This is a genomic window from Candidatus Polarisedimenticolia bacterium (assembly GCA_036001465.1).
In the GTDB taxonomy this organism is placed as follows: domain Bacteria; phylum Acidobacteriota; class Polarisedimenticolia; order Gp22-AA2; family Gp22-AA2; genus Gp22-AA3.
Genome location: DASYUH010000041.1, coordinates 57,672 through 111,023, shown reverse-complemented (window position 1 = coordinate 111,023; position 53,352 = coordinate 57,672). Strand labels below are relative to the sequence as shown.

Genomic DNA, 53,352 nt, shown 5'->3' with positions numbered 1-53,352 from the left:
CGACGGCGGAGTTCAGCCGGGCGCAGGGGGGCTTCGCCAACATCACCACCAAGTCGGGCGGCAACGAGTTCAAGGGGACGTTCAAGTTCTTCTGGCGCGGGAATGCCCTGGACGGCGACGGGGCGGGGATCGACGACCCGCTGCTGCACGGCAGCGTGGGGGAGAAGGGGCTCAGGGACCTGCGCTTCAACGATTTCACGCCGTTTCTGTCCCTGGAGGGGCCGATCGTGAAGGACCGGGCGTGGTTCTTCATGGCGCACGAGTACATCCAGAAGGAGGACCCGGTCAACGCGGTGAACAGCGCCTTCGTGGCCGGCGTCCGGGAGTTCCGGGAGTTCGCCAAGCTGACCTGGCAGGTGACCCCGAACAACCGCCTGTCCCTGTCGCTGAACTACGACCCCCAGAAGTACCTGAACCAGGGGCTGAACAGCTTCACGCGCCAGGAATCCGGATACACCGATCGCATGGGGGGCACGATCCTGACGCTCAAGTCCACGGCGGTCTTGAGTCCCTACGTGGCGCTCGAGACGACCGCCTCCGCCTTCGACGGGAGGCCGTCGCAGGATCTCAACCTCGATCCCGACGGCAACGGCAACGGGATCCTCTTTTATGACGACAACGACAACGGGTTCGCCGAGCTGACAGAGCACGACTACGGTGAGGATTACGACGAGGATGGGGCCTTCGACGTCTTCGAGCCACTCCTGATCATCGGCGGGCGCTGGATCCACGTGGATCGCGACGGAGACGGCGAGCGCACCCTCGGCAACGAATGCGAGGGCCGCTACCGCGAGGACCTCGACTGCGACGGCACGATCGACCCGGGCGAGGACCGCAACCAGAACCGCATTCTGGACGACACACCCAGGCCGACCGGGCTCTACCCGTACGGGCGCCTGGTCCCGGATACCCGGGACGACGAGTACGTCCTCGACCGCACCACGGGGCAGATCAGCGGCCCCTATTACCAGGATTTCTCGGACGAAAGGCGCCGATTCACGCTGCGGCAGGATCTGAGCGTCTTCGTGCCGGACTTCAAGGGCAGCCACGACCTGAGGGCCGGCTGGTCCGCGGAGCGCGAGACGTTCGACCGGGAGGTCGCCGAGCGCAGCGTCGTGGCGCAGTACGTCACGCCCTACCCGTACGCCAAGGAGCACTACGACCCGACCAGCACGCGTTACGGCTCATGCTACATCTGCCCCGGCCCGATCATCGTGAGCGCGCTTCTCCCCATCGAGGGGGAATCCCGCAACGGCGCGACCGGGTTCACGGCCGGGGCATACGTCCAGGACAATTACAAGCCGCTCCCCAACCTGAGCTTCGGCGTGGGGCTGCGCTTCGACCAGGAGGTCGCCAATACCTCCGGGTACACCTACTTCGAGCCTGCACCGGCGCGCGCGATGTTCGACCGGCTGGGCGCATTGATCGGCAACGAAAAGAATTTGCCCGACCTGGCGATCGGAGACGGCAATGGAATTCAAAGCCACGGGGTTCTTGGCGATCCACTGTTTCAGCCGACCATTCAGACGGACCCCACACATGAGTTGCCGAACCTCGCCGACATCATCGACCCGATTCGCCGCGCGATGCCGAACCTGTTCATCCGAAACCACGACGCCGTGGACTTCGGAACGAACGCGCTCGCCTCCCTGATCCCCGACGTGATCCGAAACGGCAAGGTCGACTCCGAGCTTTTGACCGAGCATGGCGTCATTGCCCAGGAGCCGGAGCGCTTCACGCTCAGCAACAGCAACCTGGCGCCGCGGCTCGCCCTGTCGTGGGATCCCGGCGCCGCCGGCAAGTCGAAGGTGTTCGCGACCTGGGGACGTTTCTTCGACAAGCTCTTCCTGAGCACCGTGGACGGCGAGGAAGGCCCCGACCACGTGATCCGCTACTACGAGTTCGACAATCGAGCCTTGCGCAACCGGATCGAGCCCAACAGGATGATCGGCACTCCGATCTCGACCTCTCCTCCGTCGATCTATCAGATCGATCGCGGGTTGCAGACGCCGTTCAGCGACGAGATGACCCTCGGCTTCGAGCGTGAAATAGCCCCCGAAGTGGCGCTGTCGGTCACGTTCATCGACCGCCGCTACCGCGAGCAGCTCCAGGACCTCGACGTCAACCATTACCTGAGGCCCGATCCGGTGACCGGCCAGCCCCTCGACCTCATCGGCAGAATTGAGAGGGTCGTCCTTCCGGGGCAAGGAGGCCCCTCGTACTTCCGCCTTCCCGACGGCAGGCCGGATCTGTACCTCAACAACTTCTACTTCAACCAGATCCTGCGGGTGGGAAACTACAACGAGGCGCGCTACCGCGCCATCGAAGTCGAGCTGCGCCGACGCCTGGCGCGTCGCTGGGAGCTGCAGGCGTCCTACGCGTACTCGCGTGCCGTCGGGGCCGCCGAGGACTTCCAGTCGCGCCTCGGGAACGATCCCTCCACCACCGAATTCGAATACGGGTACCTCGACTACGACCAGAGGCACGTCGTGAAGCTCAATGGCGCCGCCTTCCTGCCGGGGGACTGGCAGGTGGGAGCTTCCGCGACCTGGAGCTCCGGGTTGCCCTACTCCGTGATCTCCCGCTTCTTCGGCTCGGACAACGCCGACTACCAGCAGTACCGGACCCGCTTCGGCTACACGCTGCTCGCGAGCGGGCAGGAACCCCGGTTCATCCCCGTGCGCCGTAACAGCGGGCGCAACGACTCGATCCTCGATCTGAACCTCCGTGTCCGCAAGGCGGTGGTCATCGGCCGGACCGCGGCGGCCCTCGTCTTCGAGGTGTTCAACGTGCTGAACAGCGACGATCTGCGCATTCTGACCTACGAGCCCACGCCCGACATCTTCCAGGTGACGCTCGACACACGTACCCCGCAGGGGCCGCTGCAGATCGACGCCATCCGCCGCTTCGGGCGCCGGTTCCAGGTCGGCATGCAGATCGAGTTCTAGAGCGGAGCGTGTCCGGTCTTTCGGGCGGCGCGATACACCGGGCCTCGGACGACCGCGGGCAGGAATTTCGTCGTGGCGGGCATGGGGCTGTGATGGTATATAAGCAAGCACTGCGCCGCCTGGGGGACACGACGCCCACATGCCTAAATCGTTGATCCGCCTGGGAGGGATGCTCGCCCTCTGTTTCCTCCTCTGGCCGGGGGCCGTCCGCGCCCAGGCGACCGGCCTGATTCGCGGCGTCGTCATGGACGAGACCGGCACTCCCCTTCCCGGCGTCACGCTCACCGTGTCCAGTCCCAGCCTGGGCGGCCCGGCCCGGGGCGCCGTCAGCGACGGCGCGGGCGGATTCCAGGTCGCCTCGCTCCCCGCGGGCCCGGACTACCGCGTGCGGGCCACCTTCCCCGGTTTTGCGACGGTCGAATTCGCCGACCTCGAGGTGGCCGCCGGGCGAGTCACACCGATCCGGATCGTGCTGCAGCCCCAGTCGAATCTGAGCGAGCGCGTCGAGGTGCGGGCCAGGCCGCAGGTCGTCGACCTCGACGAGACCACGACGCAGACGCGGTTCACCTCGGAGTTCATCGACGCCTTGCCGATCCTGGGGCGCAACTACCAGGACATCCTGTCCCTGGCGCCGGGGGTCACCGACATCGACGGCGACGGCAACCCCAACATCCACGGCGCCCGCGACACCGACGTCGTCACCCTGGTGGACGGCGTCAGCACCACCGACCCCCTCACCGGCAAGATCGGCGCGCAGCTCAACATCGACTCGATCCAGGAGATCGAGATCAAGACCTCCGGGGCGACGGCGGAGTTCAGCCGGGCACAGGGAGGGTTCGCCAACATCATCACCAAATCAGGCGGCAACGAGTTCAAGGGGACGTTCAAGTTCTTCTGGCGCGGGAATGCCCTGGACGGCGACGGGGCCGGGATCGACGACGCGCGATTGCACGGCGGCCTGGGGGAGATGGGACTCAGGGATCTGAGGTTCAACGATTTCACGCCGTTCCTGTCCCTGGAGGGGCCGATCGTGAAGGACCGGGCGTGGTTCTTCATGGCGCACGAGTACATCCAGAAGGAGGACCCGGTCAACGCGGTGAACAGCGCCTTCGTGGCCGGCACCCGGGAGTTCCGGGAGTTCGCCAAACTGACCTGGCAGGCCACTCCGAACAACCGCCTGTCCCTGTCGCTCAACTACGACCCCCAGAAATACCTGAACCTGGGGCTGAACAGCTTCACGCGCCAGGAATCCGGATACACCGAACGCATGGGGGGGACGATCCTGACGCTCAAGTCCACGGCGGTCTTGAGTCCGTACGTGGCGCTCGAGACGACCGCCTCCGCCTTCGACGAGAGGCCGTCGCAGGATCTCAACCTCGATCCCGACGGCAACCGCAACGGGATCCTCTATTACGACGAGAACGGCAACGGCTTTTCCGAATTGAACGAGCGTGATTACGGTGAGGATTACGACGAAGATGGAGCCTTCGACGTCTTCGAGCCGTTCTGGCTCGAGAATGGCTCCTGGTACCACACCGACCTCGACGGGGATGGCGAGCGCACGCTCGGCGGTGAATGCGAGGGGCACTACCGCGAGGACATCGACTGCGACGGCAAGCTCGACCCGGGCGAGGACCGCAATCAGGACGGCAAGCTGAACGACCGGCCCCGGCCGGGTGATCTCTATCCCTACGGCCACCTGACACCGGAGGGTCGGGACCAGGACTATCTGCTCGATCGCGCGTCGGGCCTGATCAACGGCCCCTACTACCAGAATTTCACGGACAGCAGGCGCCGATTCACGCTGCGGCAGGATCTGAGCATCTTCGTGCCGGATTTCAAGGGGAGCCACGATCTGAAAACCGGCTGGTCCGCGGAGCGCGAGGTGTTCGACCGGGACATCACGACGCGCAACTACGTCGCGCAGTATGTCCCCCCCTACCTCTACCCCAAAGCGAACTACGATCCGGCCAGCCCCCGATACGGCACCTGCTACCCCTGCCCCGATCCGATCATCGTGAGCGCGCTGTTGCCCGTCCAGGGGGAAACCCGGAAGGGGGCGACCGGATCGACTGCGGGGTTCTACGCGCAGGACAGTTACAGGCCGCGGCCCAACCTGAGCCTCGGCGTGGGCCTGCGCTTCGACCAGGAGATCGCCAACGCCTCCGGATACACCTATTTCGATCCGGCCCCGGCGCGCGCGGCCTTCGACCGGCTGGGCGCCCTCATCGGCAACGAAAAGAACTTGCCCGACCTGTCGATCGGAGACGGAAATGGAATACAAAGCCTCGGAGTTCTTGGCGATCCACTCTTTCAGCCGACCATTCAGACGGATCCCGATCATGAGTTGCCGGACCTCGCCGACATCACCGACCCGATTCGCCGCGCGATGCCGGCCCTGTTCATCCGCAATCATGCCGACGTGGATTTCGGGACGAATGCGATCGCCTTCCTGATCCCCGACGTGATGCGCGACGGCAAGGTGGACTCCGACCTCCTGACGGAGAAGGGGGTCATCGCCCAGGAACCGGAGCGCTTCACGCTGACCAACAGCAATCTGGCGCCGCGGCTCTCGCTGTCGTGGGACCCCGGCGCCAGCGGCAAGTCCAAGCTGTTCGCAACCTGGGGACGCTATTTCGACAAGCTCTTCCTGAGCACGGTGAGCGCTGAGGAAGGGCCGGATCAGGTGATCCGCTACTACAAATTCGACAATAATCGCCTGCGCAACCGAATCGAGCCCAACAAGCAGATCGGCGGACCGATCTCGACCACTCCCCCATCGGTCAATCAGATCGATCGAGGACTGCAGACGCCGTTCAGCGACGAGCTGACGCTCGGGTTCGAGCGCGAGATCGCCCCCGAGGTGGCGCTGTCCGTCACCTTCATCGACCGGCGCTACCGCCAGCAGCTGCAGGACGTCGACGTCAATCACTACCTGAGGATCAATCCCGTGACCGGCCAGCCTCTCGATGTCATCGGCCGGATCAACAGGCTCGCTCGTCCGTCGAGCTTTCAGTGGTCGTTCTCGCGCTCCAAGGACGGGAGGCCGGACCTTTACAACTACAACCTTTACTTCAACCAGATCCTGCGGGTGGGAAACTTCAACGAGGCGCGCTACCGCGCCATCGAGGTCGAGCTGCGCCGGCGCCTGGCGCGTCGCTGGGAGCTGCAGGCGTCCTATGCCTACTCGCGTGCCGTCGGGGCCGCCGAGGACTTTCAGTCGCGCCTCGGGAACGATCCCTCCACCACCGAATTCGAATTCGGGTACCTGGACTACGATCAGAGGCACGTCGTGAAGCTCAATGGCGCCGCCTTCCTGCCGGGGGACTGGCAGGTGGGGGCCTCCGCGACCTGGAGCTCCGGTCTGCCGTACTCCGTGATCTCCCGCTTCTTCGCCTCGGACAACGCCGACTATCAGCAGTTCCGGACCCGTTTCGGCTACACGCTGATCAAGAGCGGAGAGGAACCCCGGTTCATCCCCGCGCGCCGGAACAGCGGGCGCAACGACGCGAGCCTGGATATCAACCTCCGCGCCCGCAAGGCCGTGGTCATCGGGCGGACCGCGGCGGCCCTGTTCTTCGAGGTCTTCAACGTCCTGAACAGCGACGACCTGCGCGTCCTGACCTACGAGCCCACGCCGGACATCTACCAGGCCACGCTCGACACGCGCACCCCGCAGGGCCCCCTGCAGATCGACGCGATCCGCCGCTTCGGGCGCCGGTTCCAGGTCGGCGTGCAGATCGAGTTCTAGGAAGAGAGCCGCAACTACAGAATGACGCGCTCGGCCCAGAGCACGCCGTCGATGCGGGCGATCTGGCCGAGGAGATCGTCGGGGACCGGGGAGTCGAGGTTGAAGATGGCGATGGCGCGGCCGCCGGAACGGTCGCGCCCCAGGGATAGGTAGGCGATATTGACGGCGGCGACTCCCAGCGCCGTGCCGATCCGGCCGACCATGCCCGGCCGATCGTCGTTGCTGACGATCAGCATCGAGCCTTCCGGGTTCGCGTCGAGGTGGAACTCGTCGAGGCGGACCAGGCGGGGCTCGCGCTTGCCGAACAGCGCGCCGGCGGCGGAGCGCGTCCCGTCCCGCCCGCGCAGGGTGGCGGAGATCAGAGCGGTGAAGTCCTGCGGCTCGGCGGCCCGGGTCTCCAGGACGCGAATGCCGGCGTCCTTGGCCAGGAAGTGCGCGTTGACCACGTTCACGGGGTCGGACAGCTTCGGCTGCAGGAACCCCTTCAGGAAGGAGGCCGTCAGGGGTCGCATGGGATACTCCTGCACCGCCCCGGAGTACTCCAGGACCACCTCCGAGACCGGGCCGTGCGCCAGGGACGACAGGAGCCGCCCGAGGCGGGCGCACAGGTCGCGATAGGGCTCGAGCGCCGGCAGGAGCTTCGGATCGACCCCCTCCACGTTGACGGCGTTGGAGACCAGGCCGTCCTTCAGGTAGGCCGCGATCTGCTCGGCAATCCGCACCGCCACTTTTTCCTGCGCCTCCTGGGTCGAGGCCCCGAGGTGCGGCGTCAAGATCACCGAGTCGAGGGAGAGGAGCGGGCTTTGCGCCGGCGGCTCGGTCTCGAAGACGTCGAGCGCGGCCCCCGCGACCTGCCCCGACTGGAGGCCTTCCACCAGGGCCGCCTCGTCGACGATGCCGCCGCGCGCCACGTTCAGGATGCGCACACCGCGCCGGCAGCGCGCGATCTCGGGGCGACCGATCAGGTGGCGCGTGCCGGCGCTGAGCGGCAGGTGGAGGGTGATGAAGTCGGAGCGCTCGTAGATCGTCTCGAGAGGCACCAGGCCGACGCCGAGGCGCTCGGCCACCTCCTCGGAGAGGACCGGGTCGTAGCCGATCACCTGCATGCCGAAGGCGCGGGCGCGAGAGGCCACCTCCCGTCCCACCTTCCCGAGTCCCAGGATGCCGAGGACCTTGCCGAACAGCTCCACACCCAGGAAGCGGCCGCGGTCCCAGCGGCCGGCCTTCATGGACCGATCGGCCTGCGGGATCTGCCGCGCCAGGGCCAGGAGCAGCGACAGCGTGTGCTCGGCGGCCGAGATGGTGTTCTCGCCCGGAGCGTTCATCACCACGATGCCGCGCCGCGTGGCGGCCGGCACGTCGATGTTGTCCACCCCCGCCCCGGCTCGTCCCACGACGCGAAGCACCGGGGCCGCGCGCAGGATGTCTTCGTCGATGCGCGTGTCCGAGCGGACCACGATCCCCTCGACGTCGGCCACGGCCCGCAGGAGATCGTCCCGCGAGATGCCCGGCCGGTGGTCCGCCTCGATGCCGGCCTGCCTCAGGACCTCCGCGCACACGGGCAGGATCTTGTCGGCGATGAGCACCTTCATGCCCCGTCCTCCCCCAGCACCTCGTCCATCGTCCGCAGCAGGTCGTCGAGGCCGGCCACGGTGTGATCCCCCATGTGACCGATGCGGAAGGTCTGCTCCTTCAGCCGCCCGTATCCGTTGCTGACGCCGAAGCCGCGGGAGGCCAGTTCCGACACGAAACGCGCGACGTCGATCCGGCGCGTGTTGGTCACGCAGCTCACGGTGTTCGAGCGCGCCGCCTCCTCGGCGAACAGGCCGAAGCGCGCGCCGGCCCAGGCGCGCGCCCGATCCGCCATGGCTCTGTGCCGGGCGTAGCGCCCCTCCAGTCCCTCCGCCTCGATCCGCTTCAGCTGCGCCTGCAGCGCGAAGATGTGGCCGACGGACGGAGTCGCCATCGGCAGTCCGCGGTCGAAGAACTCCTTCAGCCGGATGAAATCGAGGTAATACCCTTTCCCCGTCCGCCGCGCCGAGCGCTCGAGGGCCCGGGGCGACACGGCGCACACCGAGAAGCCGGGCGGCAGCGCCAGGCACTTCTGCACCGAGGCCAGGCAGACGTCGATGCCGTTCCGGTCCGCCTCGACCGGGATCCCCCCCAGGGAGGAGACGGCGTCCACCAGGAGCGCCACGTCGCCACGGAGGCGCACCGCCTCGGCGATCTCGGCAAGCGGGTTGGTCACGCCGGTGGACGTCTCGTTGTGCACCAGGGCGACCGCGTCGTAGCGTCCGGTGGCAAGCGCCTCCGCCACCGCCCCGGCCGGCACCGCCCCGCCCCACTCCACGCGCAACGGGTCGGCCTCGATGCCGGAGGCCACCGCCACCTCCAGAAAGCGCTCGGAGAACGCCCCGCACACCGGGACCAGGGCGCGCCGGACCACGCAGTTGCGGAGGGCCGCCTCCCACAGCGCCGTGGCGGAGCACGCGGTCAGGAAGATGTCCGAGGCGCGCGTCCCGAACAGGGGCCGGAGGCGCGGCACCACGTCGCGGATGACCGCCTGCATCTCGGCCCCGCGGTGGCCGATCACCGGGCGCGCCATCTCCCGCAGGATCTCCGGAGCCACCTCGGTGGGGCCCGGGGTGAACAGGATCTTGTGGTCTCGGTGGGCGGCGGGCATGCGCGTCGGTTCGGCTCCCGGCAGCGGCTCAGAACAGCTTGGCGATGTCGAGGTAGATGACGGTGGCCATGAACAGAAGGAGGAGGACCAGCCCCGCCTGCATGACGCGCTCCTTGAGCTGAATCGACAGGTCGCGCCGGATCGTCCCCTCGATCAGGAGGGTGAACACGTGCCCGCCGTCGAGGGGCGGGATCGGCAACAGGTTGATGATCCCGAGCTGCAGGCTCACGTACGCGATGAACCTCAGGAAATAGACCAGCCCCTCCTGGGCCATCGCCCCCGAGGCGAGGTAGAGACCGATCGGCCCGGAAAAGGTCCGCAGCGACAGCTCGCGCAGCACCAGTTTCTTGAGCGTCAGGAAGGTCACGCCGATGTCCTCGACGTTCTTCGTGAAGGACCCCGTCAGGGCCTGCAGCAGGCTGTACGAACGGGTGACCATCGGGGGCGTCGGCACGAAGCCGATGACTCCCTTGTCGCCGTCCCGGACCGGAGTGATCACCTTCTCGAACGACCGCCCGTCGCGCTCGATGACGAACCGGAGCGGCTTTCCGGCCGACCCCTGGATCGCCTTGAATACCCGGGACAGGGTGGTCATCTCGACCCCTTCGATGGACACGATGCGATCGCCGCGCTTGAGCCCGGCCTCGGAAGCCGGACGTGCGGGCTGCACGTCCCCCACCATCACGCCCGTCATCGGGAACAGCGACTGGATGCCGATGCTGTTCTTGGCGTCAGCCTTGACCTCGAGAGGCACCGTGAGGCGCTCCCCGTTGCGCTCCAGGACGACGTCCCGGGTCTGGCCGGGGCTCAGCAGGATCGCCAGGTCGAGGTCCCTCCAGGTCGCGACCGGCCGGCCACCGAAGCTGAGGATCCGGTCCCCGGGCTGGATCCCGGCTGCGACCGCCGGAGATTCGGGGTCGATCTCGCCGACCACGGGTGGTTGCGACGGATAGACCGGCTCCTGCACTCCCATCATCAGGATGACGACGGTCAGGACGTAGGCGGTCACCAGGTTGAACACCGCCCCCATGACGAAGACCAGGAAGCGCTGGAAGCGCGAGCGCGACATGAGGTCGCCCGGATCGTGGGCGTTCCCCTCTTCGGGGGTCTCCCCCTTCAGTTTCACGTAGCCGCCAAGCGGCACCCACGAGACGCGGTAATCGGTCCCGCCGCGATGGAAGCCGCCGATCCGCGGACCGAAACCGACCGAGAAGATCTCCACCGTTACGCCCAGCCACTTGGCCACCAGGTAGTGTCCGAACTCATGGAACAGGACCACCACCCCCAGGACGATTCCGAAGGGCAGGGCGAACTCCCAGATCCAGCTCACGTGCGACAGAAGCCAGCTCAACACTCACCTCCCCGGGACACCATCTCCTCCGCCACGCCCCGTGCCCAGGCGTCCGCCTCCTGGACGCCGGCGAGAGTGATCGCGGGAACGGGGCGGTGCCGTTCCAGGACCTCCTCGACCACGCGCGGGATGCCTGGAAAATCGAGGCGCCCCGCGAGAAACGCCAGCACGGCGACCTCGTTGGCGGCGTTCAGGGCCGCCGGCGTGGTTCCGCCCGTCCTCAGGGCGGAGTACGCCAGATCGAGACAGGGATAGCGCCTGCGATCGACCTGGAAGAACTCCAACACGCCCACGGCCGGGAAATCGGGGGCCCGCACCGGCCCCGCGAACCGATCGGGATAGCCGAGAGCGTACTGGATCGGCCCGCGCATGTCCGGGACGCCCATCTGGCACAGCACGGATCCGTCGACCATCTCCACCATGGAGTGCACGATGCTCTGCGGATGCAGGACGACCTCCAGGCGGTCGGGCTCCAGGTCGAACAGCCAGCGCGCCTCGATCACCTCCAGCCCCTTGTTCATCAGGGTGGCGCTGTCGATGCTGATCTTCTTCCCCATGTCCCACACGGGATGGCGGAGCGCCTTCTCCGGGGTCACGGTCTTCAGCTCCTCGAGGGGCGTCGTGCGGAACGGCCCCCCCGAGGCGGTCAGGATGATTCGCGCCACGCCATCCGTCGACCCGCCGCGCAGGCACTGATGCACCGCCGAGTGCTCGCTGTCGACCGGCAGGAGGCTCCCCCCCGACTCGCGGAGGACCTCCCGCAGGAGCGGTCCGGCCATCACCAGGCTCTCCTTGTTGGCGAGGGCGACGCATTTGCCGGCCTTCAGGGCGTGATACGTGGACGGCAAACCGGCGGACCCCACGACGGCCGCGACGACGACCTCCGCCGCCGGGAACGACGCCGCCGCCAGCAGCCCGTCCGACCCCGTCACGACCTCGCACCGCGCGCGGCGCGCCGCGTCCTTGAGCGCGCCCGCTCCCTCCCGGTCGTCGATAGCGGCTAGGCGGGGGCGGTGCGTTTCGATCTGCTGCGCCAGGAGCGCCGCGTTCCGGCCCGCCGCCAGCGCCACGACCTCGAAGCGGTCCGGGAACCGCCCGATCAGATCGAGCGCCTGCACTCCGACCGACCCGGTCGATCCGAGAATCGATATCGCGCGTCGCGTGACCTGGGCCATCAATGCGCCTTCATGGCGAAGAGATAATAGTAGTAGAGGACCGGGCCGGCGTACAGGAGAGAATCCACCCGGTCGAGGATCCCCCCGTGGCCCGGAACGATGGACGCGCTGTCCTTCAGTCCGGCCCCGCGCTTGAGCATCGATTCCACCAGGTCGCCCAGGATGCCGATCGTCCCGAGCGCCAGCCCGAGGACGAGGCAGTCGCCGGCCGTCAGGCGGTTCATGAACCAGCCGCGCGCCACGAACGCGGCGACGAGCGCGCCGAGCACCCCGCCGATCGCCCCCTCCACCGTCTTCTTCGGGCTGACGCTCGGCGCCAGCGGCCGGCGCCCGAGCGCGCTGCCGACGTAATAGGCGGAGGTATCGCTGCCCCACACCACGAAGAACAGGAGGAAGACCAGGTCCGAGCCGGTCTCCTGCCCCTTCGGCAGGTCGCTCATGGTACGCAGGTCGATGAGGTAGCCGAACAGGACCCCGACGAAGGTCGCGACGAAGAACGAGGTGCTGGTGTCCGGCAGGGCCTGGCTCCACTCGCCGCCGCGCCAGAGGGACGCGAGCGGCAGGGCGATGAGGCCGAACGCCAGGGCGTAGCGGATGTCGACCACGCGGAACGTGAAGGAGGCCATGATCAGGAGCGCCATGGCCGCTCCGAGCAGGCGGTGACAGCGCCGGCCGCGCGCCGCGGCGAGCACGTGGAGCTCCCGGAGCGCGAGGAGCGCCCCCACGACGACCAGCCCCTCGTACACCGCGGGATCGAGCTTCTTGACGATCACCCAGAAGACCGGGAGGAAGACGACTGCCGACAGGATGCGCTTCATGCCGGACCCGGGGACGCTTTCACGCCGCGCGTCAGGCCGTGACCTTGTCGGGCGACAGGCTGACGGGCTCCGGCTCGGCGCCGACCCGGCCGTAGCGCCGCTCCCGCTTCTGATAGTCGATGATCGCCTGCAGGAGCTCGCGCCTCCGGAAATCGGGCCACAGGGTCTCCGTCACCCAGATTTCCGCGTAGGCGATCTGCCACAGGAGGAAATTGCTGATGCGCAGCTCCCCGGACGTGCGGATCAGCAGATCGGGATCGGGCTGGCCGGCGGTGTAGAGGAAGGACGCGAACGCCGCCTCGTCGATCGGCTTCGGCAGGGGGCCGGCCCGGCTGCGATCGGCCAGGATCCGGTTCACCGCGTCGACGATCTCCGCCCGGCCGCCATAGGACAGCGCGATGTTGAACAGGAGACCGCTGTTGCCGCGTGTCGCCTCCATGCCGTCCTGCAGCTCGCGCCGGATCCCCGGTCCCAGCTCATCCGCCCGGCCGATGACATTGAAGGCGATATTGTTCTCCTGCAGCGTGTTCAGCTCCTTTCGAAGATACTCGCGCAGGAGATCCATCAGCATGTCCACCTCACGCCGCGGCCGCTTCCAGTTCTCCAGCGAAAACGCGTACAGCGTCAGCACCTGGCAGCCCAGCCGGGCGGAGGTCTCGACGACGTCCCTGACGGCAGCGATTCCGGCCCGGTGGCCGGCGACCCGCGGCAGGCTGCGAGTCCGGGCCCAGCGGCCGTTGCCGTCCATGATGATGGCGATGTGCCGGGGCAGGCGGGCGAAGTCGATCTGCGCCAGCAGCCGCTCCTCGGGCGATCCCTTGGTGAAGAATCCCTCTAAGTCTCGTGCCGGACGGGACATGGCGGGGGTCGTCGCTCCCACGCGGAATGAGGTCGAATCGTAACACACGCCCCTCGCGCGGAGCAACAACGCACCGGAGAGAGTTTTCTCCAGTCACGGGTGGCGGGACGCGAAGCGGGGCGGCTCATCGCTCGCACGCGAGGGACACGGGGAGCCTCGCTCAGACGCATGGCGCGGCTCGAAATCGCCGCCCCGCTTCGCGTCCCGCCACCTGCGCCCGGGGATGGCTCACTCCACAGCGCCGTTGCTCCGCCCGGTGTCGTTTCCCCTGTGAGAAACGCGGGAGCCGCGCGACCGGACGGGACCGGCCGGCACCGGTGCGCGGAGCTCGCACCGGGTGCGTCGCGCCACGGGCGTCACGGGCCGTACCCTCGCGGATGGTCCCGCGCGAACCTCCAGGCCGTCTCCAGGATCGACTCGAGATCGGGGAATTGCGGTTTCCATCCCAGATCCTGGCGAGCCCGCGATGAGGAGGCGACCAGGGTCTCCGGGTCTCCCGGACGGCGCGGGGCCTTCCGGACGGGGATCGACCGGCCGGTCACGCGGCGCGCCGCCTCGACCACCTGCAGGACGGAGAACCCTGACCCGTTCCCCAGGTTGAACACCGAGCCACCGCCGTCCCGTTCGAGGAGTTCCAGCGCCCGGATGTGCGCGTCCGCCAGATCCAGAATGTGAATGTAGTCGCGCACGGCGGTCCCGTCGGGCGTCTGGTAGTTCGTCCCGAACACCGGCACCGGCTCGGAGGCGAGCGCGGCACGGAGCACGTTGGGGACCAGGTGCGTCTCCGGGTCGTGCGCTTCGCCGAGCGTCCCGTCCGGCGTCGCGCCGGCGGCATTGAAGTAGCGCAGCGACACGAAGGTCAGTCCGTGCGCGGCGTGGTACCACCGGAGCGCGGTCTCCACCGCCAGCTTGGTCTCGCCGTACGGGCTGGTCGGGCGGGTCGGGTGACCCTCGTCCATCGGGATGGCAATCGGCTCCCCGTAGACCGCGGCCGTCGACGAGAACACCACGCGTCGGACGTCCCGCTCCAGCATGACATCGAGGAGCGTCAGGGATCGCACCAGGTTGTTACGGTAGTAGCGTGACGGATTCTCGATCGACTCGCCGACCAGCGAGGAGGCGGCCAGGTGGACGACCGCCTCGATCTTCTTCGCGACGAGGAGGTCCGCCACGAGCCTCGCGTCCCCGAAATCGCCGACGATCAACTCGCACGCCCCGGCCGCCTCCCGGTGCCCCGTGCTCAGGTCGTCGATCAGGGTTACCGCGTGCCCGCCCTCGAGGAGCCGCCTCGCAACGACCGAGCCGATGTACCCGGCGCCGCCCGTGACCAGAAGTCTCACGTTCCCTCCCCGTAGAAGACCTGCTCGAGGACGAGCCCCGACGCCGGGGCCACCGGACCGGCGAGCCTGCGATCGCGGCCACCGATGATATCTGGAATCGCCGCCGTGTCCAGGCGCCCGCTCCCGGCCCAGATCAGCGTCCCCGCCAGGGTGCGCACCATGTGCCTCAGGAAGCCGTCTCCCACCACGCGGAACGTCACGCGCCCGCCTTCCTCCGTCACTTCCGAGACCCGCAGCGTCCGGACCTTGTTCTCGATGGGGGACGCCACGGGGCAGAAGGACGTGAAATCGTGGGTCCCGAGGAAGTGCCGGGCGGCCGCGCGCATCGACCCCGCATCGAGCCACCCTCGCACCGTCGCGACGAACGGCGCCTCGAACGGCGACACCACCTCGGCGCTCACGATGCGGTAGCGGTACTCCTTGCCGCGGGCGTCGGCGCGGGCGTGGAACGTCTCGGGCACCTCCTCGGCGCGCATCACCGCGATGTCCTCCGGGAGCAGGGCGTTCAGGCCCCGCACGAGCCCTGCCGCCGGGATGCGGGACGCGGTCAGGAAGTTCGCCACCTGTCCGTGGGCGTGCACCCCGGCGTCGGTGCGCCCGGCCCCGGCCAGCCGCACCGGTCCGCCCAGCATGCGGGAGATGCGATCCTCGAGCACGCCCTGGACCGTCGGGCGCCCCGGCTGCACCTGCCAGCCGGCGTAGCGCGTGCCGACGTAGGCGACGATCATCTTGAGGTTACGCATCAGGTTTGACCCGCTCCCGAACCGCCGCTATAATCCCACGCCCTTCATGACGCTGAGCTATGGTATCTGAGGTGACTATGAAGAGCCGCCGCTCGACGATGCCATTCCTCCTTCTGGCCGCCGTCCTGACCCTGGCCGCCGCGCCGCCCGACTACAAGGTCCCGAGCAAGGACTGGGGGAAGGGCCCGGTCAAGTGGATCATGACCTCGGACGAGGAGAAGGAGTGGAAAAAACTGAAAACCGATGAGGAGCGCGCGCCGTTCGTCAAGGCCTTCTGGGAGAAGCGCGATCCGACGCCCGGCACGCCCGAGAACGAGTTCGCGCTCATCTTCTGGAAGAAGGTCGAGGAGGCCGACAAGCGGTTCACGACGCAGACGGACGCGGGCTTCCTCACGGACATGGGGCGGGTGTTCCTGCTTCTCGGCCCGCCTGCCAAGGCCGACAAGGATGCCCGCGGCCGGAACATCTGGAGCTACGAGCCGAACGAGGTCACCGGCATCAAGGCCAAGTTCGATCTGATGTTCGCGCAGGGCATGCTCGCGCCCCTCCTGCTCGATCGCAAGAAGCTCGAGGAGTACGTCAAGGCCCACCCGGAGACTCTCGGGATCGGCTGGAAGCTCCCGGCGCCGTCCGCGATCGCGCAGGGTGACGCCGAGGCCCCCGCGGCGCCGGCCCGCAACCCGGAGGAGGATCAGTCACCCGAGAGCAAGCGGCAGATCCCGATCCTCCAGGGCCTCCTCGCCGCCGGTTCCGGAAAGGCCGACGTGCCGTTCCAGGTGGCGCAGGACTCCTACGCCGCCGTGGACGGGACCACGCTCACCGCCATCACCGTCGAGGCGCCGCGGGAGGCGGCGCACGGCAGCGGGGACGTGGCCTTGCACGCCTTCGCGCGGCTCGAGCCGGCGGGGGACGGCAAGCCGGTCAACCTCACCGGCGATCTGCCGTTCCTCCCCGCCCCGCCTGCGGAAGCCCCTCCCGGCAGCTTCGTCTATCAGGCCCGCCACAACCTGCAGCCCGGCACGTACAAGCTCGCGGTCGCCGTCGAGGACAAGGTGGTCCCGGGTCAGATGGGAACGCTCGTGAAGACCATCGAGGTGCCGGATTTCCGCAACAAGGGGGAGCTCAACATCAGCAGCATCGCCATTCTGGCGGGATTCTCCCAGCTGCAGCCGGGGCCCGACGACAAGGAGCGCGGGGCCGGGCCCTTCGTGCTCGGCTCGTTCCGGCTCGTGCCGCGGGCCCAGCCTATCTTGACGAAGGACGAGGATCTCAACTTCTACTATCAGGTATACAACCCGGCCCTGGATCCCGCAACCAACCGGCCGAATCTCGAGTCCACCACCACGTTCTATCTGAGCGACGCGGGAACATGGAAGCGTTATCGTCCGCCCCTCACCCGCCCTCTCCGTGCCCAGGTCGATCTCTACTCCCTGGCCCTCAAGGACCTCCTGGTCCCCGGCCAGAAACTGCCGGCCGATTTCAAGATGGAAGTGAAGATCGTCGACAAGGGCAGCGGCAAGGAGCTGAAGCGGGAAGTGCCGTTCAGCGTGCGCTGATCGTCAGGCTGAGATCGTTCGTGTCCAGCCGGACCGCGCGCCCGATCGGCAGGGTCTTCTTCCCCGCGCAGTGACCGGCCGGAAAGTCCACGACCACCGGAAATTCCGTCCCGGCCAGGTGCATCGCCAGGATCTCGGCAAGCGGCAGGCTGGCCGCGGGATCCTCCGCGTCGCAGCCTACGAGTCGGCCGACGATCATGCCGCGCAGGCGCGCGAGCCTGCCGGAGAGACGAAGGTGGCCGAGCATCCGGTCGATGCGGTACGGCTCTTCGTTGACCTCCTCCCAGAACAGGATGGCCCCTTCGAGCGGCGGCTCGTAGGGCGTGCCGATCAGGCTCACGAGAAGCGACAGGCAGCCGCCGAGGAGGGGTCCATCTCCCGCCCCGGAGCGCACGACGGAGGCGGCCGGGATGGCATGCGACTGGCCGCCCGGGGTCGCGGACAGGGCGTGCCAGAGCGACGCCTCGTCGAACCGCGCGGGATCGCCGATTTCTGACACGAGGGGGCCGTGGAAGGACTGGAGCCGCGCCTCCGTCCAGGCGGCCGATTGCAGGACCGTGATGTCGCTGTACCCGATCAGGGCCTTGGGATACCGGCGCAGCGCGGCGAAATCCACCCCCTGGACGATGCGCGCGCTGCCGTAGCCTCCGCGGGCGAACCAGATGGCGCGCAGGTCCGGATCGGCAATCAACCCGTTCAGATCGTCGAGCCGCTCGTGATCGTCGCCCGCCAGATAGGCATGCCGAAGCCCCAGGTTGCGGCCCTCGACGGGACGGAAGCCGCGCGCCTGAAGGTACGCCATGCCGCGATCGACCATCTCACGCCGGATCGGCCCGCCGGGGGCGGCGACGCCGATGCGGTCGCCGGGGACCAGAGGGGGAGGGACGATCGGGCTCACCGTTTCCCCCTCGCCCCGTTGCGGCGGCAGGCCAGGAACTCCCGCTTCGCGCTCGCGAGGGTGTCGCGGTCGCACAGGGCCTGAAGGCCGACCATGGACAGCCCGCGGGTCGCGGCGCTCAGGCCGGCCCTGCCGCGCGGCCCGCCTGCCAGACGCGCGAACCCTCGCGAGTGCAGCGGCACGCTCGGAGGCGCGATGGCGATATACGGGTGAATCGACGGGACGACCTGGCTGACATTCCCCATGTCGAGCGATCCCATTTTCTTGCGGGGAGAGTCCACGGTCGTGCGACCCATGCGGCGCAGCTCGTGCTTGAACCGGTCGGCCAGCACCCGGTTGGTCAGCATCTCGGCGTACGGGTGATCGAGCGCGAGAATCGACAGGCGGGCGCCGACCGACCGCGCCGCCTCCCGCGCCGTGCGCCGGAAGAGCGATTCGACCCGTGCCAGGGTCGGCAGGTCCCGGGCGCGCAGGGTGAACCGGCCGACCGCACGATCGGGCACCACGTTGGCCCGCTTGCCGCCATCGACGATCACACCCGGCATGCGGACCTCGCGCGGCAGGCGATGCCGCAGCCGGTGGAGGTCGATGAACAGGCGGATGAGCGCCTCCAGGGCGTTGATACCCTTCTCGGGGGAAGCGACGGCATGGGCCGCCCTGCCGTGGAACGTGACCTGGAGCGAGTGGCAGGCGAGGGAGGTCGTGTAGACGCGGTTCTCGGTCGACGGGTGGAACATCAGGGCGCAGTCGACCCCCTTGAAGACTCCGCGCTCGGTCATCAGCACCTTCCCCCCGATGGTCTCCTCCGCGGGAGTGCCCACGACCAGGATCTCGCCGCGGGAGCCCTGGAGCGCCCGGCCCAGGGCGGCTCCGGCGCCGGCGCTTGCGGCGCCGATGAGATTGTGGCCGCAGGCATGGCCGATCCCGGGCAGGGCGTCGTACTCGGCGAGGAAGGCGACGCGCGGCCCGCCGCGTCCCATGGTCTTCCGCGCCACGAACGCGGTCGGCAGGCCCGCCACGCCGCGCCGAATCCGGAACCCTTCCTTCTTGAGAAATCCGGTGAGCAGACGCACCGAGTCCGACTCCTCGAGGCTGAGCTCGGCACGCCGGTGCAGGATGCGGCTCAGGCGCTCGACCGCAGGTCGAAGGCGCATGATCTCGCGCTCCAGGCGCGCTCTCAGTCCCGGGGCGACGGACATCAGCGATCGAGGAAGGATGGGCCGGAGTGACTCGTAAGCCGAATCCTGTTGCCGCCGTCGCCGGCGGCCGATGGTCATTCCTCTAACCGCGCGGTTACCCGCGCGGCCGGCGGCCCGGACCCAGGGGGCCCGGACCGCCAAGCGACCTACCCGGGAGCCATCGGGCGGGCCACCCGCACTCGCTCCCCTATTTGGCCTTGCTCCTTGCGGGGTTTACCAAGCTGCCCCGGTCACCCGGGGCACTGGTGGGCTCTTACCCCACCGTTTCACCCTTACCGGAACCGGAAACGGAGCCTCCGGTCCAGGCGGTTTGTTTTCTGTGGCACTTTCCTTCCCGTCACCGGGACTGGGTGTTACCCAGCGCAATGCCCTGTGGAGTTCGGACTTTCCTCTCCCCGGATGGAATCCGGGCAGCGACCATCCGCTTCACTCCGGCCCGGTGTCATCTTAGCAAAGGCGCGGATCGGGGCGCAACAACGCGTGCTACGATGACCTCCCGCGTCCAGGAGCCCGTTCGAGCATTCGGACCGGCACCCAGGAGAGGCACCGCATGTCAGCAGACATCACGCTCGACAGGGACGTCCCGAACAGTCTCGAGGCCGAACGCTCCGTGCTCGGCGCCATTCTCATCGAGAACACCGCGCTCAACCGCGCCCAGGAAATCCTGAAGGAAGCGGACTTCTACCGCGATCCGCACCGGAAGATCTTCAAGGTCATGAACGATCTGTCGGAGCGCACGACGGCCATCGACACGGTGACCATCAAGGAGGAGCTGTCGCGCGCCGGGGAGCTGGACGCGGTCGGAGGCCCGGCCTACATCGCCTCGCTGATCGACGGGGTCCCGAGATCCGCCAACGTCGAGTACTACGCACGCATCGTCAAGGAGAAGGCGGTGCTCCGGAGCCTCATCGAGGCCGGCGGCCGGATCGTGGCGTCGGCTTACGAGGCCAGCCACGAAGCGGACGTCATCCTGGACGATTCGGAGCGCCTGATTTTCCAGATCGCGCAGGACCGCCTGCGGGCCGGCTTCATCGCCATGAAGGCGATCGCCGACCAGAGCCTCAAGACCATCGAGCAGCTGGCCGAAAGGCGCGAGCTGGTGACCGGGTTGCCGACCGGGTACAAGCTGCTGAACGAGTACACCTCCGGCCTGCAGCCGGCCGACCTGATCATCCTGGCGGCGCGGCCGGGGATGGGCAAGACGTCCCTCGCGCTGAATATCGCGCAGAACGTCGCGATGCAGGCGGGGCGCAAGGTCGGGATCTTCTCACTGGAGATGACGCGCGAGCAGCTGTTCCTGAGGATGCTCACGGGGCTCGCCCGCATCGACAGCCATATGCTGCGCACCGGACGCCTGACGAAGGACCAGTGGAAGGAGCTGATCCAGGCCTTCGGCCAGCTCGCCACCGCGCCCGTCTGGATCGACGATTCGGCGGGGCTCACGGTCCTCGAGATGCGCGCCAAATGCCGGCGGCTGAAGCTGGAGCAGGGACTCGACATGGTCGTCATCGATTACATGCAGCTGATCCGGAGCCGCAGCCGATTCGAGAACCGCAACCAGGAAATGTCCGAGATCTCCCGCTCCCTGAAAGAGCTCGCGAAGGAGCTCAACGTGCCGGTGGTCGCCCTGTCGCAGCTGTCGCGCGCCCCCGAGCAGCGCGGCGAGCGCGGCCGGCCCCAGCTGTCGGATCTGCGCGAATCGGGCGCCATCGAGCAGGATGCCGACGTGGTCCTCCTGCTCTACCGCGAAGAGCTCTACAAGCCGACCGAGGAGAACCGGGGCATCGCGACCCTCATCATGGCCAAGCAGCGCAACGGACCGACGGGCGAGTTCAACATGGCCTTCCTCCGCCAGTACACGCGCTTCGAGGAGCTGGAGCAGCAGGGCGGGTGATGCCTCTCCTCGACCCGTACCGTCCCACCTGGGCCGAGATCGATCTCCAGGCCCTGTCCGCAAACCTCCGCGCCATCAGGGCCCGCGTCGGGACCCGTCCGATCCTGGCGGTCGTCAAGGCGAACGCTTACGGCCACGGCGCCGCCGGCGTGGCGCGGGCCCTCGAGAAGGACGGGGTCGAGAGCCTGGGGGTGGCGCTTCCCGAGGAAGGGATCGAGCTGCGGCGGGCGGGCGTCACCAGGCCGATCCTGGTCCTGGGGGGCTTCACCCCGGAGCAGGCGGACGCGATCCTGCAGCACGATCTGGTGCCGGCGATCTTCCGCCCCGATCAGGTGGGGGCCCTGTCCCGCGCCGCCTCCGCGCGCGGTGTCGAGGCAGCCGTGCACCTCAAGGTGGACACCGGGATGGGCCGCCTCGGCGTTCCGCCGGGGGACGTGCCGGAGTTCGCCTCCGTCCTGTCGGGGGCCCGCTCGATCCGGGTCACCGGCGCCTTCTCGCACCTCGCCGTGGCGGACGATCCGACCGACGCCTTCACCCGCCGTCAGATCGAGCTGTTCCGGGAATGCGTCGAGGCGGCGCGCGAGCGCGGATTGCGGCCGGGCGAGATCCACCTGGCGAACAGCGCGGCGATCCTGGACCACCCCCCGGCCTGGCTGAGCCTGGTGCGCCCGGGCCTCGTTCTCTACGGGTACCCCCCATCGACGAACGTGACGCCGCTCGAGGTGAGTCCGGTCCTGTCGCTGAAGACCCGTATCATCTATCTTAAAGAGGTTGCGCCGGGCACCAGCCTGGGGTACGGCCGCACCTTCGTCGCGGCCCGCCCTACCCGGGTGGCTTCGCTGGCGCTGGGCTACGATGACGGCCTGCCCCGCCTGGCGTCGAACCGGGGGCACGTCCTCCTGCGCGGGCGGCCGGCGCCCATCGTGGGCCGGATCAGCATGGACCTGACGACCGTGGACGTGACCGAAATTCCGGGAGCGACCCTCGGCGACGAGGTCACGGTCATCGGCACGTCCGGAGGGGAGAGACTCGGGGCCGATCGGATCGCCGCCTGGGCCGACACCATCCCCTGGGAGGTCCTGTGCGGCATCGGTTCCCGCGTACCCCGCCTGTTCGTCCGCGGCACGGAGCGGGACGTCGCCTCGCGCTTCGCCCTTCCGTAGCGTCCCTTCCGGATCCATGAACCGGCCCGGAGCCGGTCCGGGCAGTCGGCCGGTTCCCGGGAGCTTCTCCTAGTTTCCGTCGCGGCAAAACGCTATCATGTGCCAGTGCGCGTCCTCATGCCGTAACCCGATTCGTTGTGCGGCCCGTCCATGGGCTGTGTCGAGGTGAATGCGGTGGGCACATTCGTACTCAGGATCATCCTGGTCATCCTTTCCGTCCTGTTCGGCAGTCAGGTCCGGCCCATCACCCTGTCCCCTCTCGATCTGACCGGCCTGGTCATCGGGGCCGGCGTGGCCGGCCTGATCCTGGCGCTCGAGTATTTCCTGCGTGGACTGGAGATGAACTCCCTGCTGGGCGGGCTTGCCGGCCTGCTCATCGGCGGTGCGGCGGCGGGGGTCGTGGTCGCGCTTCTGCCTCTCGACCTCTTCGCCCCGGCGCCGCCGCTGGCGATCAAGGGGTTCGTGTTCCTGGTGTTCGGATACACCGGCATGGCGATCGGGGCGGCGCGCGGCGAGAGCTTCACCCTGTCCAGCCTGCGCGCGGCCTGGGCCGAGGGGGGCCAGAAGCAGAACTACAAGATTCTCGACACCAGCGTCATCATCGACGGCCGGATCGCCGACGTCTGCGAAACCGGGTTCCTGGACGGGACCCTGGTCGCGCCGCAGTTCGTCCTCAGGGAGCTGCAGTACATCGCCGACTCCCAGGACTCGCTCAAGCGCAACCGCGGGCGGAAGGGGCTCGACATCCTGCAACGCATCAAGAAGGGCCCGGACGTGAAGGTCGTCATCTCCGAAGCCGATTTCCCCGACATCAAGGATGTCGACATGAAGCTGATCGAGCTGGCCAAGCAGCTCGGTGGCAAGATCATCACCAATGACTTCAACCTCAACAAGGTCGCCGAATTGCGCGGCGTCCAGGTGCTGAACATCAATTCGCTCGCCAACTCCCTGAAGCCGGTCGTCCTTCCCGGAGAGGCGATGAAGGTGTTCATCCTGAAGGAGGGGAAGGAGCCGAACCAGGGCGTGGGCTACCTGGACGACGGCACCATGGTGGTGGTGGACAACGCCAAGCGTCACATCGGCAGGAACATCGAAATCACGGTGACCTCGGTCCTGCAGACGACCGCCGGGAAGATGTTCTTCGGCAAGTCGGAGGCCGGCGACGAGGCGACCCCCATCGAGCACCGCCCGCGGAGGACCGGCGCTTGATGCGGGCGGCCTCCCTCCCGCTGCTCCTCGTGCTGACGGCGGGGCCGGCGCCGCTCGCCGGCGAGCCTGCCGCCACGACGCCGCACGGATACATCATCATGCCGTTCGAGAACTCGTCGGAGGATCGCTCGCTGGAATGGCTGTCCTCGGGGCTGGCGCACACCCTGGGAGAGTATCTGCTCGGGTTCGGCCAGAGGGTCATGGACGACGAGGATCGGTCGGTCCTCCTGGAGGGAAGCGGCATCCCCGAGGGGGCCCCCCTGGCCCTCGCGAGCGCCCTCGAGCTGGGACGCAAGACCGTGGCGCGACCGGCGGGGGTGAGAATCGACCGGCTCGTCCTGGGCCGTTTCAACGTCGACAACGGCGACATCACCCTGGCCGCGCGCTCGATCGATATCCGGAAGGAAAAGGCGCGCCCCTGGCTGTCGCGCACGGGCCGCCTCAAGGACCTGCTCGCCGTGCATCGCAACCTGGCCCTGGCGCTGGCGAAGGACGAGAACCTGGAGGTCTCCGAGGGCCGTGCCGAGCTTCTGCGCAAGCAGTCGGAGGACGCTCCCCTGCTCGCGTTCGACACCTACAGCCGGGCCATGGCCGAGAGCGACTCGAAGAAACGCCTGCAGCTCCTGCGCAGGGCCCTGCAGCAGTTCCCTGGCTATCCGAAGGCGGCCTATCAGGCCGGGTCCCTCCTCGCCCGCGAAGAGCGCTGGGAGGAGGCGGCCTCGGTCCTGGCACAGGCCTCCTCGGACCCTTTCCCGTACGAGTCCGACTTCCACCTGCTTGCGGCCCTGGTAGCCTTGAAGCGCAAGGACCCCCAAGGGGCGGTGGCGGAGGCGAAGCGCGCCCTCGCGATGGGTGACACGGCGCGCGGGCACCTGCTGCTCGGCAGGGCCCTGCAGGCGACCGGCGACGCCGCGGGAGCGCAGGCCGAGATGGGCAAGGCGCAGTCGTCCGATCCGACCGGCGCCGACCTCGACGACCTGCGCCGGGTGCTCGACGAAGGGAAGAACCCCCGGAGGAGTCCTTGAGCCCGCCGTCCGACCTCGAGATCGCCCGCCAGGCCAAGCTGCAGCGAATCGAGAGCATCGCGGAATCGCTCGGCATCCTGCCCGACGAGCTGGAGCCGTACGGCCGCTACAAGGCCAAGATTTCGCTGTCGGCCCTCGAGCGCCTGAAGTCCCGGCCCACCGGGCGCTACATCTGCGTCACCGGGATCAATCCGACGCCCCTCGGCGAGGGCAAGACGGTGGTCACCATCGGCCTCGCCCAGGCGCTCCGGCGTCTCGGGCGTCGCGCCCTCAGCACCCTGCGGCAGCCGTCGATGGGCCCGGTCTTCGGGATCAAGGGGGGTGCGACCGGTGGCGGTTATTCGCAGGTCGTGCCGATGGAGGAGATCAACCTGCACTTCACGGGCGATTTCCACGCCGTGGCCGCAGCCCACAATCTCCTGGCCGCCCTGATCGACAATCATCTGCACCACGGCAACCGGCTCGGCCTCGCTCCGGAGGCGATTCTCTGGCGCCGCAGCCTCGATCTCAACGATCGGGCCCTGCGCCGCATCCGCGTCGGGCTGGGCGGCGGCGCCAACGGCGTGGAGCGCGAGAGTGGCTACGACATCACCGCCGCGTCCGAGGTCATGGCGATCCTGTCCCTCTCCAAGGATCCGCGCGACCTGAAGGAGCGCCTGGCGCGGATCCTGATCGGGGTGGACAGCGAGGGAAACGGTGTGAGCGCGGGGGCGCTCGGGGCGCAGGGTTCGATGGCGGCCATTCTCAAGGACGCGATCAAGCCCAATCTGGTTCAGAACCTCGAGGGCGGGGGGACCCTGATCCACTGCGGACCCTTCGCCAACGTGGCCCACGGCAATAACTCCGTCCTGGCCGACCTGATGGCCCTGAAGCTCGCCGACTTCGTCGTCACGGAGAGCGGCTTCGGCTCCGAGATGGGGGCCGAGAAGCTGTTCGACATCAAGTGTCCGGCGGCCGGTCTCGTCCCCTCGGCCGCGGTCATCGTCTGCTCGGTGCGCGCCCTCAAGCTGCACGGCGGCGTGACGATCAGCGGCAGGAACACCTCGTCCCTGAGCCGGCCGGACCCGGCCGCGGTGGGCCGCGGCTGCGAGAACCTGCGCAAGCACATCGAGAACGTGCGCACCTTCGGGCTGCCCGCCGTCGTCGCCGTGAACCGGTTCGACAGCGACACCCAGGCCGAGATCGACGAAGTGCTGGGGCGGGCGCGTGCCTCGGGCGCCTTCGCAGCCGTGCCCGCGACCGTCTGGGCACACGGCGGCGAGGGGGGCCTCGAGCTGGCGCAGGCGGTGATCAAGGCCGCCGAATCGGGCGGTCGATTCCGTCGCCTCTACACGCCCGAGATGTCGATCGAGGAGAAGATCGAGACGATTGCACGGACGATCTACGGCGCCTCCGGAGTCACGTACACCGACAAGGCGAAGGACCGGATCGAGTTCTGCCGGCGACAGGGGCTGGGCCACGTCCCGATCTGCATGGCCAAGACCCCCCTGTCCCTCTCGCACGATCCGACGCTCAAGGGGAGGCCCGAGGGCTTCGTGCTGCCGGTCACCGATGTCCGCGCCTCGGCCGGCGCGGGATACGTCTACCCTCTCATCGGCAGCATCATGACCATGCCGGGGCTGCCGACAGTGCCGGCCGCCATGCAGATCGATCTGGACGATCAGGGACAGGTGACGGGGCTCTCCTGAGGCCCCTGGGGGGCCTTGACGACCCATGCGTTTGGTGGTATTAACTGACCAGGTGCGAGTTCCATCAGAAGGGGGTGGCGCGTGAATAGAGTAGCGCGTTCAGCTGTGGTACTCCTGGCCGCCGTCGTCGCAGCGGCCATGCTTCCCGGCGGCCAGGCGGGCGCCGATGAAGAGAAGGTCGTGGTCTCGCGCCCGGGAACCGTCTTCCACAAGGCAGGAAGCTCCGATATTCGCGGGCGTGGAGTCGAGAAGGGCCTGGATGCGGCCATGGCGGCGGGTTACCAGCCCTGCCGCATCTGTTACGCGAAAGAGGCCGCAGCTTCCCGGCTGGTCGGTGCGTCAACGGGCACGGCGGCAGTCATCGGCACCGCAGGGAACGCCAATGGCCATCCCGCCCCCGCATCAGCCCAGCCGCAGGGGCTGCAGGTCGGTACCCTCTTCGGCTACAAGTCCCTGGAGGGTGAAGTGAGGGATCCCTACGAAGACCTTCGCACCATCAGGACTCCGTCCAAGGAGCAGGGCGCGTACGGGGAGGACAGCTACTACCCGCGCAAGGGCCCCTACTGAGACCCTGAAAACTTCGTTCTGTGATTCGGAAGGGGCCTGCTCCGGCAGACCCTTTTTTTCGCCCGTGGCGGGCCGGAATGAGCGCTTCGATCAGGTCCGCAGGCGGCGGGTGTAACGCGCCACCAGGAACGCGTCGTACGTGCTGATAAACCAGGACAGCGCCGTCACGAACAGGATTCCCATCCCCACCTTGATCGCCTTGCTCAGCAGGATCTGCTGCGGCTCGATGTCCGCCAGGATGCGGAAGAACGGCGAGAGCCGGTACAGGACCACCAGGTAGGCCTGCAGGAAGAAGGAAAACAGGAAGAAGACCGCCTTCCCGAGCTGGCCATTGAGCAGCTGGCCCCATCCGGGGACGCAGAGGGATGCCAGCCCCGAGACGAGCGGCCGATGCAGCCCGTCGAACCGCCCGCCGCGTGCCTCCGCCCCCCGGTAGGCCTGCGCGACGTTGTAGATCAGGAAGAAGATCACGCAGAAGTCGATGGACGAGGCGTACAGCATCAGCTCCCACTCGCTCACGAAGAAGAGGTGCGCGAACGTCTTGATCCGCTCCCAGGTCATGTAGAGCAGGTAGTGGAATGCCAGGATCATCAGCTCGCACAGCAGGAACAGGGCCGCCAGCCTGCCGTCGCCGTTGTAGAGCTGCCCCAGCCCCCAGACGAACAGCGACAGAGTCGACGCAGCCGCCGGGCTCTTGCGGGACCGGCCCCGGACCGCGACTGGTCGATCGGCCATCGTCTCCTCGACCGCTTCGGATCGTTCGGCCGCACGCGTGGCCTTGCTGGCGGCAACGGCGCGCGGTCCGCCCCCCTTCCCCTTTCCGGAGGGCTTGAGGATGTCCTCTTCTGTGATCACGAAGACTTCGTCCTGGTTGATCATCTCTCTCTTCCCTCCGGCGTCCCCGGACGAATCATATGCACAGACCTAACGTGGTCCGTCCGGTGGAGCGGTGCAACCCCTGGAGATCGAGCAAGGGACGTACCAGAACGTGTCCACTATCCAGGATTCTCCTAAGTGCCTATGACAATGAAGTTTACGACGCGCGAAGAGGGGAAGCGTCGAATCTTCCGGCGCAGGCAGGCGGGCGGCCGTGGCAAAAACAGTAAGGATGATTGCGATCCCGTAACCGAGGTTCCTAGCTCAGCCGTGTGTCCGGCCGACGAGGCCCGCCAGGGCGCGGAGGTCGGCGACCAGCGCCGCGAATTGATCGGGAAGAATGGCCTGGGGTCCGTCCGACAGCGCCCTGGCCGGGTCGTCGTGGACCTCGACCATGACCCCGTCGGCCCCCACCGCGATGGCGGCCCGCGCCAGAGGCACGACCTTGTCCCGCCGTCCCGTCCCATGGCTCGGATCGACCAGGATCGGCAGGTGGCTGAGATGCTTCACGGACGGGACGATGGCCAGATCCAGGGTGTTGCGCGAATGATCGGCGAACGTGCGGACGCCGCGCTCGCAGAGGAACACCTGGTAATTCCCTTCCGACACGATGTATTCGGCCGCCATCAGGAACTCGTCCAGCGTGGCCGACAGCCCGCGCTTCAGGAAGACCGGGAGCTTCGATTTGCCGGCGCGCTTCAGGAGCGAGAAATTCTGCATGTTGCGCGCCCCGATCTGCACCGCGTCGGCGTAGTCCTCCACCATCGCCATCGAGTCCTCGTCGACCGCCTCGGTGACGATCGGCAGGCCCGTCTCCTGCCGCACCCGGGCCAGGATCTTCAGTCCTTCGAGACCGAGCCCCTGGAACGAATACGGTGAGGTACGCGGCTTGAAGGCGCCCGCCCGGAACAGGTCCGCTCCGGCCGAGGCCACCTGACGGGCGATCGCAAGCGTTCTCTCCTCGGTCTCGACCGCGCAGGGGCCGGCGATGATCGTCAGGCGCGGGCCGCCGACCGGCCGGCCGCCGACCTGGATGACACTGCCTGAGGCCTTGACCTCCCGGCTCACGAGCTTGTACGGCTTGGTGACCCGGATGGCCTGTTGAACCCCGGACAGGATCTCGAACTCGGCGGGATCGAGGGGCCCATGGTTCCCCGTGATCCCGATGGCGGTGCGCTCGGCGCCCGGAATGGGATGGGCGCGCAGCCCGAGCGACTGGATCCGGTCGATCACACCCCGGATCTGCTCCTCGGTCGCCAGCGATTCCATGACGATCAGCATGCAATACCTCACCTGGAAAGTGCCGGATGATACGCCGCCCGGCCCCTCCACCGCAACCGGAAGTAGTCTGTTCAGTTGACAATAGCGCGCACCGACCCGTATACTCTCGCCTTCTCATGGCAACCCACGAAGCGCCCGACGCGGCGCCTCTATGGGCTTTCAGGTGAAGGCGCGTAGCTCAGGGGGAGAGCGCTACCTTGACACGGTAGAAGTCAGCGGTTCAAATCCGCTCGCGCCTACCATTCCCGCCTCCGATCACGATACCCTCTGCCCGGACGGCTCCAGGTGACGGACGGGACGCCGCGGTTGAAAGGACTGAGCACTTTGGAGACGTTCGAGGTCGTCATGCCGGACGGCGCGGTCCGCGCATTTCCGCGCGGCACGACGCTCTCCACCATCGCCGAGTCGGTCGACCCGACCCTGGCGAGGCGCGCCATCGCGGTGGTTGTGGACGGTGTCGAGAAGGACATCTATGGACCGCTGGATCGGGGCGGCCGGGTCGAGTTCATCACCCCGGACTCCCCTCGCGCGCTCCAGGTCTACCGTCACACGACGTCGCACCTCCTGGCGAATGCGGTCAAGGACCTGTTCCCGGAGGTCAAGATCGGCATCGGCCCGGCCACCGAGGAGGGGTTCTTCTACGATTTCGAGCGCGGGGAGCCGTTCACCCCGGAGGACCTCGAGCGGATCGAGGCCCGCATGCGCGAGATCAAGGGGAAGGACTTCCCGATCCGGCGCATCGAGCAGCCCAAGGAGGAGGCGCTCGCCTACTTCCGCCGGCTCGGCGACAACCTGAAGGTCGAGCTGATCGCCGAGAAGGGGGGCCCGATCGTCTCCTGCTACCGCCAGAACGATTTCATGGATTTCTGCACCGGTCCCCACCTGCCCTCGACAGGCCGGATCGGCGCGTTCAAGCTCCTGTCGGTGGCCGGCGCCTACTGGAAGGGCTCCGAGGACAACCAGCAGCTGCAACGTATCTACGGGACCGCCTTCCCGACCGAGGAGCAGCTCGAAATTTACCTAAAGACCCTCGAAGAGGCGAAGAAGCGCGACCATCGCAAGCTGGGGCCGGCGCTCGATTTGTTCAGCGTCGAGGAGACCGCGGGGCCCGGGCTCATCTTCTGGCATCCGAACGGGACCATCGTGCGCCAGGTGATGGAGGACTTCTGGAAGGAGGAGCACCGCCGGTCCGGCTACCAGCTCGTCACCACGCCCCACATCGCGCGCGACGAGCTCTGGCGGCAGTCCGGGCACCTCGAGTTCTACAAGGACAACATGTACACCTTCGAGATCGAGAAGGCGGGCTACGTCATCAAGCCGATGAACTGCCCGGGCCACTCCCTGATCTACAAGTCGCGCCTCCGGTCCTACCGCGAGCTGCCGATCCGCTACGCCGAGCTGGGCACCGTCTACCGCTACGAGCGATCCGGCGTGCTGCACGGCATGATGCGGGTGCGCGGCTTCACCCAGGACGACGCCCACATCTACTGCACCCGCGACCAGATCCTCGACGAGATCAAGGGGGTCCTCGACCTGGTCATCACGTTTTTGAAGACCTTCGGCTACGATCGCTACGAAGTCGACCTGTCAGTGCGCGATCCGGCGCACGCGGAGAAGTACGCCGGCGACGACGACGGCTGGACGATGGCGGAGGACGCCCTGGTGAAGGCGCTCCAGTCGCGCGGCCTGACCTACACGCGCCGGGAGGGGGAGGCGGTCTTTTACGGGCCGAAAATCGACGTGCGGATGTTCGACGCGATCGGCCGGCCCTGGCAGGGGCCGACGGTGCAGTTCGATTTCAACCTGCCGCAGAGGCTCGGGATCCAGTACGTCGCGCCGGACGGCTCTCAGACGCCGGTCGTCATGGTGCACCGGGCGATCTACGGGTCCCTCGAGCGCTTCGTGGGTGGGCTGGTCGAGCACTATGCAGGCGCCTTCCCCGTCTGGCTGGCGCCGGTGCAGGCGGTTGTCATGCCGATCACCGACCGCATCCGGGAGTACGCCCGCGAGGCGCAGGCGATGCTTCTCACGGCCGGGCTGCGCTGCGACCTCGACGACCGGAGCGAGAAGATCGGGGCCAAGATCCGGGACGCCCAGCTGAAGAAGATCCCCTTCATGCTGGTCGCCGGCGACCGCGAGGCGCAGGCGCGCACCGTGTCGGTGCGCAGCCGCAGGGAGGGTGACCTCGGACCGATGGGCCTCGAGGCCATCCGCGACAGGATCGTCCAAATGAACGCCGGTCGGGTCGCGGGGCCCTAGGCTCCGGGAGCCCCGGGAGACGTCGACACACACGTTGCCCCTCGTGGACGGGGGCGGGAGGTAAGACGCCATCGACAAGAAGCTAAGGGTCAACGAGAAGATTCGGGCCCGCGAGATCCGCGTCATCGGGCAGGACGGAGCGCAGCTCGGGATCATGTCCCCGGAGCAGGCCCTGCGCTCGGCGCAAGAGAGCGGGCTGGATCTGGTGGAGGTTTCTCCCGACGCCGTTCCGCCGGTCTGCCGCATCCTCGACTACGGCAAGTACCGCTACCAGCTCAACAAGAAGGCCCAGGAGGCGAAGAAGAAGCAGAAGGTCATCCAGGTCAAGGAGGTGAAGTTCCGCCCCAAGACCGACGAGCACGACTACGAGTTCAAGCGCAACAACATCATCCGCTTCCTCTCCAAGGGGAAGAAGGTGAAGGCCACCGTGATCTTTCGCGGCCGGGAGAACATGCACCGGGACATCGGCTACAGGATTCTCGGCCGGCTCAAAGGAGAAATCACCGAGTACGGCGTGGTGGAGACCGAGCCGCGCCAGGAAGGGCCGTTCCTCGACATGATCCTGGCGCCGAAGAAATGGTCCGGTCAGGGGCCGGCCCCCGCCGCATCAGGCGGCCAGGCGGACAAGGCCGCGCCCACACGCCGCGGACCTTAGGAGACGTTCGATGCCGAAAATGAAGACCAAGAAGTCCGCCGCCAAGCGGTTTCGCGTGTCGGCGACCGGAGTCGTGAAGCGCAGCCGCGCCTTCAAGCGCCACATCCTGACGTCCAAGACCACCAAGAGGAAGCGGCACCTCGACATGGAAACCTCAGTCAGCAAGGCGGACTCGCGACGGATGCGCGATATGCTTCCGTACGGCCGCCCTTAGGAGACAGCTCCCGTGCCACGAGTCAAGAGAGGAACCAAGAGACGCCATCGACGCAAGAAGATGCTCAAGCTGGCGAAGGGGTACTACACCGGCAAGAGCAAGCTCTACCGCGCGGCCAAGGAGGCGATCGAGAAATCGCTGGGATACGCCTACCGGGATCGCCGGGCCAAGAAGCGCGATTTCCGGAGCCTGTGGATCATCCGGATCAACGCGGCCGCGCGCCAGAACGAGCTGTCCTACAGCCGCATGATGTCCGGGCTGGCCAAGGCGGGAGTGACCCTGGATAGAAAGATGCTCGCGGAGCTGGCGGTGAGCGATCCGGCCGCCTTCTCCGCCCTGGCGCAGACCGCCAAGACCGCGCTCGGAACGGCCTGAAACGGACGGCCTTCCCATCCATGACGGGCGCCGCATGCCCCGGTGCCCGGCGAGGGGTCCCGCGTGCACAGCCGCGTCCAGGAGATCCGGCAGCGATTCGATCGGGATGTGGCCGGGGCCAGGGACGCCGCGGCGCTGGACGAAGTGCGCACCCGCTATCTGGGGAGACGCGCCGGCCTCCTGACCGCCCTCCTGCGCGATCTCCGCGACGCTCCCCCCGCGGAGCGGGCCGCCCTCGGCAAGGCGGTCAACGAGCTCAAGGCGCATGTCGAAGCGGGACTCGAGTCCGCCCGGGGCAGCGTCGCGACGGCCGGCACGGGGGCCGAGCCGATCGATCTGACCCTCCCGGGGCGGGCCCAGCGTCCCGGCGCGGCGCACCCGATCACCCAGGTGCGCGCCCTGATCGAGGAGATATTCCTTGAGATGGGGTACACGCTCGAGACCGGCCCCGAGGTCGAGACCGACTTCTACAATTTCGAGGCCCTGAACATCCCGCCGCACCACCCCGCGCGCGACATGCAGGACACGTTCTACGTGGAGGGCGGGCTCCTGCTGCGCACCCACACCTCCCCGGTCCAGATCCGCACGATGCAGAAGCGGCGCCCCCCGATCAAGATGGTGGCGCTCGGCAAGGTGTTCCGGCGCGACTCGGACGTCACGCACTCCCCCGTCTTCCATCAGGTCGAGGGCCTCGTGGTCGGCGAGGGGATCGCCTTCGCGCATCTCAAGGGAACGCTCGAGCACTTCTGCCGCCGGGTGTTCGGGCGGGAGCTGAAGCTGCGGCTGCGCCCCTCGTACTTCCCGTTCGTCGAGCCCGGCGCCGAATACGACATCTCCTGCATTTTCTGCGGCGGCTCGGGCTGCGGCCGGTGCAAGGGGACGGGCTTCATCGAGATGGGAGGCGCCGGCATGGTGCACCCGGCCGTGTTCGAGAAGGTGGGGTACGACCCGGAGCGTTACACCGGCTTCGCCTTCGGGCTCGGCATCGAGCGCATCGCCATGCTGAAGCACGGCATCGACGACATCCGGCTTCTGTACGAGAACGACGTGAGGTTCCTGCAGCAGTTCCCCGGATGATCACGGGGCGCGGGGAGAGATTGTGAGATTCAGCCATGCCTGGCTGTCGTCGTACCTCGGCACCGCCGAAGAACCGGCGAAGGTCGGCGAGCGCCTGACCGACGCCGGGATACCCCTCGACGGCATCGAGCGGCGCGGTGACGACAGCCTGTACGACTTCGACATCTTCACCAACCGGCCCGACTGCATGAACCACCTCGGCCTGGCGCGGGAGTATGCCGCCCTCACCGGGACGGCCCTCCGCCCTCCCGCGGCCCCCATCCCTCCTGGCGGCAGGCCGACCCGGGACTCCGCCTCGGTCACGATCGAGGCGCCCGATCTGTGCGCCCGCTATGCCGCCCGCTGCGTCCTGGGCGTGCGCGTCGGCCCTTCCCCCGACTGGCTCCGCCGCAGGCTGGAGGCGATCGGACAGCGATCGATCAACAACGTGGTGGACGCGACCAATTTCGTCCTGTGGGAGCTCGGACACCCTCTTCATCCCTTCGATCTCGATCGTCTCGACGGACGAGCCATCGTGGTGCGGCGGGCGCGCGCCGGCGAGACGCTGCGCACCCTCGACGGGATCGATCGCCTTTTGACCCCCGAAATGCTGGTGATCGCCGACGCGTCGAAGCCGGTGGCCCTGGCGGGGATCATGGGGGGCGAGGCGAGCGAGATCGGGGAGCGCACCGTCAACGTCCTTCTGGAGAGCGCCTGGTTCGAGCCGGTCCCGGTGCGCCGCGCGGCGCGTGCCCTCGGCCTGCGCACCGATGCGTCGCACCGCTTCGAGCGCGGCGCCGATCTCGAGGGGGTCGTCCCGGCGCTGGACCGCGCCGCGCACCTCATCCAGCAGGTCGCCGGCGGAAGCGTCACCGCGCCGCCGCTGGACGTGTGCCCGAGGCCGCACGGGGATCGCATCGTACGATTCCGTCCCTCCCGAGCCCGGAGCCTTCTCGGTTTCGCGCTCGAGGATGATTTCATGCGACTGGCCCTGAGCCGCCTGGGCTTCGTGGTCGAGAACAGCAAGGACGAGGCCTGGAGCGTCGCCGTTCCTTCGTTCCGCCGGGACGTCGAGCGCGAGGTCGACCTGATCGAGGAGGTCGCTCGGCTGCGCGGGTACGGCGCCATTCCTGCGGCGCTGCCGCTCCTTCCGGGAACGGAGGACCGCCGCAGCCCTGCCGACAGGACGAACCTCACGGCCTGCCGGGCGATGCAATCCGCGGGTTTCAGCGAGGCGGTCAACTACGCGATGGTCGGGCAGGACGACTGCCTGGAGTTCGCGGACGATCCTGGCCGGCCGCTGGCGCTGACCAACCCGCTGCAGTCGAACGCCTCCTTCCTGCGCACCAGCCTGCTGCCGGGGCTCCTGCGAAATACCGCCCACAACCTGAATCACGGGATCCCCTCCATTCACCTGTTCGAGACCGGCACGGTGTTCCTGCCCGCCTCCCCGCTGCCGCGGGAGCGACGGCGTCTGGGATTCGTCCTGGCCGGGCGCGGAGTACCGACCCACTGGAGCCTGCCGCGCCGCTTCGTCGACCTGTACGATGCCCGGGGCGCGGTCGAGATCGTCGCTGACCTGGCGGGAGTTTCCCCTCTGGCCTTTTCTTCGGATAGAATCCCCTTTCTGGAGGCGGGGCGCGCGCTGCGCGTGGCTGGAGGCGCGCGGCCTCTGGGGTGGGTCGGCGAGATTCGGCGACCGGTCCTGGCACGCCACGGTATCGAAGTGCAGGTGTTCGGCGGGGAGATCGACCTGGACGATCTCGCGGCGGGTGGCGGGCGCGTGCGCACCTACCGGCCGCTGCCGAAGTACCCCGCGGCACGGCGGGACCTGGCGATCGTCGCCGCCCCGGGGACCACGTTCGCGGCGATCGAAGGGGCGGTGCGCCGTGCGAGCCGCCTGCCGATCGCCGAGGTGCAGGTGTTCGACGTCTATCGGGGGCCGGGAGTCCCCGCCGGGTGCACCAGCCTGGCGGTCCAGATCGTGTTCCAGCACCCGGAACGGACCCTGACGGCGGAGGAAGTGCAGGAGAGCGTCGAGTCGATCACGGCCACCCTGGGTCGCGAGCTGGGAGCGAGGCTGCGCGGCATGGAGACACCATGAACCCGAACCGGACGGGACGGGCGGAGGTGAGGATGGAATCGAAGCGCGTCGTGGTGGATCTCCAGCAGCTCGATCTGCTGGAGAGCAAGATCGTCAAGGCCACCGAGCTCATCCGCGCCCTGCGCAAGGAAAGGGACCAGGCGCAGACCAGGGTGAAGGACCTCGAAAAATCGCTGGCCGCCGCCCAGGCGCAGATCGCCGCCTCGGAGAAAGGCAAGGACGATCTGCGCGAGCTCGCGGAGCAGGTCGATGTCCTGCGCGAGGAGCGCCAGGCCATCCGTGGCCGGGTCAGCCAGATGCTGGAGATGATGAGCGCCCTGGAGGATGGTGGAGGCGAGGCGAGGCGGGATCACTAGGCGCCGGCAGGAGGCACGCCCATGGAACGGACCGACAGCCATCTGGTGCAGGTGGAGATCTACGGGCAGTCCTACAATCTCCGCGGGGAGGGCGCGTCCGGCTACATCCAGGACTTGGCCTCGTACGTCGATCGCAAGATGCGCGAGGTCAGTGACGCCACCGCGACCGTGGACTCGCTCAAGGTCGCGATCCTGGCGGCCCTGAACATCGCCGACGAATCGCGGCGCGGCCGCGGCCCGGACCCGGCCGTCATGAAGGGCGGGCCGGATCGCGTGGCGCGCCTGATCGACATGCTCGAGCGAAGTTTCGCGGAAGCGTGACCCGGCAAGGCCCGGGCGGGTCTTGACGCGCAGGAATCGCGGGCGTAGCATGCGGTCGCCCTGCGCGGTGCGTGTTGGAGAGGTACTTTTGAGCCAACACTATTTGAACGGGACCCCAGGTCCGTTCGCGGTGAGCGCCCTCCTCGGCGGGGGTGCCTGAAGCGGACGGCAGGGGTTCCACGGTGGATCACCGGGTTCAAATAGTCTCCCTCCTCACGGCCAAGCGGGGCATTCTCGTGTTGTGAGCCCGCGCAGGTTCCGGCCCCGCCCCGTCCCGACCGGTCCCCCTTTCGCCCGTTGCGAACGCCCGAAGGGAAACGCGCATGACGTACGTCCTGATCGCTCTCCTGGTACTGGGGCTCGCCGCCGCGGCCTTGGTGGCCTTGCGGGTCACGGTCCGCCGACTGCGCGCGGACGCCGAGCGGCGCGCCGCCGATCTGCTGGCCGACGTCGACCGGCGCGCCCAGACACGCCTCAGGGAGGCCGAGCTGGAGGCCGCGGAGAAGACGAGCGCCGCCGAGTCGAGCTTCGAGACCCAGGCGCGCAAGAAGCGCGAGGAGCTGCAGAGACTGGATGAGCGGCTCAAGGAGCAGGAGCGTAACCTCGAGCGCAAGCTCCTGCTCCTCGGACAGAAGCAGCAGGAGCTGGACGAGCGTGAGGCCGGGACGCGCCAGAAGGAGGAGCGTCTGGCCGCCGCCGAGAAGGAGGTCCAGGCGCTGCTTCTGGATCGCCGGCAGAAGCTGGAACGAATCGCCGGCCTCACGGCGCACGACGCCCGCAGGGAGATCCTGAAGGACATCGAAGCGGAGGCGCGGCAGGAGGCGGCCAATCTGGTCCGGCGCATCGAAGAGGACGCCCAGTCCGACGCCAATGCCCGCGCCCGGCGGATCGTGGCGGAGGCCATCCAGCGCCTGCCGACCGCGGACCTGGTCGACGGCGTCGTGACGGCGGTCCGGCTGCCGAGCGACGACATGAAAGGCCGGATCATCGGTCGCGAGGGGCGCAACATCCGCGCCATCGAGATGGCCACCGGAGTGGACGTGATCGTGGACGAGACGCCGCAATCGATCGTCCTGTCGAGCTTCGACCCATTCCGCCGCGCCGTGGCCCGGGTGGCCATCGAAAAGCTCATCGAGGACGGGCGCATCCACCCGGCGCGCATCGAGGAGGTGGTGGCCCGGGCGCGCGCCGAGATGGAGGAGGGCCTGCAGGCCCTCGGCGAGGGGGCGGCGTTCGAGCTGGGGATCACGGCGCTGCCCGAGCGCCTGCTGCGCCTGCTCGGCAGGCTCAAGTACCGCGTCGTCCTCGGCTACAACCTTCTCGATCACTCGATCGGCGTCGCCCGGCTGTCGACGCAGATGGCCTCGCTCCTCGGCGTCCTCCCGGACGTGCCGAAACGGGCCGGCCTCCTCCACGAGATCGGCCAGGTGGAGGAGAGCCGCGCCGACGTGCACCCCATCCTGGTGAGCGCCGACCTGGCCGCCCGGTTCGGGGAGGACCCCCGCGTGGTGCAGGCGATCCGGGCCCTCCACGGATCGGGCGCCGATCCGTCGATCGACGCCGCCATCCTGAGGGCGGCCGAGCGGGCCGTCGTCGCCCGTCCGGGCGAGAAGGACACCGGCCTGCAGGGGTTCATGGAGCGGATGCGGAGCCTGGAGGCGATCGCCTCGTCCTTCGACGGCGTCAGCCGCGCGTTCGTGATGCGATCCGGCAAGGAGGTGCGGGTCCTGGTCGAGGCCGGCACGGTCACGGACAGCGACGTGATCACGCTCTCGAAGGAGATCACCGCCCGCATCCAGAAAGAAGTGGAGTATCCCGGTTCCGTGAAGATCAGCGTCATTCGCGAGACCCGCGCGGTCGACTACGCGACCTGAGGCCTGAGGGCGATGCGCATGGCCATCATCGGAGACGTCAACGGCCGAGCCGGGAGGCAGGTCCTCGCCGCCGAGTTGCCGCGCCTGATCACCCGGCGACGCATCGACTACGTCGTGGCCAACGTCGAGAATGCCGCCGACGGGTTCGGGATCACGCCGGATCTCTGCGAGGAGATTCTCGCCGCGGGGGTCGATTGCATGACCTCCGGCAACCACATCTGGGACAAGTCCGAGATCCTCGAGTACCTCCCGGTGCAGCCGAAGCTTCTGCGGCCGCTCAACTATCCGGAAGGGGCGCCCGGGGCGGGCCTGCACCTCGGGGAGACCCCGGGTGGTGTACCGGTCGCGGTCATCAACCTGATGGGACGCGTGTTCATGCCGCCGTGCGACGACCCGTTCCCCTGCGTCGATCGGGCCCTCGCGGGCCTGAACGGCAGGGCGCGCATCGTCCTCGTCGACATGCACGCCGAGGCCACCTCCGAGAAACAGGCGATGGGGCACCATCTGGACGGACGCGCCACCGCCGTGGTCGGCACCCACACCCACGTGCAGACGGCCGATGAAGCGGTCCTGACCGGAGGCACCGCCTACATCACCGATCTCGGGATGACCGGGCCGTACGAGTCGATCATCGGCATCGAGAAGGGGCTGGCGCTGCGAAAGTTCCTGACCGGCATGCCGGTGCGATTCACCACGGCGAAGCGCGATCCGCGCCTGTGCGGCGTGCTGGTGGAGGCGGACCCGGCGACGGGCCGGGCCCTGTCGATCGAGCGTTTCCAGGTGCGGCCCGGATCGGGAGAGACGAGGCAGGACGATGCGCAACCTGTTTGATCCGCCCGACAAGCCGGGACCCGGGAGCGGCGCCGCAGCGGGCCGGCCGAGAGAGGAACGCCGCATCCTGACGGTCTCCGAGCTGAACCTCCTGACGCAGGAGATGCTCGAGGACGCCTTCTCCTGCGTGTGGGTGGAGGGCGAGATCAGCAACCTCCGCCGCTACCCTTCCGGTCACACGTACTTCACCCTGAAGGACGCCGACGCCCAGGTCGCCGCCGTCCTGTTCCGCGGCGCGTCCCAGTCCCTGCCGTTCCGGCCGGAGGATGGGCTCAAGATCCTGGCGCGCGGGACGATCAGCCTGTACGTTCCGCGCGGCACCTTTCAGATCATCGTGGACGCCATGGAGCCGGCCGGGCTGGGGGCGCTGCAGCTCGCCTTCGAGCAGCTCAAGGCGCGACTCCTCGAGGAAGGGCTGTTCGACGCCTCGCGGAAGCGGCCGCTGCCCGTCCTCCCCCGCCGGATCGGCATCGTGTCCTCTCCCGCCGGGGCGGCGCTGCGGGACATCCTCAAGGTGCTGTCGCGGCGTTTCGCCAACGTGGAGGTCGTGATCGCCCCGTCCCGCGTCCAGGGGGACGGGGCGTCGGCCGAGATTGTCGAGGCGATCCGGAGCCTCAACCGCCTCGGCGGGATCGACGTGATCATCCTGGCGCGCGGCGGCGGATCGCTGGAAGACCTCTGGCCATTCAACGAAGAGCGGGTCGCCCGGGCGATCGCCGCATCGGAGATCCCGGTCATCTCGGGCATCGGGCACGAGGTGGACGTCACCATCGCGGACCTGGTCGCCGACCTGCGCGCCCCGACCCCGTCGGCGGCCGCCGAGATGGTGGTCCGCTCCAAGCAGGATCTCCTGGAGCGCATCGGCGCGCTCCGCTCCCGCCTCCTCTCCGCGGCCCGGCTCCTGGTGGCCCGGGGTCGGCAGGACCTGGACGCGACCGGAGCCGCCCGGGCCGGGAGGGCGGTCGCCGACCTGCTGCGCGACCGGACGCTCGAACTCGACGATTTGACCGAGCGGCTGCGCGCGGGCCTCGAGCGCCGCACCACCGGCGCGAGGCACCGGCTGGCGCTCCTGGGCGAGCGGATGACGCCGGCCCGCCTCGCCGAGCGGCTCCTGCGCCGGAGCGCGGCCAGCCAGGGCCTCGCGCGCCTCCTGCGGACCTCGATCGCGGCCCGGATGCAACGCGCGCGGAACCAGGCCTCCGGCTATGCCGAGAGACTCCAGGCCCTCTCCCCGCTCGCGGTCCTGTCGCGCGGCTACACCGTGTGCCGCCTGGAGCCGGACGGCACGATACTGAAGGACAGCGCCGCGGTGCGCACCGGCGACGCGGTCCGGGTCTTGCTCCATCGCGGCAGCCTGGGGTGCGCGGTGACGGAGGTTTCCGCACATGGCGAAGTCCAAGTCAAGCGCTAGGCCGCCGGGATTCGAAGAGGCTCTGGCGCGCCTGGAGACAATCGTCAAGGGGCTCGAAGACGGCGACCTGCCGCTCGAGGAATCACTCCGGCTGTTCGAGGAAGGGGTGTCCCTCACCCGCCTGTGCGCCGCCCGCCTGGAGGAGGCGCAGAAGCGGATCGATCTCCTGACGCGGAACGACCAGGGGCTGCCGAAGCTGATCCCGTTCGATGCTCCCCCCGGCGAGGACGAGGACGGTCCCGGGGCACCATGAGGCTGCCCGCCAGGGTGCAGAGAGACCGCCGGCTGGTCGACGCGACGCTCCGGAGATTCCTGCCGCGTCCCGGGAGCGTGCCGGTGACGGTGCGGCGCGCCATGGCCTACTCCCTCTTCCCGGGGGGCAAGCGGCTGCGGCCGATCCTGGCGATCGCCGCCTGCCGGGCGCTCGGCGGACGGGTGCCGGACGTCCTGCCCATGGGCGCCGCGATCGAGATGATCCACACCTACTCGCTGATCCACGACGATCTGCCCGCGCTCGACAATGACGACCTGCGCCGCGGCCGCGCCACCAGCCACCGGGTATTCGGCGAGGCGATGGCGATCCTCGCGGGCGACGCCCTGCTGACCCACGCCTTCCAGGTCGCCGCCAGCCATCCTGCGGACGGACGTCTGGCGGCCCGCAAGGTGCGGGCCATGGCTCTCCTGGCGCGGGCGGCGGGGGTCACCGGGATGATCGGCGGCCAGGTCATGGACCTGGAGGCCGAGGGGCGCCCGTACTCCTTCACCGCGCTCGTGCGCATCCATCGGGGCAAGACCGGGGCCCTCATCAGCGCCGCGGTGCAGATCGGTGGCATCATGGCCGGCGGCGGGGCGGACGACGTGCGGGCCCTCTCCGGCTACGGCGATCACATCGGCCTGGCGTTCCAGATCATCGACGACATTCTCGATCGGGAGGGAAGCACCAATCGGCTGGGCAAGACGACAGGCAAGGACGCCCGCGCCCGAAAGGCGACCTACCCGGCGCTGCTCGGCACCGAGGCGTCCCGCCTCAAGGCCCGGGACGCCGCCCGCCGCGCCGAGACGGCGATCGCGAGGCTCGGACGTCGGGGCCGGCCCCTGGCCGCCCTGGCCCGTTTCATCGTCGATCGCGTGAGCTAGGAGGCTCCCAGATGATGGCGCGGCAGGGCGCGGGGCCCCGGGAGCGTCTCGACCGGCTTCTGGTCGCGCGCGGACTGGCTCCGAGCCGCGAGCGCGCCCAGGCCTTGATCATGGCCGGGGCGGTGCGCGTGGACGGCCGCCCCTCCGGAAAACCGGGGTCCCTCGTGGGCCCCGAGGCGCGGCTGGAGCTGGAGGGTGTGGACCATCCGTTCGTGGGCCGCGGAGGGGTCAAGCTGGACGGGGCCCTGACGGCACTGCGGGTCGAGGTCACTGGACGGACGGCGCTCGACATCGGCGCGTCGACCGGCGGGTTCACCGATTGCCTCCTGAAGCGCGGCGCGGCGCGGGTGTTCGCGCTCGACGTGGGGCGAGGTCTCCTCGACTGGTCGCTGCGCCGGGATCCCCGGGTGGTCCTGGTGGAGGGGAGGAACGCGCGTTATCTTCTGCCGGGCGACCTGCCGGGGCCGGTGGAACTGGCCGTGGCCGACGTGAGCTTCATCTCGCTCCGTCTCGTCCTGGCGCCGCTGCCGGCGGTCCTCGTCCCCGGCGCCGACGTGGTAGCTCTGGTCAAGCCGCAGTTCGAGGTGGGCAAGGGCGAGGTGGGAAAAGGAGGGATCGTGCGCGACCCCGGGAAGCACCTGAGCGCCCTGCGATCGGTCGTCTCCTCCGCCTCCTCCGTGGGATTCGGCGTGCGCGGCGCCTGCCCGTCCCCCATCACGGGGGCGGAGGGGAACCGCGAGTTCTTCCTGCAGCTCTCGCTGTCTCCCTCCGGGTGCGTGGGCAGGGACGCGCTCGAACGCCTCCTCGTGGAGGTCGTCCATGGCGGCTGAGACGCGGCCGCACAGGATCACGAGCGTCACCATCGTCGCGAAGCTCCGGGCGCCGGAGGCGCGGGGGGCGGCGCGGCGTTGCGCGCGGTTTCTCGACCGGCGCGGCATCGCGGTCAGCTTCGATCCGGAGACGGCCCGGGTCCTCGGCCGCCGCAAGGACGCGCGCGCGCTCGGAGGAGCCTTGGCGCCCGCCGATCTGTGCGTCGTGATCGGCGGCGACGGCACCCTTCTCATGGCGGCCCGCGCCCTCGCGTCCCGCCCGCGCCCGATCCTCGGCGTCAACCTGGGCGGCCTGGGCTTCCTGACCGAGACCGGCCCCGACGAGATGGAGAAGGTGCTTGCGGACATCCTCGCCGGGCGCTACGAGCTCGACCGCCGCATCGGCCTGGAGGTCAACGTGGTGCGCGGGGGGCGGACCATCATGCGCCGGTCGACCCTCAACGACGCGGTGATCAACAAGAGCGCCCTGGCGCGCATCATCGAAATCGACCTGTCGATCGACCGCGAGCCGGTGACCACCTACAAGTCGGACGGCCTCATCATCTCGACCCCCACCGGCTCGACCGCCTACTCGCTGTCGGCGGGCGGGCCGATCGTCCACCCCAACCTCGAGGCCTTCCTTATCACGCCAATCTGCCCCCACACCCTGAGCCTCAGGCCGCTGGTCGTGCCGGACCGCTCGATCGCCGAGCTGTCCCTGCGCGCCGGCGACTCGGAGGTGTACCTGACGCTCGACGGTCAGGTCGGCCATCCGTTGAAGAAGAAGGACCGGGTCAGGGTGAGGCGGAGCCGCCAGCCGATTCTGATGGTCCGCTCGCCGCGGCGATCGTACTTCGAAGTCCTGAGGCAGAAGCTCCACTGGGGAGAGCGCTAATTGGACCCCGGCTCAGCGCTTCCTGGACTCGGGCGTGGCGGCGGCAAGCGGGGGCGGATTCGTCAGGAGCACGCCCGCGCCGTAGCGGGCGATCATGGCCTGGTCGACCTCCTTCCCCGACTTCTTCTGGTTCACCAGCTCCTGGACGTACAGCTTCATGTCGCGCGAGCCCGGGGTCCTGGTGCAGGTGCAGACGTTGAGGGGATCGTTGCACGAGCAGATGCAGCGGTAGCGCTCGGCGACGATGCTGGCTTCCGGCGAAAGGCGGACCGGCAGGGGCGCCGCGATCGGCGTGCCCCCCAGAGGGGTCCCGGTGGCGGCGGTCCCCGGCTCCTGGCCGGCTGCCGGCTCGCCGGCGACGGGGGCGGGCTCCGCGACCGGGGGGGTCGAGTGGCTCCGGCGATACAGGGCGAAGGACACCAGACCGATCAGGATGACCGCCCCGGCCACGGCCACGAGGCTGATCAGGCGCGGCTGCCCCGGGGGCGGAGCCCCTTCATCTCCCCGATCGCCCCCCTCCGATCCCTCCATCCCATCCTCCGGCCCGGCAGCCTGACAAGGCGTCGCATTATAGTGGAGGCATCCCCGTGAAGGCCAGCCGGATCGAGATCGTCTCCTGGTGCCTGTACGACTTCGCCGACTCGTCGTTCACCACCCTGATCGTCACGGTGGCCTACAGCCTCTATTTCAGGACCGTGGTGGCGGGACACCTCGGCGCAGGGGCCGACTTCTATTGGGGCCTGTCGGTGGCCCTCTCGATGATCCTGGTGGCCCTGGTGTCGCCGGTGCTGGGGGCGATGGCCGACGCCTCCGGGCGCAAGAAGCTCCTGCTCGGAATCTTCGCGGGGACCTGCATCGTCTTCACCGCGCTTCTGTACACGGTCGGCCGGGGGGACGTCGCGTCGGGAATGCTGCTCTTCATTCTGGCCAACGCCGGCTTCGAAGGGGCGCACGTGTTCTACAACGGGTTTCTCCCCGAGATCGCGGACGACCAGAGGATGGGCCGGATCTCGGGCTACGGCTGGGCGATCGGGTACCTGGGCGGACTGGCGGCGCTCCTCCTGGCCTACCCTTTCACGAGCGCCGGCCTCTCCGAGGGGGCGGGCCGGTACCGCATCACCTTCCTCGTGGTGGCGCTGTTCCACCTCCTCTTCACCCTGCCGATCCTGGCGCTTCTCAGGGAGCGCGCGCCCCGCCGTCCGGCGCGGCTCGGCGTCGTGGCCCGGGAGGGGATCAGGCGCCTGCGCGATACCTTCCGGCACGTGCGCGCGCTCGGCGATCTGTTCCGGTTTCTCCTGGCGTTTCTCGTCTACAACGACGCCGTCACGACGGTGATCGCCTTCTCGGCGATCTACGCCATGCACGTCATCGGCTTCACCATGCACCAGGTGATGATGCTCTTCATCGTGACCCAGATCACCGCCTTCGCCGGCACGTTTGCCGCCGGATTCCTGGTGGACCGCTGGGGGGCCAAGCCGACGATCCTGGCCACGCTCGTCCTGTGGATCGCGACGATCGCCGGCGCCTACGCCGCCCGGGGCGTGGCGCAGTTCTTCGCCGTGGCCGTCCTGGCGTCGATCGGCATGGGATCGACCCAGACCGCCAGCCGGAGCCTGATGGGACTGCTCATTCCCCCCGGCCGGAACGCCGAGTTCTTCGGCTTCTTCGCCCTGACCGGAAAAGTCTCCGCGGTGGTCGGTCCCCTGCTCTACGGTTCCGTCGCCTCCGGTTTCGGCAGCGAGCGCCCGGCGGTGCTGTCCCTCTCCGTCATCGTCCTGGCCGGTCTCGTGCTGATGCTCGGGGTCGACGTGGAACGCGGCCGCCGCGCCGCCGAGCGGGCGGCCCCCGAGAGCTTTCCCTCTGGACGATCGGCCGGCGAGCGCCTATGATGCGGGTCGGCGCGGGGGCCGGGCTCGCCGCCGTCGCCGCCGGAGGAGCCCATGATCGACAGGCTGAAGGCCGACCTGACCCAGGCGATCCGCCAGAAGGACTCGATCACCATGTCCACCCTGCGCATGCTGATCTCGCAGGTGCAGTACGCGCGCATCGAGGCGAAGCGCGATCTGACCGACGACGACTACGTCGCCATCCTCAAGCGCGGAGTGAAGACGCGGCGCGATTCGATCGAGCAGTACGAGAAGGGTGGCCGCAAGGACCTGGCGGACAAGGAAAAGGACGAGATCGCGATCATCGAGCGCTACCTCCCGGCCGGCATGACTCCCGAGGAGACGGCGCAGGCCGTGGACGGCCTGCTGCAGGAGCTCGGTATCACCTCGAAGCAGGACCTGGGGCGGGCGATGAAGGAGTTCATGGCCCGGCACCGCGGGCGGGCCGACGGCAAGACCGTGAACGCCCTCATCGCCTCGCGTCTGAAGTAGCGTGAACCGGCGCGGCGAGGCGGCCGCTCTCACGGCCCTGGCCCTGCTCCTCCTCGCCCTGAACCTCACGCCGATCACCAACAACGACCTGTTCCTGCACCTCAAGACGGGCGACATCGTCCTCAAGACCCACACCGTGCCGCGCACCGACGACTACTCGGCCCTCGCCCAAGGCCGGCCGTACGTGGCGCACGAATGGCTCGCCGGGGTGCTCTTCCGGCTGGTGCAGGAAGCGTTCGGGTTCAACGGTCTCGTCCTCATGAAGGTGATCGTGGCCATGGGCGTGGCGGGCCTCCTCCATGCGGCGGCGCGCCGCCTCGGGGCCTCGCCGGCGGCCTCCCTGTCCTGCCTGGCCTTCGTGATGATCCTGGCCGCGGCGCGCTTCATGGAGCGGCCCCACCTCTTCACGTTTCTCATGACAGCCGCCTTTCTGTGGCTCCTGGCGCGCCGGCGCGCGGGCGTCCCGGCTCCGCTTCTGGCCTTCGTCCCGCTTCAGGTTGCGTGGGCCAACCTGCATGGCGGTTTCATCCTGGGGCCGATCCTCGTGGCGGCCGCGGCGCTGGCGGCCGCGATCGACAGCCGGACCGGTGCGGCTCCCGTGGACCCGATGCGGCCCCCGAGCCGGGAGGCCTGGTCGCTGGGGCTCCTGGCCCCGGGACTCGCCGCCGCGTCGCTCCTGAATCCCTACGGCCCGGGCCTCCTCCGCTTCCCCTTCCAGCTCACCGGCAGCGGGTTCATGGGGGAGATTTACGAGTGGCTGCCGCCTTTCGGGAGCCCCTTCGCCTCCACGTACATGGCGCGCTACTACCTCGTCTGGATCGTTTTCGGTGGGGCGGTGCTGGGTCTGTCCTACGTTCGGGCGCGCGGCCGACCCGAGTCGCCGCCGCCCGCCAGCTTCGCGGCCATCGTGTTCGTCCTGTTCCTGGTCCTGTCCCTGCGGATGAACCGGAACGTGGCCGATTTTGCGCTGGCCAGCATGCCGGGAGTCGCGGCCGCCTGCGGAAGCGTGGCGGCCTGGCTCCCGGAGCGGGCCCCGTCCGCGCCCAGGCGGGCGCTGCCCCTCCCGTGGATCGGCGCCCTTCTCCTGGGCCTGGCGGCCTGGTTCGCCGTCTTCGGATACGCCTACGGTCCGTCGCTTCGCAGGAACATGGGACTCGGCCTGGGGCGCAACGTCCCCGTGGGGGCGGCCGACTACCTCGAATCGATCGGGATGCGCGGCGGCCTCTTCAACACCTACTCGGCGGGGGCCTACCTGGTCTACCGCCTCTATCCGAAGATACGCGTGGGAATGGACTCGCGCAACGATGTGTACGGCGAGGAGCTCTACCGCGAGTACACGCGCGCCTTGACCGACGCCGACGCCCTCGAGGCGATGCTCGAGCGCATTCAGGCCGGGGCGATCCTCCTGGAGTGGCCCAACCAGGGGATGATGACGGCGGCCGCTGCGGTGCACCGCCTGAAGAGATGGACGCCGGCCTATTTCGACGACGTGGCGGTCATCTATCTCGAGGAGGGGGGACCGTGGGCGCAGACGCTGACCCGGGACGGGCACCCCCTGCTCGATCCGGCGCTCTATCGCGGCGGCACCATCCGGCGCGAGGAGGCGGCCGCTGCGCTCGTGGAAGCGGAGCGGGCGCTCCGGAGCGGGCGCTCCTACATCGCGCGGGTCATGCGGATCGACGCCCTCCTGGGTGTCGGGCGGGAGGCCGAGGCGAAGGAGGACGAGCTCCGCATCCTGACCGAGAACCCGCCCCTCTTCCACATCTACCTGCACCTGGGCTGGATCCGCCTGGCGCGCGGCGAGCGTCGCGAGGCGGCCGCCCGATTCCAGCGGGCCCTTCAGGTCCAGCCGGGCTCGCTCCTCGCGCAGCAGGGGCTCGCCCTGGCCCAGGGAACGGCCGGGCGCTGAACGGGCATCCGGCAGGAGCCAGGCGCCCGGCCGAATGCTCGGACAGGGTCCTACGGCCGCGCCGGCGCGGCAGCCCCCCCGCCGTCCAGGGCGGACTGAATCGGACGAACGGTGACCGGTCCCAGCGTCGCGAGGTCCTTCCTGAGCGCCTGGGCCGGACCGACCACGACGATGGCCAGATCGTCCATCGGCAGCCGCCTGGCGGCGACCCGCTTGACCGCGTCGGCCGCGGTCGAGCGGACGCGCTTCTGGTACTGGTTGATGAAGTCCGGCTCGAGACCGAAGAGATCGACGTTCAGGATCTCGGCCGCCAGGTCCTCGGGGCTCTCGATGCGCAGCGGGTAGAGGCCGGCCAGGTAGCTGCGCGACTTGTCGAGATCCTCCGGCGGAAGGTCCCCGCCGCGCAGGCGGCGCACCTGCTCGAGGGCGACCTGGATCGTCTCGAGCACGCTGGCGTTCCGGGAAAACGTCGAGACGAAGATGCTCCCCGAGGAACGCAGCGCCTCGACGCGGCTCGCGATCGAATAGGTGAGTCCGCGTTTCACCCGCACCTCGTTCGTCAGCCAGGACGTGAAGCCCCCTCCCAGGACCGTGTTGCCGACGATCAGGGGCACGTAGTCGGGGTCGGCGCGGCGAATCCCCACGTTGCCGAAGCGGATCTGGCTCTGGGTGGCGTCCGGCTTGTCCACGAGAAGGACCTTGCGGCCCTTGACGCCCGCGGCCTCGGCGACCGCGGCCGCGGTGACCGTCTTCTTCTTCCAGGCCGAGAAATAGCGCTCGGCGCTCCGGGCCGCCTGCGCCGCGTCGACATCGCCGACGATCGCCAAGACGGCATTGTTGGGCGCATAGCGCGACTCGTAGAAGGACGCCGCGTCGTCCCGGGAGATCGCGGTCACGGAGCGCTGCGTGCCATCCACCGGCCGCCCGTACGGGTGGGATCCGTAGAGCCAGGCGGCGAACGCCCGCTGCGCCACGCGCCCCGGATCGTCGAGGGAATCGACGAGGTCGGCCAGGGCCAGACGCTTCTCCTTCTCGAATTCCTCGGGGCGGAACGCCGGGTTCAGGACCAGGTCGGAGAAGAGATTGAAAGCCACCTCGAGGTCCCGGGTGGCGAACTCGCCCCAGACGTAGGAGGCGTCCAGGCCCGCCATCGTGTCGATCGATCCGCCGACGAACTCCACCTCTTCGAAGAACTGTCCGGCGGGGCGGGCCTTCGTCCCCCGCTTGAGGAGCCGCGCCGTGAGCGCCGCGGTCCCCTCCTTGCCGGCGGGATCGGATGTCGATCCCGATTTCACCATCAGGCGGAGTTGCACCAGCGGAATCGTGCGGCGCTCGAGGACCAGGACGGTCAGGCCGTTCTTCAGGATGGTGCGCGCCGGAGACGGCACGTGGAAGCCGGAGGCCGCCGCCGTGGCGGACGGCTTCGGAGGGACGGAAGGCGGGGCGGCGAACGCCCCGATCGGCCCCGAGCCCAGAAGCGCGAGCGCCCAGGCGGCCCCGCGCAGACGGCCCGGCCCGCTCATGGCTTCGCCTCCTCGCCGGCTCCTTCCGGCACGACGGTCACGATCGTCCGGTTGTCGGGCCTCAGGTAGCGCGCCGCCGTCTTCATCACGCCCGCGGCGGTCACCGCCTCGTAGCTCTTCAGGACGGTGAACAGCCGCGTGTGCGACCCGAGGTAGGTCTCGAACAGCCCGAGCTGCTCCGCCTTGCCGCCGTTGGTCTTGAGGGCCTTGACCTGGGACGTGGTGCGGATGTTCTTCGCCTTCTGCAGCTCGGAGGCCCCCGCCTCCTGCTTCCCGGCGAGATCGATCTCGGCGCTCAGGGCGGCCTCGAGCGCCTCCGGCGTCACGCCCGGCTTGGCCTCCGCGTAGATCACGAACAGCCCCGGGTCGATCCTCCACATGTTCTCGACGTCCACGCGCGTGGCCAGCTCCTTTTCGTACACCAGGCGCCTCACCAGCCGGGACGACTCCCCTCCTCCCAGGATGATCTGCAGGAGATCGAGGGCGAACAGATCGTCGGAGGACGACGCGGGCACGTGGTAGGCGAACGCCACGGCGGGAAGCTGCGCGGCGCGCCTGAGGAGGGCGCGGCGCTCCCCTTTCTGCTCCGGCTCGTTGGCGACGGGTGGAGGCGCCGCCGGCTGGGCCGGGATCGATCCGTACGCCTTGCTGATCAGGCCGATGGCCCGGTCCGGCTTGAAGTCGCCCACCAGGATGATGGTGGCGTTGTTCGGAGCGTAGTGGACCCGGAAGTACTCCTCGCAGTCCTTGACCGTGATGGCGTCGAGATCCGGCATCCATCCGACGACCGGCCACTGATAGGAGTGCGCCAGGTAGGCCGTCCCCTGGAGGAGCTCCCAGAGCGATCCCTCCACGTCGTTGTCGGTGCGCAGGCGTCGCTCCTCCTTCACGACCTCCCGTTCCTTGGCCAGGCTCTCTTCGGTGACGGCGAGACCGGCCATGCGATCCGCCTCGAGCTCGACCACCATGTCGAGCGCCTCGGACGGCAGGTTCTCGAAGTACACCGTGATGTCGCTGGTGGTGAAGGCGTTCGAGGCCCCGCCCTTGGACTCGAGCATGCGGTCGAAGACCCCGGCGCCGAATTTCTTCGTCCCGTTGAACATCATGTGCTCGAACAGGTGCGAGACGCCGGTCCGGCCCGGCCGCTCGTCGCGCGATCCGACCCGGAAGAAGGTGTAGTAGCTCAGCGCCGGGACGGTGTGGTCCTCGAGGGCCAGGATCTTGAGCCCGTTGTCCAGACGGTACGGAATGACGTTGAAGCGGATTTCCTGCGCGCGGATCGGCGCGGCCGACAGGGGCGCAAGGACGGCCAGCAGGGCGGCACAGCGAACGGCTCGCGTCATCGGAACCTCGGGACGACCACGCGCCGACCATGGATGACGGCGCCCGTTTCAGGGGGCGGGATTATAGCAGAGAGCCCCGGCGCCGGCCCGTGACGGATCGGCCGCCGGCGGACGTTCCCCTGCGGCCCCTCCGCAGCACCGGCGGAGGATGCGCCGCTCTCTGTCCTTGCCGGTGCCCCGCCGCCCCGGTATACTCCCCGCGCGCCATGAAAGGGAGGCCGATTCTCAGGATGTCGTCAAACTGGACACGCCGGACGAGGTGGGCCGCCGCTCTCGCTCCGGCACTCCTCCTCCTGGCCTGCGGCGGGAACGATTCGAATCCGAACCGGATCAAGCCGATCGAGGCCACCCTGACCATCGACCCATTCCCCAACTCGCCCGATCCGGCGGTCTATCTCGTCAAGGATCCGAAAAACCCCGGCTTCCCCGACCTGGAGACGGTGCAGGTCCGGCTGTACACCGCGGCCGCTCCGATCACCTTCGACGCCTACACCGTCGAGATTCATTTCGACCCGTCCGTCGTGCAGGTGGGAAGCGTCTTCGAGTACGACCCGAACATCCTGGGCGGCTGCAGCAGCGGCCAAGCCTGCGCGCCGACTTGCCAGGTCAACAGCTCGGAGGTTAATTCAACGGGGACCCTGCTCATCGGCGTGTCCGCATTCAGCGGCTGCCCTGCCACCACCCTCACCGCCGACACCATGCTCGTCCGGATCGGTTTCATCGCCCAGACCACGATCGATCCTCCCGGCACCTCGATCGAACTCATCCAGGGCCCCGGCACCGGAGATTGTGAGATACTTCTCTATGATCCGTCGGGCTTGGTAAATTTGGGCATCCAGTGCGTGAGTGGGAACGCCCTGATGACGGCGTCCCGGTAGAATTCCAGAATCGTAATCGCCCGAACGCGGCGGACCTTCGTCACGGAGGTGCGGATGGAAGACAAGGTCGTGGCCCATTTCAAGGACGGCAGGACCCAGCGCGGCTACACCCAGGACTTCAGGCCCGACGCCGGGACGTTTCATCTTCTTCCCAGCGAAGGGGGCGGCATCCCGACGACGATCAAGCTCGATGACCTGAAGGCGCTCTTTTACGTGAAGGATTACGGATCGGCTCGCCGGCAGGTCGACCGGGCCAAGCGCTTCGCGGCGCAGGGGACCCAGGGGCAGAAGGCGATCGTCGAATTCAGGGACGGCGAGACGATCTGGGGGTTCACCGAGGAGTACTCCGCCAACAACCTGGGATTCTTCTTCCTGCCGGCCGATCCGCAGGAGAACAACACCCGCATTTTCATCGTCAACTCGTCCGTCAAGCAGATCCAGTTCCAGGAATGAGAGGAGCGCCATGAGCCTCGCGCGCGTACCGGCACGATCCTGCTCGCGGGCGGCGCAGTCCCTGCGCCTCGCCCTGCTCGTCATCGTCGCGGCGGCGGCGGCCCTCGCGCCCGCCGGCGCGGACACCAACTCGGCGCGGTACAAGTTCGAAGGGAACAAGCTGCTGACGCTCGACCTGGGCGTCGGGGACGTGCGCGCCGACTCGATCCGCTTCGAATGGCCGGCCACGATCATGCGGGTCAAGGCCGGGTACAAGGCGAACGTCAAGGTGGTCAACGGATCGTCCCACCAGGCGAGCGTGGGAATCGCGGTGGCGATCTACGATCGGGATTCCCGCCTGATCGGCGCCGGAACCGCCGGCACCACCCTCGGGACGATCGACCCCGGTGAGACGACCCAGTTCACCGTCGATTTCAAGGATGTCACCGGGCGCATCGAGCAGGCCGACCAGTTCCACATCGCCCTGGAAACGAAGTAGCCCGCGGGGGCGCCACGCCCTATGTTGTCCCGGGCCCTAACCGTGGAGGGAAGTCGATGCGATCCCGATTCTTCGCGACCCGCCGCCTGGCCGGCGCCGGCGTCGTTGCCGCCGCGCTGGCGCTGATTCCGGCCGCCCAGGCCGGAGCGGCCGTCTTCTACGACGTGACCGCGAACATGAGCCTGGGCGACGACCAGCGCGTCTTCCTGAACGTCACCAACGACCATTTCGCCCCGCCGCCGGACGTGGCGGTGTCCCTGGTGCAGCGCTGCCCCTCGCCGGTGGACGACTTCCCGGTGATCCTGCTCCTGGCCCGGGCCGGGAGGCGGAAGCCCGAGGACATCCTGAGGCTCCGCCTGGAATACCTCTCCTGGTCCGACATCATGTTCCGGCTGAACATCTCTCCGTCGGTCCTGTTCACCGGCATCAGCCGCGACCCGGGACCGCCGTACGGCAAGGCGTGGGGCTACTGGAAGAAGCACCCGCGCGAGCGCCTGGTGATCCGCGACCGCGACGTGGTCGGCCTGGCGAAGCTGCAGGTCGCCTGCGCGCGGCAACGCGTCAGCCCGTACACGCTGATCGCCGAGCGCAACAAGGGGGTCACCTTCGAGCACTTCGTCGCCGAGAAGAACCGCGGCAAGTACCCGAGATCGAAGGCCGCCAAGGGGAAGCCCAGGTCCTCCCAGCCCGGCAAGGGGAAGCCGCAGTCCCAGGAGCACGGCAAGCCGAAGCATCACGACCATCCCTGATCGGAGCGCCGCCCCTTCGCGGCGCTGACGCAGCGGCGCGCCGGCGCGGTTTTGACACCCGGCGCGCCCATCTCCTATCATGGCCCCCGTCCTCAGGGCGGGGGTCACGCGTGTCCAGGCTGCAGGTGGTTGAATCGGCCCTCGACCTCATCGGCGAGACGCCGATCCTGCACCTGCGCTCCTTCGATCGCCCCGGCGCCGCCTCCATCTTCGCCAAGCTCGAGAACATGAACCCCGGAGGGAGCGTCAAGGACCGCACGGCTCTCGGCATGATCCGGGACGCCGAGGCCCGCGGCCTGCTCAAGCCCGGCTCGACGATC

At 68.6% G+C, this 53,352-nt stretch carries 47 protein-coding genes, 1 tRNA gene and 2 other RNA genes (1 of these 50 cut by a window edge); 34 read left to right on the top strand and 16 right to left on the bottom strand.

The annotated features are described in order from the left end of the window. Together VGV60_08925 and VGV60_08920 are read left to right on the top strand one after the other, a co-directional pair. Window positions 1–2,948 (top strand): hypothetical protein (locus VGV60_08925; GenBank protein ID HEV8701378.1); only part of this gene is annotated, 2,948 nt, incomplete at its 5' end. Between the two features lie 139 nt (window positions 2,949–3,087). After that, the gene (locus VGV60_08920; protein HEV8701377.1) at window positions 3,088–6,699 is read left to right on the top strand and encodes a carboxypeptidase regulatory-like domain-containing protein; all 3,612 of its coding nucleotides are present in this window, start codon (window positions 3,088–3,090) and stop codon (window positions 6,697–6,699) included. 14 nt (window positions 6,700–6,713) lie between these two features. Here the strand turns inward: VGV60_08920 and serA are convergent, their stop codons facing one another. The 8 genes from serA to truA form a co-directional block, all read right to left on the bottom strand. After that, window positions 6,714–8,291: a phosphoglycerate dehydrogenase gene (gene serA / locus VGV60_08915; GenBank protein ID HEV8701376.1), complete on the bottom strand. Its 1,578-nt coding sequence runs from the start codon at window positions 8,289–8,291 to the stop codon at window positions 6,714–6,716. Continuing rightward, window positions 8,288–9,382 (bottom strand): alanine--glyoxylate aminotransferase family protein, encoded by a 1,095-nt coding sequence (locus VGV60_08910; protein HEV8701375.1) that lies wholly within the window; start codon window positions 9,380–9,382, stop codon window positions 8,288–8,290. The genes serA and VGV60_08910 overlap by 4 nt, the downstream gene beginning before the upstream one ends. 28 nt (window positions 9,383–9,410) lie before the next feature. After that, on the bottom strand, window positions 9,411–10,733 hold the full coding sequence (gene rseP, locus VGV60_08905; GenBank protein HEV8701374.1) for an RIP metalloprotease RseP: 1,323 nt from the start codon (window positions 10,731–10,733) through the stop codon (window positions 9,411–9,413). Beyond that, window positions 10,730–11,908, bottom strand: a complete 1,179-nt coding sequence (locus VGV60_08900; protein ID HEV8701373.1) for a 1-deoxy-D-xylulose-5-phosphate reductoisomerase — start codon at window positions 11,906–11,908, stop codon at window positions 10,730–10,732. Before VGV60_08900 ends, rseP begins: the two co-directional genes overlap by 4 nt. After that, window positions 11,908–12,726, bottom strand: coding sequence for a phosphatidate cytidylyltransferase (locus tag VGV60_08895; protein HEV8701372.1), 819 nt, complete (start codon window positions 12,724–12,726; stop codon window positions 11,908–11,910). Before VGV60_08895 ends, VGV60_08900 begins: the two co-directional genes overlap by 1 nt. 31 nt (window positions 12,727–12,757) lie before the next feature. Then, window positions 12,758–13,585: an isoprenyl transferase gene (locus VGV60_08890; GenBank protein HEV8701371.1), complete on the bottom strand. Its 828-nt coding sequence runs from the start codon at window positions 13,583–13,585 to the stop codon at window positions 12,758–12,760. A 356-nt stretch (window positions 13,586–13,941) separates the two neighbouring features. Beyond that, a complete protein-coding gene (galE, locus tag VGV60_08885; GenBank protein ID HEV8701370.1) occupies window positions 13,942–14,925 on the bottom strand; it encodes a UDP-glucose 4-epimerase GalE in 984 nt (327 codons plus the stop codon). Further along, window positions 14,922–15,668: a tRNA pseudouridine(38-40) synthase TruA gene (gene truA / locus VGV60_08880; GenBank protein HEV8701369.1), complete on the bottom strand. Its 747-nt coding sequence runs from the start codon at window positions 15,666–15,668 to the stop codon at window positions 14,922–14,924. The genes galE and truA overlap by 4 nt, the downstream gene beginning before the upstream one ends. 77 nt (window positions 15,669–15,745) lie before the next feature. Between truA and VGV60_08875 the strand changes: the two genes are divergently transcribed. Further along, window positions 15,746–17,224: a GWxTD domain-containing protein gene (locus tag VGV60_08875; GenBank protein HEV8701368.1), complete on the top strand. Its 1,479-nt coding sequence runs from the start codon at window positions 15,746–15,748 to the stop codon at window positions 17,222–17,224. Here VGV60_08875 and VGV60_08870 read toward each other — a convergent pair. The 3 genes from VGV60_08870 to rnpB all read right to left on the bottom strand — a co-directional run bounded on the left by VGV60_08870 (window position 17,211) and on the right by rnpB (window position 19,754). After that, window positions 17,211–18,122, bottom strand: a complete 912-nt coding sequence (locus tag VGV60_08870; protein HEV8701367.1) for an LD-carboxypeptidase — start codon at window positions 18,120–18,122, stop codon at window positions 17,211–17,213. The genes VGV60_08875 and VGV60_08870 overlap by 14 nt on opposite strands. Continuing rightward, the gene (locus VGV60_08865) at window positions 18,119–19,276 is read right to left on the bottom strand and encodes a M20 family metallopeptidase (GenBank protein ID HEV8701366.1); all 1,158 of its coding nucleotides are present in this window, start codon (window positions 19,274–19,276) and stop codon (window positions 18,119–18,121) included. Before VGV60_08865 ends, VGV60_08870 begins: the two co-directional genes overlap by 4 nt. A gap of 64 nt (window positions 19,277–19,340) precedes the next feature. Next, an RNA gene (gene rnpB / locus VGV60_08860) (RNase P RNA component class A) lies at window positions 19,341–19,754 on the bottom strand. Window positions 19,755–19,871: 117 nt separating this feature from the next. Here rnpB and dnaB point away from each other — a divergent pair. From dnaB to VGV60_08830, 6 genes are all read left to right on the top strand, one after another. Next, the gene (gene dnaB / locus VGV60_08855) at window positions 19,872–21,215 is read left to right on the top strand and encodes a replicative DNA helicase (GenBank protein ID HEV8701365.1); all 1,344 of its coding nucleotides are present in this window, start codon (window positions 19,872–19,874) and stop codon (window positions 21,213–21,215) included. After that, window positions 21,215–22,378 (top strand): alanine racemase, encoded by a 1,164-nt coding sequence (gene alr / locus VGV60_08850; protein ID HEV8701364.1) that lies wholly within the window; start codon window positions 21,215–21,217, stop codon window positions 22,376–22,378. Before dnaB ends, alr begins: the two co-directional genes overlap by 1 nt. Window positions 22,379–22,552: 174 nt before the next feature. Beyond that, complete coding sequence (locus VGV60_08845; protein HEV8701363.1) at window positions 22,553–23,587, top strand: PIN domain-containing protein; 1,035 nt, start codon at window positions 22,553–22,555, stop codon at window positions 23,585–23,587. Continuing rightward, complete coding sequence (locus tag VGV60_08840) at window positions 23,587–24,612, top strand: hypothetical protein (protein HEV8701362.1); 1,026 nt, start codon at window positions 23,587–23,589, stop codon at window positions 24,610–24,612. The genes VGV60_08845 and VGV60_08840 overlap by 1 nt, the downstream gene beginning before the upstream one ends. After that, window positions 24,609–26,300 (top strand): formate--tetrahydrofolate ligase, encoded by a 1,692-nt coding sequence (locus VGV60_08835; GenBank protein HEV8701361.1) that lies wholly within the window; start codon window positions 24,609–24,611, stop codon window positions 26,298–26,300. The genes VGV60_08840 and VGV60_08835 overlap by 4 nt, the downstream gene beginning before the upstream one ends. Window positions 26,301–26,405: 105 nt before the next feature. Further along, complete coding sequence (locus VGV60_08830; GenBank protein ID HEV8701360.1) at window positions 26,406–26,867, top strand: hypothetical protein; 462 nt, start codon at window positions 26,406–26,408, stop codon at window positions 26,865–26,867. A gap of 90 nt (window positions 26,868–26,957) precedes the next feature. On the opposite strand, the gene VGV60_08825 is transcribed toward VGV60_08830, so the two are convergent. Together VGV60_08825 and aroF are read right to left on the bottom strand one after the other, a co-directional pair. Beyond that, window positions 26,958–27,746 (bottom strand): hypothetical protein, encoded by a 789-nt coding sequence (locus VGV60_08825; protein ID HEV8701359.1) that lies wholly within the window; start codon window positions 27,744–27,746, stop codon window positions 26,958–26,960. Between the two features lie 261 nt (window positions 27,747–28,007). Then, on the bottom strand, window positions 28,008–29,024 hold the full coding sequence (aroF, locus tag VGV60_08820; protein HEV8701358.1) for a 3-deoxy-7-phosphoheptulonate synthase: 1,017 nt from the start codon (window positions 29,022–29,024) through the stop codon (window positions 28,008–28,010). 167 nt (window positions 29,025–29,191) lie between these two features. Between aroF and VGV60_08815 the strand changes: the two genes are divergently transcribed. The 17 genes from VGV60_08815 to VGV60_08735 all read left to right on the top strand — a co-directional run bounded on the left by VGV60_08815 (window position 29,192) and on the right by VGV60_08735 (window position 43,321). After that, window positions 29,192–29,266: transfer RNA gene (locus tag VGV60_08815), tRNA-Val, on the top strand. A gap of 64 nt (window positions 29,267–29,330) precedes the next feature. Then, window positions 29,331–31,283 carry a threonine--tRNA ligase gene (gene thrS, locus VGV60_08810; protein HEV8701357.1) on the top strand — a complete coding sequence of 651 codons (1,953 nt, stop codon included), beginning with the start codon at window positions 29,331–29,333 and terminating at the stop codon, window positions 31,281–31,283. Window positions 31,284–31,353: 70 nt separating this feature from the next. Beyond that, window positions 31,354–31,938 (top strand): translation initiation factor IF-3, encoded by a 585-nt coding sequence (infC, locus tag VGV60_08805; protein ID HEV8701356.1) that lies wholly within the window; start codon window positions 31,354–31,356, stop codon window positions 31,936–31,938. 10 nt (window positions 31,939–31,948) lie between these two features. After that, the gene (gene rpmI / locus VGV60_08800) at window positions 31,949–32,152 is read left to right on the top strand and encodes a 50S ribosomal protein L35 (GenBank protein ID HEV8701355.1); all 204 of its coding nucleotides are present in this window, start codon (window positions 31,949–31,951) and stop codon (window positions 32,150–32,152) included. Window positions 32,153–32,164: 12 nt separating this feature from the next. Then, window positions 32,165–32,527, top strand: coding sequence for a 50S ribosomal protein L20 (gene rplT, locus VGV60_08795; GenBank protein ID HEV8701354.1), 363 nt, complete (start codon window positions 32,165–32,167; stop codon window positions 32,525–32,527). A gap of 63 nt (window positions 32,528–32,590) precedes the next feature. Then, window positions 32,591–33,604 carry a phenylalanine--tRNA ligase subunit alpha gene (gene pheS, locus VGV60_08790; GenBank protein HEV8701353.1) on the top strand — a complete coding sequence of 338 codons (1,014 nt, stop codon included), beginning with the start codon at window positions 32,591–32,593 and terminating at the stop codon, window positions 33,602–33,604. Window positions 33,605–33,626: 22 nt separating this feature from the next. Next, complete coding sequence (pheT, locus tag VGV60_08785; protein HEV8701352.1) at window positions 33,627–35,687, top strand: phenylalanine--tRNA ligase subunit beta; 2,061 nt, start codon at window positions 33,627–33,629, stop codon at window positions 35,685–35,687. A 32-nt stretch (window positions 35,688–35,719) separates the two neighbouring features. Then, entirely contained in the window at window positions 35,720–36,043 is a 324-nt protein-coding gene (locus tag VGV60_08780; protein HEV8701351.1) for a hypothetical protein, read from the top strand. A 21-nt stretch (window positions 36,044–36,064) separates the two neighbouring features. Further along, the gene (locus tag VGV60_08775; GenBank protein HEV8701350.1) at window positions 36,065–36,364 is read left to right on the top strand and encodes a cell division protein ZapA; all 300 of its coding nucleotides are present in this window, start codon (window positions 36,065–36,067) and stop codon (window positions 36,362–36,364) included. Window positions 36,365–36,418: 54 nt separating this feature from the next. Further along, window positions 36,419–36,598, top strand: a non-coding RNA gene (gene ssrS / locus VGV60_08770) — 6S RNA. A gap of 89 nt (window positions 36,599–36,687) precedes the next feature. After that, window positions 36,688–38,238 carry a ribonuclease Y gene (gene rny, locus VGV60_08765; protein HEV8701349.1) on the top strand — a complete coding sequence of 517 codons (1,551 nt, stop codon included), beginning with the start codon at window positions 36,688–36,690 and terminating at the stop codon, window positions 38,236–38,238. An 18-nt stretch (window positions 38,239–38,256) separates the two neighbouring features. Continuing rightward, window positions 38,257–39,069, top strand: coding sequence for a TIGR00282 family metallophosphoesterase (locus tag VGV60_08760; GenBank protein HEV8701348.1), 813 nt, complete (start codon window positions 38,257–38,259; stop codon window positions 39,067–39,069). Beyond that, window positions 39,053–40,480 (top strand): exodeoxyribonuclease VII large subunit, encoded by a 1,428-nt coding sequence (xseA, locus tag VGV60_08755; GenBank protein HEV8701347.1) that lies wholly within the window; start codon window positions 39,053–39,055, stop codon window positions 40,478–40,480. The genes VGV60_08760 and xseA overlap by 17 nt, the downstream gene beginning before the upstream one ends. Next, complete coding sequence (gene xseB / locus VGV60_08750) at window positions 40,455–40,733, top strand: exodeoxyribonuclease VII small subunit (GenBank protein ID HEV8701346.1); 279 nt, start codon at window positions 40,455–40,457, stop codon at window positions 40,731–40,733. Before xseA ends, xseB begins: the two co-directional genes overlap by 26 nt. Next, window positions 40,730–41,617, top strand: coding sequence for a farnesyl diphosphate synthase (locus VGV60_08745; protein HEV8701345.1), 888 nt, complete (start codon window positions 40,730–40,732; stop codon window positions 41,615–41,617). The genes xseB and VGV60_08745 overlap by 4 nt, the downstream gene beginning before the upstream one ends. 11 nt (window positions 41,618–41,628) lie before the next feature. Then, entirely contained in the window at window positions 41,629–42,447 is an 819-nt protein-coding gene (locus tag VGV60_08740; GenBank protein ID HEV8701344.1) for a TlyA family RNA methyltransferase, read from the top strand. Further along, complete coding sequence (locus VGV60_08735) at window positions 42,437–43,321, top strand: NAD(+)/NADH kinase (protein ID HEV8701343.1); 885 nt, start codon at window positions 42,437–42,439, stop codon at window positions 43,319–43,321. The genes VGV60_08740 and VGV60_08735 overlap by 11 nt, the downstream gene beginning before the upstream one ends. Before the next feature lie 12 nt (window positions 43,322–43,333). Here VGV60_08735 and VGV60_08730 read toward each other — a convergent pair whose 3' ends face one another. Then, window positions 43,334–43,852, bottom strand: coding sequence for a cytochrome c-type biogenesis protein CcmH (locus tag VGV60_08730; GenBank protein ID HEV8701342.1), 519 nt, complete (start codon window positions 43,850–43,852; stop codon window positions 43,334–43,336). A gap of 56 nt (window positions 43,853–43,908) precedes the next feature. On the opposite strand from VGV60_08730, the gene VGV60_08725 reads away from it, so the two are divergent. From VGV60_08725 to VGV60_08715, 3 genes are read left to right on the top strand one after another with little or no spacing between them, the layout of a single operon-like run. Beyond that, window positions 43,909–45,210: an MFS transporter gene (locus VGV60_08725; protein HEV8701341.1), complete on the top strand. Its 1,302-nt coding sequence runs from the start codon at window positions 43,909–43,911 to the stop codon at window positions 45,208–45,210. 51 nt (window positions 45,211–45,261) lie between these two features. After that, complete coding sequence (locus VGV60_08720) at window positions 45,262–45,699, top strand: GatB/YqeY domain-containing protein (GenBank protein ID HEV8701340.1); 438 nt, start codon at window positions 45,262–45,264, stop codon at window positions 45,697–45,699. Window position 45,700: 1 nt separating this feature from the next. After that, entirely contained in the window at window positions 45,701–47,608 is a 1,908-nt protein-coding gene (locus VGV60_08715; GenBank protein ID HEV8701339.1) for a hypothetical protein, read from the top strand. Between the two features lie 50 nt (window positions 47,609–47,658). On the opposite strand, the gene VGV60_08710 is transcribed toward VGV60_08715, so the two are convergent. Together VGV60_08710 and VGV60_08705 are read right to left on the bottom strand one after the other, a co-directional pair. Beyond that, window positions 47,659–49,131, bottom strand: coding sequence for a pitrilysin family protein (locus VGV60_08710; GenBank protein ID HEV8701338.1), 1,473 nt, complete (start codon window positions 49,129–49,131; stop codon window positions 47,659–47,661). Then, window positions 49,128–50,474 (bottom strand): pitrilysin family protein, encoded by a 1,347-nt coding sequence (locus tag VGV60_08705; protein ID HEV8701337.1) that lies wholly within the window; start codon window positions 50,472–50,474, stop codon window positions 49,128–49,130. The genes VGV60_08710 and VGV60_08705 overlap by 4 nt, the downstream gene beginning before the upstream one ends. A gap of 230 nt (window positions 50,475–50,704) precedes the next feature. On the opposite strand from VGV60_08705, the gene VGV60_08700 reads away from it, so the two are divergent. The 5 genes from VGV60_08700 to cysK all read left to right on the top strand — a co-directional run. Further along, window positions 50,705–51,352, top strand: a complete 648-nt coding sequence (locus tag VGV60_08700) for a hypothetical protein (GenBank protein ID HEV8701336.1) — start codon at window positions 50,705–50,707, stop codon at window positions 51,350–51,352. A gap of 54 nt (window positions 51,353–51,406) precedes the next feature. Beyond that, complete coding sequence (locus tag VGV60_08695) at window positions 51,407–51,805, top strand: hypothetical protein (protein ID HEV8701335.1); 399 nt, start codon at window positions 51,407–51,409, stop codon at window positions 51,803–51,805. A gap of 10 nt (window positions 51,806–51,815) precedes the next feature. Further along, window positions 51,816–52,283, top strand: coding sequence for an FxLYD domain-containing protein (locus tag VGV60_08690; GenBank protein ID HEV8701334.1), 468 nt, complete (start codon window positions 51,816–51,818; stop codon window positions 52,281–52,283). 56 nt (window positions 52,284–52,339) lie between these two features. Next, the gene (locus VGV60_08685; protein HEV8701333.1) at window positions 52,340–53,032 is read left to right on the top strand and encodes a hypothetical protein; all 693 of its coding nucleotides are present in this window, start codon (window positions 52,340–52,342) and stop codon (window positions 53,030–53,032) included. A 110-nt stretch (window positions 53,033–53,142) separates the two neighbouring features. After that, a protein-coding gene (cysK, locus tag VGV60_08680) for a cysteine synthase A (GenBank protein HEV8701332.1) crosses the window boundary here: on the top strand, window positions 53,143–53,352 show its start. Its footprint extends 723 nt past the window's final position; 210 of the gene's 933 nt are visible here — the first part of the coding sequence; the start codon lies at window positions 53,143–53,145; its stop codon lies off the right edge, out of view.

Coding starts and splice junctions, on each gene's coding strand:
- VGV60_08865 (HEV8701366.1), bottom strand. CDS start 19,276: ATGCGCCTTCGACCTGCGGTCGAGCGCCTGAGCCGCATCCTGCACCGG.
- aroF (HEV8701358.1), bottom strand. CDS start 29,024: ATGCTGATCGTCATGGAATCGCTGGCGACCGAGGAGCAGATCCGGGGT.
- VGV60_08920 (HEV8701377.1), top strand. CDS start 3,088: ATGCCTAAATCGTTGATCCGCCTGGGAGGGATGCTCGCCCTCTGTTTC.
- rny (HEV8701349.1), top strand. CDS start 36,688: ATGACGTACGTCCTGATCGCTCTCCTGGTACTGGGGCTCGCCGCCGCG.
- VGV60_08690 (HEV8701334.1), top strand. CDS start 51,816: ATGAGCCTCGCGCGCGTACCGGCACGATCCTGCTCGCGGGCGGCGCAG.
- xseA (HEV8701347.1), top strand. CDS start 39,053: ATGCGCAACCTGTTTGATCCGCCCGACAAGCCGGGACCCGGGAGCGGC.
- VGV60_08875 (HEV8701368.1), top strand. CDS start 15,746: ATGAAGAGCCGCCGCTCGACGATGCCATTCCTCCTTCTGGCCGCCGTC.
- VGV60_08710 (HEV8701338.1), bottom strand. CDS start 49,131: ATGAGCGGGCCGGGCCGTCTGCGCGGGGCCGCCTGGGCGCTCGCGCTT.
- VGV60_08895 (HEV8701372.1), bottom strand. CDS start 12,726: ATGAAGCGCATCCTGTCGGCAGTCGTCTTCCTCCCGGTCTTCTGGGTG.
- VGV60_08745 (HEV8701345.1), top strand. CDS start 40,730: ATGAGGCTGCCCGCCAGGGTGCAGAGAGACCGCCGGCTGGTCGACGCG.
- VGV60_08900 (HEV8701373.1), bottom strand. CDS start 11,908: ATGGCCCAGGTCACGCGACGCGCGATATCGATTCTCGGATCGACCGGG.
- dnaB (HEV8701365.1), top strand. CDS start 19,872: ATGTCAGCAGACATCACGCTCGACAGGGACGTCCCGAACAGTCTCGAG.
- VGV60_08910 (HEV8701375.1), bottom strand. CDS start 9,382: ATGCCCGCCGCCCACCGAGACCACAAGATCCTGTTCACCCCGGGCCCC.
- alr (HEV8701364.1), top strand. CDS start 21,215: ATGCCTCTCCTCGACCCGTACCGTCCCACCTGGGCCGAGATCGATCTC.
- VGV60_08720 (HEV8701340.1), top strand. CDS start 45,262: ATGATCGACAGGCTGAAGGCCGACCTGACCCAGGCGATCCGCCAGAAG.
- VGV60_08705 (HEV8701337.1), bottom strand. CDS start 50,474: ATGACGCGAGCCGTTCGCTGTGCCGCCCTGCTGGCCGTCCTTGCGCCC.
- VGV60_08695 (HEV8701335.1), top strand. CDS start 51,407: ATGGAAGACAAGGTCGTGGCCCATTTCAAGGACGGCAGGACCCAGCGC.
- VGV60_08740 (HEV8701344.1), top strand. CDS start 41,629: ATGATGGCGCGGCAGGGCGCGGGGCCCCGGGAGCGTCTCGACCGGCTT.
- serA (HEV8701376.1), bottom strand. CDS start 8,291: ATGAAGGTGCTCATCGCCGACAAGATCCTGCCCGTGTGCGCGGAGGTC.
- VGV60_08735 (HEV8701343.1), top strand. CDS start 42,437: ATGGCGGCTGAGACGCGGCCGCACAGGATCACGAGCGTCACCATCGTC.
- VGV60_08775 (HEV8701350.1), top strand. CDS start 36,065: ATGGAACGGACCGACAGCCATCTGGTGCAGGTGGAGATCTACGGGCAG.
- VGV60_08825 (HEV8701359.1), bottom strand. CDS start 27,746: ATGATCAACCAGGACGAAGTCTTCGTGATCACAGAAGAGGACATCCTC.
- VGV60_08760 (HEV8701348.1), top strand. CDS start 38,257: ATGGCCATCATCGGAGACGTCAACGGCCGAGCCGGGAGGCAGGTCCTC.
- VGV60_08780 (HEV8701351.1), top strand. CDS start 35,720: ATGGAATCGAAGCGCGTCGTGGTGGATCTCCAGCAGCTCGATCTGCTG.
- xseB (HEV8701346.1), top strand. CDS start 40,455: ATGGCGAAGTCCAAGTCAAGCGCTAGGCCGCCGGGATTCGAAGAGGCT.
- VGV60_08700 (HEV8701336.1), top strand. CDS start 50,705: ATGTCGTCAAACTGGACACGCCGGACGAGGTGGGCCGCCGCTCTCGCT.
- rpmI (HEV8701355.1), top strand. CDS start 31,949: ATGCCGAAAATGAAGACCAAGAAGTCCGCCGCCAAGCGGTTTCGCGTG.
- VGV60_08730 (HEV8701342.1), bottom strand. CDS start 43,852: ATGGAGGGATCGGAGGGGGGCGATCGGGGAGATGAAGGGGCTCCGCCC.
- VGV60_08890 (HEV8701371.1), bottom strand. CDS start 13,585: ATGTCCCGTCCGGCACGAGACTTAGAGGGATTCTTCACCAAGGGATCG.
- VGV60_08685 (HEV8701333.1), top strand. CDS start 52,340: ATGCGATCCCGATTCTTCGCGACCCGCCGCCTGGCCGGCGCCGGCGTC.
- VGV60_08840 (HEV8701362.1), top strand. CDS start 23,587: ATGCGGGCGGCCTCCCTCCCGCTGCTCCTCGTGCTGACGGCGGGGCCG.
- truA (HEV8701369.1), bottom strand. CDS start 15,668: ATGCGTAACCTCAAGATGATCGTCGCCTACGTCGGCACGCGCTACGCC.